General features: G+C 65.8%; 48 protein-coding genes, 4 tRNA genes and 1 pseudogene. 37 read left to right on the top strand and 16 right to left on the bottom strand.

Features of this window, described 5'->3' with window-relative positions:
• Positions 1–113 precede the first annotated feature (113 nt).
• Positions 114–1532 carry a tRNA (N6-isopentenyl adenosine(37)-C2)-methylthiotransferase MiaB gene (gene miaB / locus ACFX4F_RS10510; protein WP_380654913.1) on the bottom strand — a complete coding sequence of 473 codons (1419 nt, stop codon included), beginning with the start codon at positions 1530–1532 and terminating at the stop codon, positions 114–116.
• A 194-nt stretch (positions 1533–1726) separates the two neighbouring features.
• On the bottom strand, positions 1727–2347 hold the full coding sequence (locus ACFX4F_RS10505) for a glutathione S-transferase family protein (RefSeq protein WP_380654910.1): 621 nt from the start codon (positions 2345–2347) through the stop codon (positions 1727–1729).
• A gap of 80 nt (positions 2348–2427) precedes the next feature.
• Here ACFX4F_RS10505 and ACFX4F_RS10500 point away from each other — a divergent pair, with 80 nt between their 5' ends.
• The 7 genes from ACFX4F_RS10500 (at position 2428) to ACFX4F_RS10470 (ending at position 8463) form a co-directional block, all read left to right on the top strand.
• The gene (locus ACFX4F_RS10500; RefSeq protein ID WP_380654907.1) at positions 2428–3396 is read left to right on the top strand and encodes a helix-turn-helix transcriptional regulator; all 969 of its coding nucleotides are present in this window, start codon (positions 2428–2430) and stop codon (positions 3394–3396) included.
• A 46-nt stretch (positions 3397–3442) separates the two neighbouring features.
• Entirely contained in the window at positions 3443–4372 is a 930-nt protein-coding gene (locus tag ACFX4F_RS10495; RefSeq protein WP_380654904.1) for a lytic transglycosylase domain-containing protein, read from the top strand.
• 159 nt (positions 4373–4531) lie between these two features.
• Complete coding sequence (gene petA / locus ACFX4F_RS10490) at positions 4532–5152, top strand: ubiquinol-cytochrome c reductase iron-sulfur subunit (protein ID WP_025875286.1); 621 nt, start codon at positions 4532–4534, stop codon at positions 5150–5152.
• The gene (locus ACFX4F_RS10485; RefSeq protein ID WP_025875284.1) at positions 5152–6411 is read left to right on the top strand and encodes a cytochrome bc complex cytochrome b subunit; all 1260 of its coding nucleotides are present in this window, start codon (positions 5152–5154) and stop codon (positions 6409–6411) included. Before petA ends, ACFX4F_RS10485 begins: the two co-directional genes overlap by 1 nt.
• Positions 6404–7153, top strand: a complete 750-nt coding sequence (locus ACFX4F_RS10480) for a cytochrome c1 (RefSeq protein WP_099820023.1) — start codon at positions 6404–6406, stop codon at positions 7151–7153. The genes ACFX4F_RS10485 and ACFX4F_RS10480 overlap by 8 nt, the downstream gene beginning before the upstream one ends.
• A gap of 134 nt (positions 7154–7287) precedes the next feature.
• Entirely contained in the window at positions 7288–7923 is a 636-nt protein-coding gene (locus ACFX4F_RS10475) for a glutathione S-transferase N-terminal domain-containing protein (protein WP_089240017.1), read from the top strand.
• 84 nt (positions 7924–8007) lie between these two features.
• A complete protein-coding gene (locus tag ACFX4F_RS10470) occupies positions 8008–8463 on the top strand; it encodes a ClpXP protease specificity-enhancing factor (protein WP_099820024.1) in 456 nt (151 codons plus the stop codon).
• Between the two features lie 38 nt (positions 8464–8501).
• Here the strand turns inward: ACFX4F_RS10470 and ACFX4F_RS10465 are convergent.
• From ACFX4F_RS10465 to ACFX4F_RS10445, 5 genes and pseudogenes are all read right to left on the bottom strand, one after another.
• Positions 8502–8618: pseudogene (locus ACFX4F_RS10465) on the bottom strand (DUF3301 domain-containing protein); the annotation flags it as partial.
• Positions 8619–8683: 65 nt separating this feature from the next.
• Entirely contained in the window at positions 8684–9034 is a 351-nt protein-coding gene (locus ACFX4F_RS10460; RefSeq protein WP_099820025.1) for a DUF3301 domain-containing protein, read from the bottom strand.
• Between the two features lie 69 nt (positions 9035–9103).
• Positions 9104–10072 carry a DUF2272 domain-containing protein gene (locus tag ACFX4F_RS10455; protein WP_380654896.1) on the bottom strand — a complete coding sequence of 323 codons (969 nt, stop codon included), beginning with the start codon at positions 10070–10072 and terminating at the stop codon, positions 9104–9106.
• Between the two features lie 123 nt (positions 10073–10195).
• Positions 10196–11047: a carboxylating nicotinate-nucleotide diphosphorylase gene (gene nadC / locus ACFX4F_RS10450; RefSeq protein WP_099820027.1), complete on the bottom strand. Its 852-nt coding sequence runs from the start codon at positions 11045–11047 to the stop codon at positions 10196–10198.
• Entirely contained in the window at positions 11044–11313 is a 270-nt protein-coding gene (locus ACFX4F_RS10445; protein WP_099820028.1) for a Trm112 family protein, read from the bottom strand. Before ACFX4F_RS10445 ends, nadC begins: the two co-directional genes overlap by 4 nt.
• 58 nt (positions 11314–11371) lie before the next feature.
• Here ACFX4F_RS10445 and purE point away from each other — a divergent pair, with 58 nt between their 5' ends.
• Both purE and ACFX4F_RS10435 read left to right on the top strand, forming a co-directional pair.
• Positions 11372–11875 (top strand): 5-(carboxyamino)imidazole ribonucleotide mutase, encoded by a 504-nt coding sequence (gene purE, locus ACFX4F_RS10440; RefSeq protein ID WP_099820029.1) that lies wholly within the window; start codon positions 11372–11374, stop codon positions 11873–11875.
• Positions 11872–13020 carry a 5-(carboxyamino)imidazole ribonucleotide synthase gene (locus ACFX4F_RS10435; protein WP_380654891.1) on the top strand — a complete coding sequence of 383 codons (1149 nt, stop codon included), beginning with the start codon at positions 11872–11874 and terminating at the stop codon, positions 13018–13020. Before purE ends, ACFX4F_RS10435 begins: the two co-directional genes overlap by 4 nt.
• A 140-nt stretch (positions 13021–13160) precedes the next feature.
• On the opposite strand, the gene ACFX4F_RS10430 is transcribed toward ACFX4F_RS10435, so the two are convergent.
• Positions 13161–13739: a superoxide dismutase gene (locus tag ACFX4F_RS10430; RefSeq protein WP_380654888.1), complete on the bottom strand. Its 579-nt coding sequence runs from the start codon at positions 13737–13739 to the stop codon at positions 13161–13163.
• A 119-nt stretch (positions 13740–13858) separates the two neighbouring features.
• Between ACFX4F_RS10430 and grxD the strand changes: the two genes are divergently transcribed.
• The 11 genes from grxD (at position 13859) to ACFX4F_RS10375 (ending at position 27266) form a co-directional block, all read left to right on the top strand.
• Positions 13859–14179 carry a Grx4 family monothiol glutaredoxin gene (grxD, locus tag ACFX4F_RS10425; protein WP_025875264.1) on the top strand — a complete coding sequence of 107 codons (321 nt, stop codon included), beginning with the start codon at positions 13859–13861 and terminating at the stop codon, positions 14177–14179.
• The gene (locus tag ACFX4F_RS10420) at positions 14176–14973 is read left to right on the top strand and encodes an SDR family NAD(P)-dependent oxidoreductase (RefSeq protein ID WP_108264767.1); all 798 of its coding nucleotides are present in this window, start codon (positions 14176–14178) and stop codon (positions 14971–14973) included. Before grxD ends, ACFX4F_RS10420 begins: the two co-directional genes overlap by 4 nt.
• A gap of 208 nt (positions 14974–15181) precedes the next feature.
• Positions 15182–18421, top strand: a complete 3240-nt coding sequence (locus ACFX4F_RS10415) for a carboxypeptidase regulatory-like domain-containing protein (RefSeq protein WP_380654885.1) — start codon at positions 15182–15184, stop codon at positions 18419–18421.
• A gap of 253 nt (positions 18422–18674) precedes the next feature.
• A complete protein-coding gene (gene ppnN / locus ACFX4F_RS10410) occupies positions 18675–20063 on the top strand; it encodes a nucleotide 5'-monophosphate nucleosidase PpnN (RefSeq protein ID WP_099820034.1) in 1389 nt (462 codons plus the stop codon).
• A gap of 173 nt (positions 20064–20236) precedes the next feature.
• On the top strand, positions 20237–20752 hold the full coding sequence (locus ACFX4F_RS10405; protein ID WP_380654880.1) for a GspH/FimT family pseudopilin: 516 nt from the start codon (positions 20237–20239) through the stop codon (positions 20750–20752).
• Positions 20749–21246: a type IV pilus modification protein PilV gene (pilV, locus tag ACFX4F_RS10400; protein ID WP_313444948.1), complete on the top strand. Its 498-nt coding sequence runs from the start codon at positions 20749–20751 to the stop codon at positions 21244–21246. Before ACFX4F_RS10405 ends, pilV begins: the two co-directional genes overlap by 4 nt.
• A gap of 8 nt (positions 21247–21254) precedes the next feature.
• Positions 21255–22412, top strand: coding sequence for a PilW family protein (locus ACFX4F_RS10395; protein ID WP_380654876.1), 1158 nt, complete (start codon positions 21255–21257; stop codon positions 22410–22412).
• Between the two features lie 5 nt (positions 22413–22417).
• Positions 22418–22939: a PilX N-terminal domain-containing pilus assembly protein gene (locus ACFX4F_RS10390; protein ID WP_099820037.1), complete on the top strand. Its 522-nt coding sequence runs from the start codon at positions 22418–22420 to the stop codon at positions 22937–22939.
• A gap of 13 nt (positions 22940–22952) precedes the next feature.
• Positions 22953–26714, top strand: a complete 3762-nt coding sequence (locus ACFX4F_RS10385) for a pilus assembly protein (RefSeq protein WP_380654873.1) — start codon at positions 22953–22955, stop codon at positions 26712–26714.
• A 23-nt stretch (positions 26715–26737) separates the two neighbouring features.
• Positions 26738–27145: a type IV pilin protein gene (locus tag ACFX4F_RS10380; RefSeq protein ID WP_380654870.1), complete on the top strand. Its 408-nt coding sequence runs from the start codon at positions 26738–26740 to the stop codon at positions 27143–27145.
• 44 nt (positions 27146–27189) lie between these two features.
• Positions 27190–27266, top strand: a tRNA-Asn gene (locus ACFX4F_RS10375).
• A 52-nt stretch (positions 27267–27318) separates the two neighbouring features.
• Here the strand turns inward: ACFX4F_RS10375 and ACFX4F_RS10370 are convergent.
• Positions 27319–27864: a GspH/FimT family pseudopilin gene (locus ACFX4F_RS10370; protein WP_380654867.1), complete on the bottom strand. Its 546-nt coding sequence runs from the start codon at positions 27862–27864 to the stop codon at positions 27319–27321.
• A 128-nt stretch (positions 27865–27992) separates the two neighbouring features.
• On the opposite strand from ACFX4F_RS10370, the gene uvrB reads away from it, so the two are divergent.
• The 3 genes from uvrB (at position 27993) to ACFX4F_RS10355 (ending at position 30371) form a co-directional block, all read left to right on the top strand.
• Positions 27993–30017, top strand: a complete 2025-nt coding sequence (gene uvrB / locus ACFX4F_RS10365) for an excinuclease ABC subunit UvrB (RefSeq protein WP_099820041.1) — start codon at positions 27993–27995, stop codon at positions 30015–30017.
• 107 nt (positions 30018–30124) lie between these two features.
• A tRNA-Val gene (locus tag ACFX4F_RS10360) sits at positions 30125–30199 on the top strand.
• Between the two features lie 97 nt (positions 30200–30296).
• A tRNA-Val gene (locus ACFX4F_RS10355) sits at positions 30297–30371 on the top strand.
• A 111-nt stretch (positions 30372–30482) separates the two neighbouring features.
• On the opposite strand, the gene ACFX4F_RS10350 is transcribed toward ACFX4F_RS10355, so the two are convergent.
• The 5 genes from ACFX4F_RS10350 to ACFX4F_RS10330 form a co-directional block, all read right to left on the bottom strand.
• A complete protein-coding gene (locus tag ACFX4F_RS10350) occupies positions 30483–30815 on the bottom strand; it encodes a hypothetical protein (RefSeq protein WP_380654864.1) in 333 nt (110 codons plus the stop codon).
• A gap of 261 nt (positions 30816–31076) precedes the next feature.
• Positions 31077–31271, bottom strand: coding sequence for a hypothetical protein (locus ACFX4F_RS10345; protein WP_380654861.1), 195 nt, complete (start codon positions 31269–31271; stop codon positions 31077–31079).
• A 31-nt stretch (positions 31272–31302) separates the two neighbouring features.
• On the bottom strand, positions 31303–31494 hold the full coding sequence (locus tag ACFX4F_RS10340; RefSeq protein WP_032975717.1) for a hypothetical protein: 192 nt from the start codon (positions 31492–31494) through the stop codon (positions 31303–31305).
• Positions 31495–31559: 65 nt separating this feature from the next.
• The gene (locus ACFX4F_RS10335; protein ID WP_025875233.1) at positions 31560–31754 is read right to left on the bottom strand and encodes a hypothetical protein; all 195 of its coding nucleotides are present in this window, start codon (positions 31752–31754) and stop codon (positions 31560–31562) included.
• An 11-nt stretch (positions 31755–31765) separates the two neighbouring features.
• Positions 31766–32335, bottom strand: a complete 570-nt coding sequence (locus ACFX4F_RS10330) for a TlpA family protein disulfide reductase (protein WP_380654856.1) — start codon at positions 32333–32335, stop codon at positions 31766–31768.
• A 107-nt stretch (positions 32336–32442) separates the two neighbouring features.
• Here ACFX4F_RS10330 and ACFX4F_RS10325 point away from each other — a divergent pair, with 107 nt between their 5' ends.
• On the top strand, positions 32443–32583 hold the full coding sequence (locus ACFX4F_RS10325) for a hypothetical protein (protein WP_165787265.1): 141 nt from the start codon (positions 32443–32445) through the stop codon (positions 32581–32583).
• Between the two features lie 8 nt (positions 32584–32591).
• On the opposite strand, the gene ACFX4F_RS10320 is transcribed toward ACFX4F_RS10325, so the two are convergent.
• Positions 32592–32879, bottom strand: a complete 288-nt coding sequence (locus tag ACFX4F_RS10320; RefSeq protein WP_089240061.1) for a hypothetical protein — start codon at positions 32877–32879, stop codon at positions 32592–32594.
• 40 nt (positions 32880–32919) lie between these two features.
• The gene (locus tag ACFX4F_RS10315; RefSeq protein ID WP_089240063.1) at positions 32920–33687 is read right to left on the bottom strand and encodes a MipA/OmpV family protein; all 768 of its coding nucleotides are present in this window, start codon (positions 33685–33687) and stop codon (positions 32920–32922) included.
• Between the two features lie 143 nt (positions 33688–33830).
• Here ACFX4F_RS10315 and ACFX4F_RS10310 point away from each other — a divergent pair, with 143 nt between their 5' ends.
• The 13 genes from ACFX4F_RS10310 to ACFX4F_RS10250 all read left to right on the top strand — a co-directional run bounded on the left by ACFX4F_RS10310 (position 33831) and on the right by ACFX4F_RS10250 (position 47718).
• Positions 33831–34502 (top strand): response regulator transcription factor, encoded by a 672-nt coding sequence (locus ACFX4F_RS10310; RefSeq protein ID WP_025875225.1) that lies wholly within the window; start codon positions 33831–33833, stop codon positions 34500–34502.
• A gap of 1 nt (position 34503) precedes the next feature.
• On the top strand, positions 34504–35847 hold the full coding sequence (locus ACFX4F_RS10305) for a sensor histidine kinase (RefSeq protein WP_380654850.1): 1344 nt from the start codon (positions 34504–34506) through the stop codon (positions 35845–35847).
• A gap of 70 nt (positions 35848–35917) precedes the next feature.
• Positions 35918–38329 carry a DNA internalization-related competence protein ComEC/Rec2 gene (locus tag ACFX4F_RS10300; protein WP_380654847.1) on the top strand — a complete coding sequence of 804 codons (2412 nt, stop codon included), beginning with the start codon at positions 35918–35920 and terminating at the stop codon, positions 38327–38329.
• A gap of 3 nt (positions 38330–38332) precedes the next feature.
• Complete coding sequence (locus tag ACFX4F_RS10295; RefSeq protein WP_380654844.1) at positions 38333–38995, top strand: MotA/TolQ/ExbB proton channel family protein; 663 nt, start codon at positions 38333–38335, stop codon at positions 38993–38995.
• 3 nt (positions 38996–38998) lie between these two features.
• Entirely contained in the window at positions 38999–39421 is a 423-nt protein-coding gene (locus ACFX4F_RS10290) for a biopolymer transporter ExbD (RefSeq protein WP_025875217.1), read from the top strand.
• Positions 39418–41166, top strand: a complete 1749-nt coding sequence (msbA, locus tag ACFX4F_RS10285; RefSeq protein ID WP_099820048.1) for a lipid A export permease/ATP-binding protein MsbA — start codon at positions 39418–39420, stop codon at positions 41164–41166. The genes ACFX4F_RS10290 and msbA overlap by 4 nt, the downstream gene beginning before the upstream one ends.
• Positions 41166–42185 carry a tetraacyldisaccharide 4'-kinase gene (gene lpxK / locus ACFX4F_RS10280; RefSeq protein WP_380654839.1) on the top strand — a complete coding sequence of 340 codons (1020 nt, stop codon included), beginning with the start codon at positions 41166–41168 and terminating at the stop codon, positions 42183–42185. The genes msbA and lpxK overlap by 1 nt, the downstream gene beginning before the upstream one ends.
• 75 nt (positions 42186–42260) lie before the next feature.
• Positions 42261–43034: a 3-deoxy-manno-octulosonate cytidylyltransferase gene (gene kdsB / locus ACFX4F_RS10275; RefSeq protein ID WP_380654836.1), complete on the top strand. Its 774-nt coding sequence runs from the start codon at positions 42261–42263 to the stop codon at positions 43032–43034.
• The gene (locus tag ACFX4F_RS10270; protein ID WP_099820050.1) at positions 43031–43519 is read left to right on the top strand and encodes a low molecular weight protein-tyrosine-phosphatase; all 489 of its coding nucleotides are present in this window, start codon (positions 43031–43033) and stop codon (positions 43517–43519) included. The genes kdsB and ACFX4F_RS10270 overlap by 4 nt, the downstream gene beginning before the upstream one ends.
• A complete protein-coding gene (locus ACFX4F_RS10265; protein ID WP_380654833.1) occupies positions 43516–44928 on the top strand; it encodes a hypothetical protein in 1413 nt (470 codons plus the stop codon). The genes ACFX4F_RS10270 and ACFX4F_RS10265 overlap by 4 nt, the downstream gene beginning before the upstream one ends.
• Positions 44925–46769, top strand: coding sequence for an excinuclease ABC subunit UvrC (gene uvrC, locus ACFX4F_RS10260; protein WP_367785452.1), 1845 nt, complete (start codon positions 44925–44927; stop codon positions 46767–46769). The genes ACFX4F_RS10265 and uvrC overlap by 4 nt, the downstream gene beginning before the upstream one ends.
• Positions 46770–46786: 17 nt before the next feature.
• Positions 46787–47413 carry a CDP-diacylglycerol--glycerol-3-phosphate 3-phosphatidyltransferase gene (gene pgsA, locus ACFX4F_RS10255; protein ID WP_099820053.1) on the top strand — a complete coding sequence of 209 codons (627 nt, stop codon included), beginning with the start codon at positions 46787–46789 and terminating at the stop codon, positions 47411–47413.
• Positions 47414–47642: 229 nt separating this feature from the next.
• Positions 47643–47718: transfer RNA gene (locus ACFX4F_RS10250), tRNA-Gly, on the top strand.
• Positions 47719–47756 lie beyond the last annotated feature (38 nt).

Genomic DNA, 47756 nt, shown 5'->3' with positions numbered 1-47756 from the left:
AAGCGACTGGACTGAGGCATGCCGACCAACGGTCGGCATCCACACGGTAGGTGCCGACCGTTGGTCGGCACACCTCAATACCTCGGTGGGTGCCGACCGTTGGTCGGCACACCTTATTCCGCCACCACGCGGCCACGCAGCGAATTGGTCAACGCTTCAGTGATCACCACGTCTACGAACTGGCCGATCAGGCGCGGATGCGCCGGGAAGTTCACCGAACGCATGTTTTCGGTCTTGCCGGTCAGTTCGTTCGGGTTCTTGCGTGAGGGACCTTCAACCAGCACGGTCTGCACGCTGCCAACCATCCTTTCGGAGATGCTCGCAGCGTGTGCATTGATGCGTTCCTGCAGGCGCGACAGGCGTGCATGCTTCTCCGCATCGCTGATCGTGTCTTCCAGGTCCGCTGCCGGCGTGCCCGGGCGACGCGAATAGATGAAGGAGAAGCTGTGGTCGAAGCCGATGTCCTCGATCAGTTTCATGGTCTTCTCGAAATCCGCATCGGTCTCGCCGGGGAAACCGACGATGAAGTCCGAGCTGATCGAGATGTCCGGACGTACCGCACGCAGCTTGCGGATCTTCGACTTGAATTCCAGTGCGGTGTAACCGCGCTTCATCGCCGACAGCACGCGGTCGCTGCCCGCCTGTACCGGCAGGTGCAGGAAGTTGGCCAGCTGCGGCACGTCGCGGAACGCATCGATCAGCGAATCGCTGAACTCCAGCGGGTGCGAGGTGGTGAAGCGGATGCGGCCAACGCCATCGATCTCGGCGATGGTGCGGATCAGCAGGCCGAGATCGGCGAATTCGCCGTCGCCATACGGCCCGCGGTAGGCGTTGACGTTCTGGCCGAGCAGGTTGATCTCGCGCACGCCCTGCGCGGCGAGCTGCGCCACTTCCACCACCACGTCCTCGAACGGGCGGCTGACTTCGGTGCCGCGCGTGTAGGGCACTACGCAGAACGAGCAGTACTTGGAGCAGCCTTCCATGATCGACACGAACGCCGACGCGCCATCGGCACGTGGTTCGGGCATGCGATCGAACTTCTCGATTTCCGGGAAGCTGATGTCCACCTGCGGGCGCTGCTGTTCGCGGCGGGCGCGGATCAGTTCTGGCAGGCGATGCAGCGTCTGCGGGCCGAACACCAGGTCGACGAACGGCGCACGCTTGATGATCGCCTCGCCTTCCTGCGACGCCACGCAACCGCCGACGCCGATGATGACCTCACGGCCCTGGTTCTTCAGGCTCTTCCAGATGCCCAGCTGGCTGAACACCTTCTCCTGCGCTTTTTCGCGGATCGAGCAGGTGTTGACCAGGATGACGTCGGCGTCTTCCGGGCGATCGGTCAGTTCCAGGCCATCACTGGCGGCGAGCACGTCGGCCATCTTGGCCGAGTCGTACTCGTTCATCTGGCAACCGTGGGTCTTGATGTACAGCTTGCCTTTCACCTGGTCGGGCTTGCGCGGACCGGCGGGCAGGGCAACGAGCGGAGTACCACCCGGCGTGGCGGGCGGAAAGACGTCTGGCGTCCCGGTCATGGCGCTTAATCCATTCGGGTGGCGGGAAAGGGGGCGATTCTACCCGCATCCTGCGCCATCCGCCGCGCCCTTGTAGAGCCGAGCCCACGCTCGGCTGCTCTTCCCGCTTGCCATGGGGCAGCCAGGCACGGCCTGGCTCTACTGAAACCAGCCGAGCGTGGGCTCGGCTCTACAAAGGAAACCCGGCGAATGCCTTACGCCGCCACCAGCTCCGCATCGATCTGCCGCGAACGATCAAACGCGGTCAGCGCACTCATCCGTGCGATGTAGGCGGCGGTCGCCGATGCTGGCTGCACCAGGCCGAACGCACTGGTCCATGCCAGCGCATTGCCCCACAGCACGTCGGCCGCACTCATCACCTCGCCCAGCAGATACGGCCCCTGCGCCAGCTGTGCTTCGATCACCTGCAGCACCGTATCGGCGTCGTTGTAGGGCGACATCGCATGCGGCGGCGGCTCGCGACGCATTGCCCGGTCGATCATCGCCGGCTCGAAGCAGGCGCCATAGAAGGCCATCCAGCGCAGATAGGGGCCGCGCAGGGCGTCGCCGATCGGCGGTGCCAGCCGAGCTTCCGGGTACAGGTCGGCCAGGTACAGGTAGATCGCCACCTGTTCGGTCACCAGGGCGCCGTTGTGGACGATGGCCGGCACCTTGCCCATCGGATTGATCGCCAGATAGGCCGGGGCCAGGTTGGCGCCAGCCTTCAGGTCCAGCACCTGCATGCGGTAGTCGGCGCCCAGTGCTTCAAGCAGGGCCACCGCGCCGCTCGAGCGTGAACGGGCGGCGTGGTAGAGGGTGATCTGGCGTGACGTCATGGCATTGCTCCTTGCAGGTGGTGGTGAAGTGGGGCCCATGCTGGGGCACAATTGCGGACGACTTCTGTCCGCGATCCGTCATGCGCCATACCGCCCATCGCCTGCTTCGCCTGATCTCGCTGCTGCAGGCCCGCCGCCACTGGTCCGGTGCCGAGCTCGCCGAGCGTATGGGGGTGGATCGGCGCAGCATCCGCCGCGATGTCGAACGCCTGCGCGAGCTGGGATATCCGGTGCAGGCGTCGGCCGGCGTAGGCGGGGGCTACCGGCTGGCCGCGGGGGCACCGGTGCTGCCGATGCTGCTGGACGAGGAAGAGGCCACCACGCTGGCGATTGCCCTGCGTGCGGCCTCGGCCACGGTCTCCGGCATCGACGACACCGCACGCGGCCTGCTGTCCAAGCTCGACCCGCTGGTGCCGGCGCGTCGCCGCCAGCAGGCCGGCGAAGTGCATGCGGCCACTGCGACCCTGTCCGATCTGCCATCCACCGATGCGCGCCTGCTCGGGCGGCTGGCCCAGCACTGCCGGCAGGCCGCGCGGCTGGCCTTCGAATACCGCAGCGCGCAGGACGCGGTGACGCAACGGCAAGTCGAGGCCCAGCACCTGGTCAACTACGGGCGGCGCTGGTATCTGCTGGCCTGGGACCTGGGCCGGCAGGACTGGCGCACGCTGCGCGTGGACCGGATGGGCGCTGTGCGGCCTCTGCCCGAGCCTGGCCTGCACCGGCGAACCCCGGCGCCGCCCGATGTGATGGTGCGGCAGGCGGTCAGCCAGGCGCCGTTCGCGCTGCAGGCCATCCTGCGTCTGGCCGGCAGTGAAGCGGAGCTGGCCGGCCGCATTCCGCCCTGGTGTGGCGTGCTGGAGGCCGATGGGCCAGACCATTGCCTGTTGCGGATGGGCGCGGAAAGCCGCGGCATGATGCTGGCGCAGATCCTCAGCCTGGATCGCCTGCCGGTGGCACTGTGGACCACGCCGGCCGAGCTGCGCGAGGAGCTGGCCCAGCGTCTGACCGGGCTCAGCCAGGTCCTGGCCGTGCCCGCGGTCACGGTCTGAGCCGTCGCGCTTGGCAAGCCGCAGCGAAGCTGGGACACTCGCGGCCATGAAGGGGAGACTGGGGATAACGGCGATCATCATCGCTGCGCTGACCGCTGCGCCGGCCAGCGCCGGCACCCTGTACAAGTGCCTTGGCGCCGATGGGGTCACCAGCTATGTCAGCAAGCGGGTGGCCGGTGCCCAATGCAGCACCATCAGCTACACCCGCAGCGCGGGCAGGGCGGTGCGCGCCCCGATCGTCAGCTCGGCGCCGACGCCAGTGCCCGTGCCTGCTGCAGTGGTGGCCAGCGCCGAGCGCAACCCGGTTGCCGTGGCCGCCAGCGCTGCCAGTCCCGCTGTCGCGCCGGCTCCTGCGCCCGCGGCAGCGTCCACGCCGGCCAGCCCACGCGGCGGCAAGATGGTCAGCGGACAGGTCTATTCGTACATGCAGGACGGGGTGCGCCACTACACCAGCGCACGCCCGACCCAGGTCGCCAATCTCGGCCCGGTGCGGACCATCCGCTACAGCTTCATGGAGCGCTGCTACGCCTGCGGGGTCAATCCGCGCGTTGATTTCGGCAGCGTGCGCCTGAACACCACGGCCTTCCAGAGCGAGATCACCTCGGCCGCACGCGAGTTCGGGGTGGAAGAGGCGGTGGTGCGCGCGATCATCCATGCCGAGTCGGCCTACAACCCGACCGCGCTCAGCCGTGCCGGTGCGCAGGGCCTGATGCAGTTGATGCCGCCCACCGCCGCACGTTTCGGTGTCAGTGATTCCTACGACGCCGGGCAGAACATCCGTGGCGGTGTGCAGTATCTGGCGTGGTTGTTGAAGCGGTTCAACGGTGATCTGACCCTGGCCGCTGCCGGCTACAACGCGGGCGAGGGGGCGGTGGATCGCCATCGCGGCGTGCCTCCCTACAGCGAGACACAGTATTACGTGCGCCGGGTCGGCCAGCTGGCCGAGCGTTATCGTACGGTGCTGAGCAAACAGTAGTGCCGGGCCATGCCCGGCAACCCCCCAAAGCAATGTTGTTGCAATGCGTTGTGTGGCGCGCGACGGTTCCGCTACACTCGACCGAGATTCAATGCGGCTCTGGCCCCCACCGGAACCGCTGGCAGCCTTAAAGCTACCTAATCAATATCGGAGTGCCGGATGGCCAACGATGGGGTACACGATCCAGTCAACACCGGACGTCGGCGTTTTCTTACTGCCACCACAGCCGTGGTGGGCGCCGTCGGCGTCGGATTCACCGCAGTTCCTTTCATCAAATCCTGGAACCCCAGTGCCCGCGCCAAGCTTGCCGGCGCACCGGTGGTGGCCGACATCAGCGCCCTGCAGGAAGGCCAACGCCTGATCGTGGAATGGCGTGGCCAGCCGATCTGGATCGTCAAACGGTCCAAGGCGATCCTTGATGCGCTGCATGGGCTGGATGGCCGTCTGAAGGACCCCGAGTCCGGCGAGAAGGACCAGCAGCCGGAGTACGTGCTCAAGCAGAACCCCGAGCTGCGCTCGATCAAACCCGAGATCTCGGTGCTGGTCGGTCTCTGCACGCACCTGGGCTGCTCGCCGGAAATGGTGGGTGAAATACGCCCCGAGCCCTACGACCCACAATGGAAGGGCGGCTATTTCTGCCCCTGCCACAAGTCGCGCTTCGACATGTCCGGCCGCGTCTTCAAGGACGTGCCCGCACCCATCAACCTGAAGGTGCCCGCGCACCATTACCAGGACGACAACACCATCATCATCGGTGTCGATCCGCAGGGGGCTGCCTGATGTCCAACATCCTCAGCCGTACCGCCACCGGCGTGGCCGACTGGGTCAATGCCCGTGCGCCGGGGTTGATGCCGATCTACCGCAAGCATGTCAGCGAGTACTACGCGCCGAAGAACTTCAACATCTGGTACTACTTCGGCTCGCTGGCGCTGCTGGTGCTGGTCAACCAGATCGTCACCGGCATCTTCCTGACCATGCACTACAAGACGAATGCCGCCGAAGCATTCGCCTCCATCGAATACATCATGCGTGACGTGGAGTGGGGCTGGCTGATCCGCTACATGCACTCCACCGGTGCCTCGCTGTTCTTCATCGTGGTCTACCTGCACATGTTCCGCGGGCTGCTGTATGGCAGCTACCAGAAGCCGCGCGAACTGGTGTGGATCCTGGGCATGCTGATCTACCTGGTGTTGATGGCCGAGGCCTTCATGGGCTACGTGCTGCCGTGGGGCCAGATGTCGTTCTGGGGCGCCAAGGTGATCATCTCGCTGTTCGGCGCCATTCCGGTCATTGGTAACGGCCTCACCGAATGGATCATGGGCGATTACCTGCCCAGCGACGCCACGCTCAACCGGTTCTTCGCACTGCACGTGATCGCGCTGCCGCTGGTACTGCTGCTGCTGGTGGTGCTGCACCTGGGGGCGCTGCATGAAGTGGGATCGAACAACCCCGATGGCGTGGAGATCAAGAAGGGGCCGAAGGGCAACCGCTGGTCACCGAACGCGCCGACCGACGGCATTCCGTTCCATCCGTACTACACGCTGAAAGATGGCGTCGGCGCGGGCTTCCTGCTGATCATCGCGGCCTTCATCATCTTCTTCGCACCGGCCTTCGGTGGCCTGTTCCTGGAACACGACAACTTCACCGAAGCCAATCGCCTGGTCACCCCCGAACACATCAAACCGGTCTGGTACTACACGCCGTACTACGCGATGTTGCGGGTGGTGCCGAACAAGCTGGGTGGCGTGATCGTGATGTTCTCGGCCATCGCCATCCTGTTCCTGGTGCCCTGGCTCGACCGCGCCAAGGTCAAGTCCTACCGTTACCGCGGCTGGCTGTCGCGCGGCCTGCTGGGCATGTTCGTGGTGTGCTTCGCGTGGCTGATGGTGATCGGTTCCGGTCCTGGTACCGATGCACACGAGACCTATGTCGGGCGGGTGCTGACCTTCCTGTACTTCGCCTTCTTCATCACCATGCCGATATGGACAAGGCTGGACAAGACCAAGCCGGTACCGGAAAGGGTGACCACGCATGACTGAGCGCTGGATGGTCCGGCTGGCCCTGGCGGCCGCCCTGATGCTGGGCAGTACCCTGGCCATGGCCGCCGAGGGCGGCACCAAACTGCTGCAGGCCGGCAACGACCTGGGTGACCGGGCGTCGCTGCAGCGCGGCGCCCAGCTGTACATGAACTACTGCAGCGGCTGCCACGCATTGAAGTACCTGCGCTATTCGCGGATGGGCGAGGACCTGGGGCTGAGCGAGGAAGAGGTGATGAACAACCTCAACTTCACCGGCTCGGCGATCGGCGATCCGGTGCCGGTGGCAATGCCCAAGGAGCAGGCCGAGAAGTGGTTCGGCAAGATGCCGCCGGACCTGAGCCTGATCTCCCGGGTGCGTGGCAGCGACTGGATCTACACCTACCTGAAGTCGTTCTACCTGGACAGCAGCCGCCCGCTGGGCTGGAACAACGCGCTGTTCGCCAACGCCTCCATGCCCAATCCGTTGTGGGAGATGCAGGGCCTGCAGCACGCGGTGCATGGCAAGGCCGAAGCGCCGGGTATGGACCCGCCGGTAACGGGCCTGCGCATCGAAAGCCCGGGCTCGGTCGATGCGGGCCAGTACGACCAGGCCGTGCGCGACATCACCAACTTCCTCGAATACGCCGGCGAACCGGCCGCGCTGAAGCGGCAGCAGCTCGGTGTCTGGGTGATCCTGTTCCTGGCCCTGCTGACCTTCCTGGTGTACCTGTTGAAGAAGGAATACTGGAAGGACGTGCACTGATCCAGAGCCGGCCATTGCATCGGGCCTATTGGCTTTTGTGATGGTCGGTTGCACACTCGGGGAGGAGTCGACCGCCAGCACGGTGCTGGCGGCGCCGATGCGGCAGGCGGTCTCCTGTCGTAGGAGAGCCTTTGATGGCGGCGAGCGTACGCATGCGCAATACACTGACGCTGTTTTCCTCGAACGACGATGTACTGTGCCACCGTGTGCGCCTGGTGCTGGCGGCCAAGGGCGTGAGTTTCGACTTCGTTCCGGTCGATCCACAGAATCCGCCGGAAGATCTGATCGATCTCAATCCGTACCACTCGGTGCCGACCCTGGTCGAGCGCGAGCTGGTGCTGTATGCCGCCTCGGTGGTCAGCGAGTATCTGGACGAGCGCTATCCGCACCCGCCGCTGATGCCGGTCGACCCGCTGTCGCGCGCGCGCATCCGCCTGGCCATGCTGCGTATCGAGCACGACTGGGTGCCGCAGGTGCAGGCGATCCAGCTGGGCAACAAGACCCAGGCCGAGGCGGGGCGCAAGCGACTGAAGGAGCTGCTGACGGCCTCGCTGCCGTTGTTCAAGGCCAGCAAGTTCTTCCTCAACCCGGAAATGAGCCTGGCCGACTGCGCGATGGCGCCGATCATCTGGCGCCTGCAATCGCTGGATGTGCCGTTGCCGAAGGACAGCAAGGCCATCGAGGACTACGGCAACCGGATTTTCCGCCACCCCGGTTTCGTCCGCAGCCTGACCGATCAGGAAAAGAAACTGCGCGATCTGCCGGGCTGATCCGGCATCCGCTTTCCCGTCTGCACGCCGACCGGCGTGCAGGCGATCCGCCCCGGCAGGGGCGTCGGGCGCTACACTTCACGCATGACCGAAGACTTCTTCCACATGACCAGCCACCGCCCGTACCTGTTGCGGGCACTGGTGGAATGGATCAATGACAACCAGCTGACTCCGCACATCCTGGTCGACGCCGGCGTTCCCGGCGTGCAGGTTCCGCCTTCGGCCGTCAAGGACGGCAGGGTGGTGCTCAACATCGCCGAGCGCGCCGTCGTACGGCTGGTGATCGACAACGAGTCGGTGAGCTTCTCGGCGCGCTTCTCCGGCACCAGCTATCCGGTGCAGGTGCCGATCAGCGCGGTGCTGGCCGTGTATGCCCGTGAGACCGGGCAGGGCATGGCGCTGCCGGACGACATCCCGGGTGGCGAACCGGCGCAGGCCAGCGACGAGCTGCTGCACGACGATGCGCAGACGCCGCCGGACGACACGCCGCCCGCCGGTCCGCCGCCCAAGGGCCGCCCGACCCTGCGCGTGGTCAAGTAACGGTGGGTGCCGACCGTTGGTCGGCACACCTTCAGCGGTTACACATCCTCGGCATCTTCGTTGTCCGCACGGATCTGGCTGATCCGCGCCGCGCCCGGGCCGGTGAAGGACACCAGCTGGTCGCCGCGCAGCACCATGCGGCCGACATGGCGATCCACGCATGGCGTGGCTCTACCGGCGCGCTGTCCAGTAGATCCACGCCATGCGTGGATGCCCTTGCTCACACATCCTCGGCATCTTCGTTGTCCGCACGAATCTGGCTGATCCGCGCCGCGCCCGGGCCAGTGAAGGACACCAGCTGGTCGCCGCGCAGCACCATGCGGCCGACATGGCGATCGATGCCGTCGTAGGAATACTCGAACTTGAAGGTGCGCTCGAAACCGAGCCGGCCATCTTCCCCACGCGACAGGCGCAGACCCGTGGCGTGCACCGCCTGGTCCAGCCACTGCACATCGGCGGCGCGGCAGGCATTGCGGCCCAGTTCGATCGCACGTTCGGCGGCCGAACGCGCTGCGTTCCAGAAGAAGTAGACGATACCGCCGGCAATCAGCAGGAACAGCAGGGTGGGCATGGCTTCAGCCGTCAGGTGTCGATCCGCCAAAGATGGCGACGAATGGCGAGCGGATCAAGCGGCATCTGCTCAGCGATCGCTGCCAGGCTCCGTTGCCGGCTGCAGCGGTACCGGTGTCGGTGCCGCGGGTACCGCCGGCGGACGCGGCGCAGTGGCATTCAACTGCAGCAGTGCGGCCCAGTCCTGCCGGTTGAAGCTGCACTCGTCCTCGCGCCCCGGTGTGCAGGTCGGGTCGATGCCGGTGGTGTCGCGCTCGCGCGGTGGCGGCAGCTTGATCGTGCCGGTGCGATCCAGTTGCAGCAGGCGCATCGCCACGGTGTTCATGACATTGCCGCCCACCAGGTAAAGCGTCTGGTCACCACCGAGATTGGCCGCCACCACTACTTCGCAATGCGACTTCCAATGGCCGACCGAGCCGTTGCCCAAGGCCTGCACCAATCCGCTGTAGCTGAGTGTGCTGCTGCGGTCGCGCAGGAAGCACAACAGGTCGCCCGGTGCTGGCTTGGCGGTGGCCGGGTCCACCAGGCGGTAGGGCACCCCGGAAGGGCCTGCCTGGTAGGCGGCGCGGATGTAGTCGATATGGCGTGGGGACGTGTTGAAGCCGGGTACCCCGGCACGCACCATCACCCAGGAAATGAAGGCCGCCGACCACGGATTGTCGATCAGGAAGGCGCGGCAATCGCTGTCGGTGTAGCGGGTTCCCAGCGGGGCCAGGCAGCTGCTGGCGCCCGGTTGGCTGCCCAGTGCATTGAGCGTGCCGCTTTCGCGCCAGTAGCTGGTGACCCGTTGCCAGGCGATCAGGCCGTTGTCGGCCAGATGATCGCCTTCGGCCTCGGTGACACTGAGGCTGGCAGCGCGGCCGTCACGGTCGATGAAGGGGCGGAACCAGAGGCGATGCTCGTTGCAGGCCGTGTTGCGGATGGCGATGGCCAAAGGGCTCAGGCCGAAACGCGGGGGGACATCGCAGGCTTCGACGGCGGCGGCCGAGAAGGGCGTCGCGGCCAGCAGCAGGCAGGCGGGCAAGAGCATCCGGCGCATGCGCGGCTCCTGTGGGGGATGGTCGCAGCGTCGCAGCGCCGTTGTGAACGCCGGGTGTGAGAACGGGGTCAGATCCCTTTCCTTTGGAAAAGGGATCTGACCCCGAGGCCCGCGTCCCCGGCATCAACCCGGTGGCGGACCCAGTTTCAGTGAGAGATCGATGGCCTGCACGTGCTTGGTCAGGCCGCCGATGGAAATGCAGTCCACGCCATCTTCGGCGATCGAGCGCAGGCCACCGAGGCCGACGCTGCCGGACACTTCCAGTGGAATGCGGCCTTCGGTGATGCGCACCGCTTCGCGCCGCAGTTCTGGGCTGAAGTCGTCCAGCAGGATGCGTTCACAGCCGGCCTGCAGCGCCTGCCGCAACTGTTCGAGGTCCTCGACCTCGACCACCAGCGGCAGCTGTGGCCATTGCTGGCGGGCCGCCGACACCGCGGCAGCCAGGGAGCCGGCGGCACGGATGTGGTTCTCTTTCAGCATCACCGTGTCGTACAGGCCGAAGCGGTGGTTGTCGCCGCCGCCGCAACGCACCGCGTACTTCTGCGCCAGGCGCAGGCCGGGCAGGGTCTTGCGGGTATCGAGGATGCGCGTGCCTGTCCCTTCCACCGCAGCCACATAGCGGGCTGTGGTGGTGGCGGTGCCGGACAGGGTCTGCAGGAAATTCAGCGAGGTGCGTTCGGCGCTGACCAGACTGCGGCTGCGCCCATGCAGCAGCGCCAGCACGGTACCGGCGCTGACATTGTCGCCTTCGGCTACCCGCCACTCGATCTGCACGTCGGCATCGAGCGCGCGATGGGTGGCATCGAACCACGGGCGGCCCGCGATCACCGCATCCTGCTTGCACAGCAGGTAGGCGCTGTCGGGCTGGTCGGGCAGCAGGGCGGCGGTAACGTCACCGCTGCCCAGGTCCTCGGCCAACGCGCGGGCGACATCGGCCGCGACGACGGCTGGATCCGGCGTCGGCAGCGCGTTCATGCGGTCGGGAAGTCGGCGATCTGTGCGGTCGGGATGGCCTCTTCGGCCAGAAGCACCGGAATACCGTCGTCGACGCGGAACACCTGCTTGCGGTCGCGGGTGACCAGGGCTTCGCGCAGCGGCTGCGCCAGCGGGTTGCCATCGGCGCGGTTGACGGAACCGGCGGCGATCGCCCGGTTGAGGGCTTCCAGGCCCTTGCCATCCAGCAGGGACAGGGGCTGGCGGGTGTCGGGCGATACCAGCAGGTCGAGCAGCTTGCGATCCATGGTTCTTCGTCTTGCGTGGAAGATGGCTAGAATACGTCTTTAAGGCAGGTGACGGCCAATGACCCCCAACCCGATCGCGCCGCTTGTCGGCATCGTCATGGGTTCCCGCTCCGACTGGGAAACCATGCAGCACGCCGCCCAGAAGCTTGAAGCCCTGGGTGTTCCGTTCGAAGTGAAGGTGGTGTCCGCGCATCGGACGCCGGATGTGTTGTTCAGTTATGCCGAGCAGGCCGGTTCGCGCGGGCTGCGCGCGATCATTGCCGGCGCCGGCGGTGCCGCGCATCTGCCGGGCATGATCGCGGCCAAGACCGCGGTGCCGGTGCTGGGCGTGCCGGTGCAGTCCAAGGCGCTCAACGGCATGGATTCGCTGCTGTCGATCGTGCAGATGCCGGCTGGTATCCCGGTCGCCACCTTCGCCATCGGCAATGCCGGCGCGTCCAATGCCGCGCTGTTCGCCGCTGCGATGCTGGCCAGTGACCAGCCGGCGATCGGCCAGGCGCTCGATGCTTTCCGCGCGCGCCAGACCGAAGACGTGATGGCCCACGACGATCCGCGCCAATGAGCCTGACCGTCGGCATCCTCGGCGGCGGTCAGCTCGCCCGCATGATGGTCCTGGCCGGTGCGCCGCTGGGACTGCGCTTCGAACTGTATGATCCGGCGGCTGACGCCTGCAGTGGCCCACTGGCGCCGCTCACCGTCGGCGCCTTCGACGATCGCCAGGCACTGGCGGACTTCGCTGCCAAAGTCGACGTGATCACCTTTGATTTCGAGAACGTGCCGGCCGACAGCGCGCAATGGCTGGCCGATCGCGTGCCGGTCTATCCGCCGCCGTCCGCGCTGGCGGTGGCCCAGGACCGGTTGAGCGAGAAGACCCTGTTCCAGCAGTTGGGTATTCCGCTGCCGGCGTTCGCCGATATCCGCAGCCGTGACGAACTGGCGGCCAAGGCGGCCGAATTCGGCCTGCCGTGCATCCTGAAGACCCGCCGCCTGGGCTACGACGGCAAGGGCCAGTTCCGCCTGCGCAGCGAAGCGGACATCGATGCCGCATGGCAGGCGCTGGGTGCGCAGGTTGAGCGGACCGGCCTGATCCTCGAGGGTTTCGTCGCCTTCCAGCGCGAAGTCAGCGTGGTGGCCGTGCGCGGCCGCGATGGCAGCTTCCAGGCCTGGCCGGTCACCGGCAACTGGCATGTCGACGGCGTGCTGTCGGCCAGCGTGGCCCCGGCGGTACTGTCCGCTGCTGAGCACGACGCGGCGATCGGCTATGCCCGCCGCGTGGCCGAACACCTGCAGTACGTGGGTGTGTTCGCGCTGGAGCTGTTCTGCCGCGACGGTGAACTGCTGGCCAATGAAATGGCACCGCGCGTGCACAACTCCGGTCACTGGACCATCGAAGGCAGCGAAACTTCGCAGTTCGAGAACCACCTGCGCGCGGTGCTCGGCCTGCCGCTGGGCAGTACCCGCATGCTTGGCCATGCCTGCATGCTGAACTGGCTGGGGGCGATGCCTGACCCGACGCCGGTGCTGCAGCAGGCCAGCGGCCATTGGCACGACTACGGCAAGGAATCGCGTGACGGCCGCAAGGTTGGTCACGCAACGCTGCGTGACGATGATGCCGGCGCACTGGCTGATGCGCTGGTGCAGGTCGGCCTGGAACTGGACCGCCAGGCCCAGGTGGCCCCGGCCGTGCACGCGCTGCGCAACGCCTGATCAAACGGGTGCCGGCCACTGGCCGGCAATGCCCACCAAGGTGGGCAGCTACCAGGGCGGTGCCCACAAATGTGGGCCGCCGCCATGGCGCGGCGCGATGCCGGTAGCGCCGGGCCATGCCCGGCGGATGCCCGTCCGTATCAGCGCAGCTGGCTCTCGGCGAACTCCCAGTTCACCAGTTGCCAGAATGCTTCCAGATAACGCGCGCGATCATTCTGGTAATCGGTGTAGTACGCGTGTTCCCAGACATCGCAGCACAGCAGCGGGGTGCTGTCGCCGGTCAGCGGCGTGCCTGCATTGCGCGTGGCCTGCAGGCCGAGTTGACCACCCGGGTGCTGTACCAGCCACACCCAGCCGGAGCCGAACAGGCCCAGCGCGGTGCGGTTGAACTCCTCGCGCAGGCGCTGCACGTCGCCGAACTGGCGCTTGACCAGCTCGCCCAGGCGGCCCTGCGGCTCGCCACCGCCACGCGGGCGCAGGCATTGCCAGTAGAAGCCGTGGTTCCACGCCTGGGCGGCGGCATCGAACAGCGCGCCCTGGGCATGGCGGACGATGTCCTCCAGGGTGGCTTCTTCCCATTCGGTGCCGACAGTGGCGGCATTGACCGCGTCGACATAGGTGCGATGGTGGCGGCCATGATGCAGTTCCACGGTCTGTGCCGACAGGTGCGGCTGCAGGGACGAGGGCAGGTAGGGCAGGGCGGGCAATTCGACGGGCATGGACAGGTTCGTGGCCAGGGGGCGGCGGCAGCCGGTACCATCGGCATACAATGGGGGCTACCGTGGGCAGTCTAGCCGACCATCGCGGTTGGTTCGTCCGGCGAAGCAAGGAGTGAGGTGTGGCGGTAATGCAGCAAATCCAGGCCGAGGTGGATCGTTACCCGCTCGTGCTGTTCATGAAGGGCACCCCGCAGTACCCCATGTGCGGCTATTCCAGCCGCGCCGTGCAGGCCTTGATGGCCGCAGGCGCCGTCGCGCTGCGCACGGTCAATGTGCTGGAAGAGCCGGAGATCCGCGCCAACCTGCCGCGTTTCTCCAATCTGCCCACCTTCCCGCAGCTGTTCATCAACGGTGAGTTGATCGGTGGCTGTGACATCGTCATGGAACTGTTCGAAGCCGGCGAGCTCAAGCGCATCGTCGAAGAGGCCGCGCAGGGATGAGCGCCTGGCCATCGACGTCACCGGCAGACGGGGCGCTCGATGGCCGCCCGTTGCAGGATCGCGTGGTGCTCGTTGCCGGCGCCGGCGGCGGGCTGGGGAGTGCCGCCGCTGTGGCAGCCGCCGAGGCGGGAGCGACCGTGGTCCTGCTGGGGCGCAAGCCACGCCGGCTGGACCGGGTCTACGCCCAAGTGCAGGCGGTCGGGCCGGAACCCTTGTTGTACCCCTTGGACCTGGAAGGTGCAGGTCCCGACGACTATGCCGAACTGGCCCAGGCCGTGGCGCAGGAGTTGGGACGTCTAGATGGCCTGCTGGTCTGTGCAGCGCACTTTCCCGGCCTGACCCCGTTCGAGCTGGCTGACCCGGCCAGTTTCGCCCGTGCCGTGCACGTCACCCTGACCGCACCGGCCTGGCTGGCCCAGGCCTGCCTGCCGTTGCTGCGCCAGCGTGAAGATGCGGCGCTTGTGTTCACCGTCGATGCCCCCGAACGGGTGGGGCAGGCGTATTGGGGCGGCTATGGTGCCGCCCAGCATGGCCTGCGCGGGCTGATCGGCAGCCTGCATGACGAGCTGGCCCGCAGCCCGGTGCGGGTAAGTGGTCTTTACCCCGGCCCCTTGCGTACCGCCCTGCGGGCGCGGGCCTATTCGATCGACCAGGATCCGGCCGCGCGTGGCCCGGAGGCCGCCGCTGCGGCGGCCGTGACCCTGTTGTCCGCCGCTGGACAGGCGTGGCGGGGGCAGGTACTCGATGCGGGCAATCCGCCATCGACGAGTGAAGACGTTCGTAAGGCGGAATGAAGATCCCGTCACGATAGCGTTGCGATCTGGTGCCGTTTGTCGCACAACCGTCACATTGAAAGCGTAGCGTGTTAATCTAGTGTTAACCGTTGCGGCAGCTGCCGTTCACGGTAGGGAACCCCAGATAAATGTCCGAACAGCCGCCCGCAAGGCTGCTTGGATGCGCTTTTTTTCCGCCATCGCCAACTCGCATCGAGGCTACCGAACAATGACTCACCCATTCCGGATGTCCAAGCTCACCCTTGGTCTCGTGGCTGCGCTCGCCGCCGCTCCCGCCTTCGCCCAGAGCACCTCTGCCGGTGTCGGCGGCCAGGTCGTGTCCAATGCGGGCGCGCCTGTTGCTGGTGCTGAAGTCACCATCACCCACACCGAATCGGGCACCGTTTCGCGTGCGACCACCGATGCGTCGGGTCGTTACAACGCGCGCGGCCTGCGCGTGGGTGGTCCGTACACCATCACCATCACCAAGCCGGGTGAGGGCACCAAGACCGAAGAGGGCGTGTACCTCAACCTGAACCAGGTCAACACGGTCAACGCCAACCTGGCCGGCGATGTCGCCGCCACCAATCTGGATGCCGTCCAGGTCGTGGCTGCCGCAGTGGGTAGCGACCTGTTCAGCGCCTACAAGATGGGCACCGGCACCAACGTCAACCGCGAAACCCTGGATTCGCTGCCGTCGGTGAACCGCAACATCCAGGATTACATCCGCCTTGATCCGCGCATCTCGCAGGTCAGCAAGGCCGACGGTGCGATCTCGGTTGGTGGTCAGAACACCCGTTACAACGCGATCCGCATCGATGGTATCGGTGCCGGCGATCCGTTCGGCCTGGAATCCAACAACCTGCCGACCGAGCGTCAGCCGGTGTCGATGGATGCGATCCAGGAAATCAACATCGACATCGCCAACTACGACACCACCATTGCCGGTGGTACGGGCGCGGTGATCAATGCGGTGACCAAGTCGGGTACCAACAACTTCGGCGGTACCGTGTATTACGCGTACCGCGACAAGGACATGGTTCGCAAGGACCTGGAAGGCGTCCGCTTCAACGGCTTCGATGACGAAAAGACCTACGGCATGACCTTCGGCGGCCCGATCGTCAAGGACAAGCTGTTCTTCTTCGCCAACTACGAAAAGATGGAGCGTTCGGCTCCGGGCGTCAGCCTGACCGATTCGCCGTACGGCAAGGGCACCATCACCGATGCCGACATCGCCCGTGCGCAGCAGATCGCCACCGGTTACGGCTTCGACGCAGGTTCGCTCAATGCGCCGGCCAACAAGACCGAAGTCGAAGAGTACGCGCTGAAGATCGACTGGAACATCAACGAGAACCACCGTGCTGCGGTGCGTTACAACAAGCTCGAGCAGAATGTTGTCCGCTTCCCGCAGATCAGCAACAGCGCGGTTTCGCTGAGCAGCTTCTGGTACCAGCAGCCGAAGACCTATGAATCCTGGATGGGCGAACTGTTCAGCGACTGGTCCGAGAACTTCTCGACCGAGTTCAAGATCTCGCACAAGGAATACACCTCGATCCGCACCACGCCGTCGAGCCTGCCGCAGATCCAGATCCGTGGTTTTGGCGCCAGCGGCAATGACTCGCTGTACTTCGGTACCGAGCAGAATTCGCACGTGAACGCCGTCGAGAGCAAGGAACTGAGCGCGTTCGGTGCCGCCACCTGGTACGTCGGCGACCACACCGTCAAGTTCGGTTTCGACTACTCCGACAACGACCTGATGAACTACTACGGCCGCAACGTCAACGGCGCGTATGTGTTCAACAACCTCAGCGATTTCGCTGCAGGTCGCGTTAACCAGTACGTCGTCCGTGCGCCGCGCGCCGGTGGCAGCTACGACGACATCCCGGCCAAGTACACGCTGAAGAACACCGGTCTGTTCATCCAGGACAGCTGGGCGGTCAACAGCAACTTGACCCTGCAGGCCGGCGTCCGCGTCGACATGCCGGACTTCGGCACGCAGAAGCTGTACAACCCGCGCATCATGGAGCTGTACGGCTACGACAACACCCAGCTGCCTGACAGCAAGCTGGTGCAGCCGCGCTTCGGCTTCAACTACACCTTCGACAGCGATCGCCCGACCCAGCTGCGCGGCGGCGTGGGCCTGTTCGGTGGCGCGGCCCCGAACGTGTGGCTGGCAGGTGCCTACCAGAACACCGGCCTGAACTACACCGAGTACACCGTCCGCAACCAGACCGGTATCTTCACCCCGAACACCAATCCGCCTTACATTCCGGCAGCAGGTGCGGGTGCTCGTCAGAACGTGGACATCGCCGCGCCCGACCTGAAACTGCCGTCGGTGTGGAAGTCCAACATCGCCTTCGATCACGAACTGCCGTGGTATGGCATCGTTGCGTCGGCTGAGTTCCTGTACACCAAGGTCAAGAGCGCGATCTACTTCGAGCGTCTGGACCTGTACAAGAACGCTGGTGGCCCGTCGTACACCCGTATTGGCCAGGACGGTCGCGAGCTGTACTGGAATCCGGCGGGCTACACACCCTGTGCCGGCGCCAACTGCTCCATTCGTGAAGGCAGCAACGGTGCGGGCGGCAAGTTCAATCGTCCGACCGACATGGGCGACGTGCTGCTCATGAAGAACACCGACAAGGGCAGCAGCCGCCAGTTCACCGCTGGCCTGAACAAGCCGCTGACCGAGAACTGGGGCTGGTCGCTGGCCTACACCTACACCGCGGCGAAGGAAGTCAGCCCGCTGACCAGTTCGCAGAACACCTCCAACTGGGGCAGCACCCTGATCGGTACCGCCAACGAGAACGTGGCCTATGATTCGCGCTACGCGATCAAGGACCGCGTGACCGGTTCGATCAACTGGAAGAAGGCGTTCTTCGGCAATTACAACACCACCGTGGGCCTGTTCTACGAAGGCCGTTCGGGTCGTCCGTTCAGCTACATCTACTACAACGACATGAACGGCGATGCCGCCGCCACCACTGGCGCCGGTTACTTCAACGACCTGTTCTACGTGCCGAATGGCCCGGGCGACGTCAAGTTCACCGGCGGTGCGGCGATGGAGAAGGCGTTCTTCGACTGGCTTGCCGCCAACCCGCAGCTGGAGAAGTACCGCGGCGAGATTGCTCCGGCAAACGCCTTCCGTACCAAGTGGGTGAACAGCTTCGACCTGCACATTGCCCAGGAATTCCCGGGCTTCGTGAAGGAGCACAAGGGTGAGCTGGCGCTGGACATCATGAATGTCGGCAACCTGCTCAACAAGAAGTGGGGCCGTATTGAAGATTACGGTTTCAACTCCACCTCCCGCGTGGCCAGCTACGCTGGTATCGATCCGGCAACCGGCAAGTACATCTACAACTTCACCGGCGCCACCGATACTCCGACCATCCAGGAAAACAACAACGACAAGGGCAACACCGGTGTGTCGCGCTGGTCGATGCAGCTGACCCTGAAGTACAAGTTCTGATCCTTCAGAACCTGAAGATGTAAAGGGAAACGGCCGGGGAAACCCGGCCGTTTTCCGTTCAGGCGAAAGTCCTTGCGGGGGGCGGGGCATCGGCGTAGCATCCAGACACGTGCGCGGCGCAGATGCCGCCGAAGCGGTCCCGAAGCGGCGAACGTGGGACGCACCTATCCAACGGTCGGGCTTCCCGGCCGTTTTGCTTTTTAAGGGGGCGGCAGTACAGTCGGACACCTTAAAGGAAGCAGAAAAAGTGGATATGACAACGAATGAAAAGGCAGCGCGGACGCTGCCGGTGCAGGACGCGCGGATCTACCCGCGTGGCGGCCTGGATGTGCTGTCCCGGGCAGAGGTTGCGCGCCTGCGCGATGCCTCCAGTGGTGGCATGCACGAGCTGCTGCGCCGCTGCGCGCTGGCCGTGCTGACCAGTGGCAGTGCCTCCGATGATCCGCGCGCCGCGCGCGATCTTTATCCCGACTTCGACATCCAGGTGGCGCAGCAGGATCGCGGCGTACGTATCGACCTGGCCAATGCGCCGGCGATGGCGTTCGTCGACGGCGAAATCATCCGTGGCGTGGCCGAGCTGCTGTTCGCCGTGGTCCGCGACCTGGCCTACATGGCCATCGAGATGGGCCCGGCCTACGCGGCCGAACTCGAATCGTCCGAGGGCATCACCAACGCGGTGTTCGGGCTGCTGCGCAACGCGCGCATCCTCAACCCGGGTGACCCGAACCTGGTGGTCTGCTGGGGCGGCCACTCGATCTCGCGCGACGAGTACCTGTACACCAAGCAGGTCGGTTACGAGCTGGGCCTGCGCGGCCTGGACATCTGCACCGGCTGCGGCCCGGGCGCGATGAAGGGCCCGATGAAGGGCGCCACCATCGCCCATGCCAAGCAGCGGCGGACGGTGACGCGCTACATCGGCCTGACCGAGCCGGGCATCATCGCCGCCGAGTCGCCGAACCCGATCGTCAACCACCTGGTGATCATGCCGGACATCGAGAAGCGCCTTGAGGCCTTCGTCCGCATCGGCCACGGCATCATCGTGTTCGCCGGTGGCGTCGGTACCGCCGAAGAGATCCTGTACCTGCTGGGCATCCTGCTGCGCGAAGAAAACAAGGACCTGCCGTTCCCGCTGATCCTGACCGGCCCGACCGTGGCCGCGCCGTACTTCGAGCAGATCGACCGTTTCATCCGCCTGACCCTGGGCGACGCTGCGGCCGAGCGCTACGAAATCGTCATCGGCGACCCGGTGGCGGTGGCCAAGAAGATGTCCTCCGGCATCAAGCGCGTGCGCGAGCACCGCCTGGCGCAGAAGGACTCGTTCTTCTTCAACTGGTCCATCGAGATTCCGTGGGAGTACCAGCAGCCGTTCGTGCCGACCCACGAAGCGATGGCGGCGCTGGACCTGCATCACGGGCGTGCACCGCACGCGCTGGCAGCCGACCTGCGCCGGGCGTTCTCGGGCATCGTCGCCGGCAACGTGAAGGAAGACGGCATGCGCCGCATCGAGGAGTTCGGGCCGTTCCAGATCCATGGCGACCCCGACATGATGCAGGCCCTGGACGCGTTGCTGCGTGCCTTCGTCGAGCAGCGCCGGATGAAGATCTCCGGCGAGTACCAGCCCTGCTACCAGGTGCTGGCGTAAGCCCGGCGAGGGTGGCTGGGCGGCGCGGCGGGGGCCGTGCCGGACCGGCCGGGGGAGGGCGGGACGTCAAGGCTTTGACGCCCGTCGCCCGGATCTGACCGTTCATCCTGCCGCCGCTTGCCGGCGGCAGGCCGGTGCGCCATCGTGGCCACCAACACGCTGGGGAGCGTCCAATGTCTTTGCGCCGCCAAAACGGCTTCACGCTGATTGAGTTGATGGTCACCCTGACCGTCTTCGTGATCCTGGCGTCGATCGCCTATCCGAGCTTCCGCAGCATGATGCGTTCGAACCGGATGGCGACGGCGAACAACGAAGTGATCGCGTTGGCCAACCTGGCGCGCAGTGAGAGCATCCGCAACAACCGGGGTGGTGGCATCTGTGGCAGCACCGACGGCCAGGCCTGTGATGGTGAATGGTCGAAAGGGTTGCTGGCCTGGTCCGATCTTGATGGTGATGGCGTGCTGGGCAGCAATGACAGCGTGCTGCGCTTCTCGCTGGGCAACCCACAGTTGAGCGTGGTCGGCCCCTCGGGTGCAACCATTGCCTTTGATGGTCGCGGTCGCCGCAAGGCCGTGGAAGATCAGACGCTCGTGCTGTCGCCGGCGTCCTGCAAGGCCGGTGAGCAGCGCAGCACGTTGACGTTCAACAAGTCCGGCCAGGTCCGGGTGACCAAGGGAACCTGCTCATGAATCGCCGCAACCTTGCCTCTCCACGTTCGTCCCAGGGCGGCTTCAGCCTGATCGAAGTAATGGTGGCCTTGTTGATCCTGGCGTTTGGGTTGCTCGGCTTTGCCTTGCTGCAGACGACGAGCGTGCGCTTCGTGCAGAGTGCCAATTACCGGACCCAGGCTACCAATCTGGCAAACGACCTGATCGAACTGATGCGCGCCCAGCGCACCGATACGCTTGCCGGTGGGGCTTACTCGTCGGCCTCGTTCGCTGCCGGTGCGGTGACGGCGAATGGCGCATGCGCCTGGCCGACCGGTGCGGCGGTGACGCCGAAGACCAACGTGGCACGCTGGCAATGTGAGGTCGTGAAGACGCTCGGTGAAAAGGCCAGCGCAGAAGTCCAGTTCACCCAAAGCACCGGCCAGGTCAGTGTGGCCATCACCTGGGGTGACCAACGTTGGGATCCAAAGGAGCCTGACAGCCTTACCACCTTCGGCCTGACCACTTTCCTGTGAGCGCGTCCATGAGTCCGTTTTCACGAGCCCGCGGTCTGTCGCTGATCGAACTGATGATCGCCATGGTCATCGGTCTGGTGCTTCTGCTGGGCATCACGCAGATCTTCATCGCGTCCCGTGCGGCTTCACGACTGTCCGAGGGTGCTGCCCGAACCCAGGAGAACGCGCGCTTTGCATTGGACTTCCTGCAGCGCGACCTGCGCATGGCAGGTCACTTTGGCTGCGTGAACGATCAGGCGCACGTGATCAAGAACACCGGCGATGTCCGCTACAACCTCGGTATCGCTGCTGGCAGCGGAGATCCGCTGGATTTCTCGGTACCGGTGCAGGGGTATGAGGCCGCAGGCACTGCCCCGACCAATACACTCACCCTGGGGCGCACGTGGAGCGCGGCGATATCCATGCCCAAGAGCATCAGCAACCTGAAGCCGGCGCCACTGCCGGGCAGTGATGTGCTTGTGCTTCGCCTGTTGAGTCCGGAAGGAGCGGTTGTGACAGGTGTCGGTGTCAGTGGAACCACAACCACGGTGACGGTGTCCGCTGACGGCATGGCGCGCCTGAAGGCGGGCGCTGCCGGCACCCCGACGGTGTTCGCTCTGGCCGATTGCACCCGCGCCGATGTGTTCCCGGCCAGCATCAGTGGATCCACGGTCAAGATCGAGAAGCTGGATCTGACCGGCTACTCGGTCAACAACGCGATGACGATGCTGTATCGCGCCGACGGCCTGGTGTACTACATCGCGAGCAATGGCAACAATGAGCCGGCCCTGTACCGCGCCCGCGCCAACGGAGCCGGTGGCTACGGTGACGGTGAGGAGCTGGTGGAGGGCATCGAGAGCATGCAGCTCCTGTACGGCCTTGATGCAACACCGGACATTTCTCTCTCTACTCCGCCCAGCGGCCGCATCGTCGACCAGCGCGTGGCCAGTGACATCAGTACTGCAGTGGATGCGACCGCCGTTGGCGCGTGGCGTCGCGTCGGCATGGTGCAGGTGGGGTTGCTTGCACGCAGCCCGCAGCGAGCGTCGGCACAGGCGCCAGGCTCGGCAGCCACGTATCTGGGCGTGCTCGGCGTGACCATCGCACCGGGCGATCCCTATGACCAGCGCCACCGTGGCGCCTATGAAGTTTCCGTTGCGTTGCGCAACCGCCTGTTCGGGAATTGACGACCATGCGCTCCATCAAGCTGTCTTCGCGCCGCACTTTCTCTGCCCCCGCCCGGCAGCGAGGTGCCGTGCTCTACGTTGCGCTGATCCTGTTGATTCTGTTGGCGCTGCTGGGCGTGATAGGCATGCAGGTCGCCGGCATGCAGGAGCGTATGGCATCCGGTTACCGTGCCGGCAACGTGGCCTTCCAGAATGCCGAGGGTGCTGCCCGCAGTGCCGAGAACGCGGTAGAGAAGATTGCCAACCGGCAGTCGCCGGGTGACAGCCCGGCGGTCACCTCGGCCGATATCGATCAACGCTGCGACGATGGCTTCGATCCTTCGGACTGGGTCGCCAAGACCAAGCTGGGCAGCAAGCCGGCTGTGAAGGTCCGGCAGATCCAGGGCTGCATCCAGGGGGAGGGGGCGTTGGACATGGGCAAGCCGCTGGAGGCTGCAACACCGGTCTACCAGATCACGACGTACGCCGGCGACACGGCCACCGACGCGACATCGCGCTCGGCGGTCGACACCGTATTCAAGCTGTGAGGGTGGGGAACCCATGAACACGCGAAATCGCAGGATCCTGGCGGGCGTAGGCCTTGCCGTTGTCGCCGCTGGCGGCTATCTGGTGCATACCCTGATGGCTGCGCAGGCGCAGGGTGTGTTGGCGCAGGAGCCGATGAACGTGCAGGTGCAGGCGCCTCCCGCGTTCATCATGGCCGTGGATGACTCGAATTCGATGACGTTCGAGCGCATGTTCCCGGGTGGTGACGGGCGGTTGATCCTCAACACGTCGACGGGCAGCTTCTTCAACAACAACGGCAGCTTCTACAGCGTCGGCCAGGACTGCAACTCCGGTTCAGTCGATTGCTACCTCTATCTCTACGCGCACAGCAACTACAACGAACGCTACTCGTATGGGCGCGCGATTCCGCCGCTGGATATGTTCGGCTTTGCCCGCTCACACGTCTACAACGCCAGCTATTACAACCCGGCAGTCAGCTACAAGCCGTGGATGAGGGCCGATGGAAGCCGTTGGGATGCTGCCAGTACCACGGCGGCGCGTGTCGACCCGCGCTCCGGATTTGCGGGATACGACATCACGTACGACATGACCAGTGTCCGTTCGAGGAACAATGAAGGGTTCCAGTTCGTCGATGGCATGCGCATTCCCGACCTGACGGGAACCGACAATGCGTATTACCGCAGCAACGGCTGGCGCACCACAGCGCGCGACATCAACTCTGCGGTGCAGTATGGCGTGCAGTACTTCCCGGCGACCTTCTATCTGCCGGAGAATTCACCTGCGCCCTACGGATACAAACTGGACGACGCGAATCGACCGGTTATCAAGGATGCCTGCGGGTCCAAGTGCAATCTGCGCCGGTATCAGATCAAGAAGGACAACTACAGCATCGATGGTACCTACGAGACTGCGGTGCAGAACTTCGCGAACTGGTTCCAGTATCACCGCAGTCGCACGCTGGCCATTGTCGGTGCGTCTACCGAGGCGTTGTATGGCATCGACAACATGCGTGTGGGCTATTTCACGATCAATGACCTGAAGAACGTGAAGATGCATGATCTGGTAACCAACCGCGCCGATCTCTATCAGCAGATCTATGGGTTGAAGCCGATCAGTGGCACACCCAACCGGCGTGCCGTGGAATATCTGGCCGAACAGTTCCGCCGCACCGATGACGGCGCGCCCGTCATCCGCGCCTGCCAGCGCAATGGCGGCATGTTGTTCACGGACGGATATACGAACTCCAAGAACTATCCGAATGGCTCGTTCGGCAACGCGGACGCGGTCAATACCGTGAACCTGCCGACACTGCCCTTCGCTGACAACTACAGCAACACGATGGCTGACGTCACTGCGGCCTATTACTCGGGCACCAAGACGCCGTTGCGCTCCGATACCGGCTTCCCCAGGGGGCAGGTGCCGGTCGATGAGCGCTGCGGGACGCTGTCCCAGGGCAGTGCGGAGTGGAAGCGGCTGGACTGCCAGGCCGATCTGCATATGAACTTCTACGGCGTCACACTTGGCGCACAGGGGCGAATCTACGGCGTGAATGCTGCCGCCACAGCTGACCCGTACAAGAACCCGCCGAACTGGAACGGAAACCCCGATCCATCGACGGTCGATGATGGAACGGTCGTCGACGAGATCTGGCACGCTGCACTGAACAGTCGTGGTGAGTTCATCAATGCTCAGACGCCTGCCGACGTGACCGAGGCGATGCGCCGGGTACTGGCCTCGATTTCCGGCGGGAAGTCGCCGTCGGGCACCATCGGCATGACCGGTGCCCGCATTGGCGCAGGGTCGCTGTCGGTGACGCCAAGCTACGACATCCGCAATGGTGCGACCGATTGGTCGAGCAAGCTCAAGGCCTCGACCGTGAAGATCAACAGTGATCAGGTCGCTGTGTTCAGCGAAGCCTGGGAGGCATCGGCGAAGCTGTCTTCGACGGGGCGCCGCATCGTCGCAAACAAGGCGGGTACGCTCGTTGACTTCGGTTCGGCTGATATCAGCCTGGCCGACCTGTGCAGCAAGCCGGATGGAAAGTACGCAGCGATGCTGGTGTGCTCGACTGACAAGCTGAAGAGCATTGACGCCGACATCAGCACCGCCATCCGTTATCTGAAAGCGGATGCGACGATGGAGAAGCGCAACGGCGGCAAGTACCGTGATCGCACCACGCCGCTGGGCGATATCGTCAATTCGGCCCCGGTGGTGAGTTCGCCCGTCGATGACTATGGCTATCGTCAGCTCGGCACCGATTATGCCGTCAGCTATGCCAAATACCTGGACACCAAGGCAAAGAACGGCCGCTATACGGTCTATGTCGGCGCCAATGACGGCATGCTGCATGCCTTCGACGGTGGCATGGGGGCGTCGGGTGAGATGGACAGCACGGGCGGGACCGAGCGCTTTGCGTATATTCCGGCAACCTCGCTGGGCCACATGGCCAACCTGCTGTTCCCGTACAAGCCTGATACCGCTGATCAGACCTTCCGGCATCGCTATTTCGTCGACGGTCCAATCACCATCTCGGACATGCTCATCGGCAGTACCTGGCAGACGGGGCTGGTCGGTACGGCCGGTGCTGGTGGCCGCTCGGTGTTCGCGTTGAACGTCAGTGACCCGGCAACCTTTGGCACTAACCAGGCACTCTGGGAGATCAGCGACCTCAACATGTCGTTGGACGAGGGCGTACGCAACAACATCGGCTTCGTGCTGGGCAAGCCGGTGATCGTGCCGGTGAAGGAAGGAAAGACGGTTGCATGGAAGGCGATCTTCGGTAACGGCTACAACAGTGCCAACCGCAAGGCTGTTCTGTTCGTCGTGGATATGGCGTCCGGCTCCACGCGGATGATCGAGGCGGTGGAAAGCAATGCCTCGGGAGCCAACATCTCCGGAGACAATGGGCTGGGTAACGTGGTGGTAGTGGATCGCTGGCGTGGCGACAGCCAGGACCTGCGCGGACGCGATGGTCTTGCCGATACCGTCTACGCTGCCGATCAGCGCGGTGCCATCTGGAAGTTCGATCTCACCAGCAGCGCCGACGCTGGGCTCACCGTTCCCGTGTTCACCACCCAGGTGAGCCAGGACACCAGCGCGCGGAACTTCCGCCAGCCGATCACGGGCGGCATGACTGCTGCGACGGGTCCGTCGGGCGGTGTGATGCTGTACTTCGGTACGGGTAGTTTCTCGTTCTACACTGACAAGGACGACACCTCGCGACAGGCGTTGTATGCGGTCAATGACCTTGGCGGAAAAAGGGTCACATCGACACTGACGTCCGCCAATCTGGCGCCCTATACGGCGGATGTTCCGGCGACTGGCGCCGAGGCACGCAGGATCGTCGCAGGAACTGCACCGGCCAGTGCGCAGGGATGGATGATCAATCTTCCCGCCGCCAACGGCGAGCGGTTTGTTGGTAATCCACTGCTTGTCAGCGGCATCATGTTCATGCCGACCTATGTCCCCAATCTGGAAACGGCGGGTTGCTCGACGAGTGGCTCGAACTGGCTGTTCGGTCTTTCTTCATTGACCGGTGCGCCCGCCCTGGAGAACGTCCGGAGCGGCTCACCCACGGGCGTCAAGCCGGCAGCCGGTACGGCGGGCCTGTCGCTGAAGACCGAGGGTACCGCCCCGATCAAGGATGTGTCCCTGTCGGTCATACCGCGACTCGGTAGTGGCAAGGAAGGTCCGCCTGGGGGCAGCTCGTGCTGGATGGTAGTGGGTGCTGCCGGCAGCCAGTCGCTGTACCTGCCTTATCCCTGCGGTCGCCAATCCTGGCGGCAGCTCCAGTGACTCCGGTGCGAGGAACCACGTCCATGCAGCATTTTCATACGCCTCATCGCACAGCGGGCTTCACCTTGATCGAATTGATGATCGTAGTGATCGTCATCGGCATCCTGGCGGCCATCGCCATTCCTTCGTACCAGCAGTACGTACTTCGATCACACCGTGCAGTAGCCAAAGCGGACCTGGCCGAGTACGCGCAACGTGCGGAGCGCTATCACTCCAGCAACAATTCCTACTCGGGCTACACCCTGCCCAGCAAGGTCTCGCCGCGCGAAGGCGGAGCGACGCGATACAACCTGAGCTATAAGGGAGATGGTTCCACGTTCACGATCACGGCATCTCCCGCGGGTACGCAGGTCAAGGACAGCTGCGGCAAGATGACCCTCGACCAGGCCAACCGGAAAACGTCGGAAGGAGCGGTTTCCGATTGTTGGTAGGGGTGTTGATCTTCCAGGATTCGACCAGTACAATGCGCCTCCCCGCCCGAATAGCTCAGCCGGTTAGAGCACTTGACTGTTAATCAGGGGGTCGTTGGTTCGAGTCCAACTTCGGGCGCCAGATACTGCAGAAGCCGCGAGAAATCGCGGCTTTTTGCTTTTCTTGACCCTGTTCAGCACGGCAGATTGCGGTTGCTGCGTTCGCTGCGGGTGCGGCCGCCATTGTTGACCACCAGCTTGCCGTGCAGTTGTCTGCCTGCGCAGATGCGCAGGGTCAGGTTGGCCCCTGGACTGCGTCCATCTGCCTGGAAGAACAGCCGTGGGCGCCCGCTGCTGGCCCGGGCCAGGATTGATATGTCCGAACGCCCGGTGTGGTTGCTCAGGATCGCCTCCGGCGACTCCGGCTCCCGGCGCTGATCGCCACTGCGGTAGATGATCCAGCCAGCGCTCCAGTCGTCGCTGCAGCGCAGGCCGTCGACACTGGCGCAGAGACCGATCAGCTCCCGTCTGCGCAGTGCCTCACTGCGCGCGCCGGACAGGCTGGCGTGCAGGGTCAGTTGCAGTGCATCGGCGCGTTGCCGTAGCAGCAGGGGCTGCAGCGCAGGCCATGATGCGGCCAGCAGCACCGCCAGCACGGCGATGACCACCAGCAGTTCGGTCAGGTGCACGCCCCGCGCAGAGCGAGGGCCGAGGGGGCAGGGGGTAGGGGTCGGGTGCATGCATCCAGCCTCCGCGCCCGACTGCGCGGCCGCCATCAGGCATCCCCCTGCCGGTCTCCCCGGCTTCCCCTCAGCCGACCGTCACCGGACGCCCTCTATACTTACCTTCCCCGGGACCTGGCAACACCATGAGCGACAGTTTTCAGCTTGTCTCGCCGTATTCGCCGGCGGGCGACCAACCCGATGCCATCGCCAAGCTGACCAGCAATTTCGAGGCAGGCGTGGCAAAGCAGACCCTGCTGGGCGTGACCGGCTCGGGCAAGACCTACACCATCGCCAACGTCATCCAGCAGATCCAGAAACCGACGCTGATCATGGCGCCGAACAAGACCCTGGCCGCGCAGCTGTACGGTGAGTTCAAGGCTTTCTTCCCGCACAACGCGGTGGAGTACTTCGTCAGCTATTACGACTACTACCAGCCGGAAGCCTACGTGCCGTCGTCGGACACCTTCATCGAGAAGGACAGTTCGATCAACGAGCACATCGAGCAGATGCGGCTGGCGGCGACCAAGACCCTGCTGTCGCGGCCGGATGCGATCGTGGTGGCGACCGTGTCGGCCATCTACGGGCTGGGTGCGCCGGAAGACTATCTGTCGCTGCGCCTGATCCTGTCCAAGGGCGAGCGCATCGACCAGCGTGACCTGATCAATCACCTGACCCAGCTGCAGTACACCCGCAATGAGTACGAGCTGCAGCGCGGTACTTTCCGCGTGCGGGGTGAAGTGATCGATGTATTCCCGGCAGAATCGGACAGTGAGGCCCTGCGCATCGAACTGTTCGATGGCGAGGTGGAAAAGATCACGATGTTCGATCCGCTCACCGGCGAGACCATGCGCAACCTGATGCGCTTCACGGTCTACCCGAAGACCCACTATGCGACCACGCGCGAACGGGTGCTGGCGGCGGTGGAAACCATCAAGGTCGAGCTGAAGGAACGGTTGGAGCAGCTGTATGCGCAGAACAAGCTGGTCGAGGCGCAGCGCCTGGCCCAGCGCACCCAGTTCGACCTCGAGATGATGGCCGAGGTGGGCTTCTGCAATGGCATCGAGAACTACTCGCGGCACTTGACCGGCAAGAACGCGGGCGAGCCGCCGCCGACCCTGTTCGATTACCTGCCAGCCGATGCGTTGCTGGTGATCGACGAATCGCACGTGACCATTCCGCAGATCGGCGCCATGTTCAAGGGCGACCGTTCGCGCAAGGAAACCCTGGTCGAGTTCGGCTTCCGGTTGCCGTCGGCGCTGGACAACCGTCCGCTGCGTTTCGAGGAATGGGAGGCGCGCTGCCCGCGCAGCATCTACGTGTCGGCGACGCCGGGCCCTTACGAATTCCGTGAGGCCGGTGAGGACATGGCCGAGCTGGTGGTGCGCCCGACCGGCCTGATCGATCCGGTGGTGGAGATCCGTCCGGTCGGCACCCAGGTCGATGACCTGATGAGCGAGGCCAACGAGCGCATCAAGGCCGGTGACCGCGTGCTGGTCACCACCCTGACCAAGCGCATGGCCGAGAACCTCACCGAGTATCTGACCGAGCACGGCATCCGCGTGCGCTACCTGCACTCGGACATCGATACCGTCGAGCGCGTGGAGATCATCCGCGACCTGCGCCTGGGCAAGTTCGATGTGCTGGTCGGCATCAACCTGCTGCGCGAGGGGTTGGACATGCCCGAGGTCTCGCTGGTGGCGATCCTGGATGCGGACAAGGAGGGTTTCCTGCGCTCGACCGGTTCGTTGATCCAGACCATCGGCCGTGCAGCCCGCAACGTGCGCGGCAAGGCGATCCTGTATGCGGACAGGATCACCCGTTCGATGCAGGCAGCGATTGACGAGACCGACCGTCGTCGTAGCAAGCAGGTCGAGTACAACCAGGAGCACGGCATCATTCCGCGCTCGGTCCTGCGGCCGATCGTCGACGTGCTGGAGGGCGCTCGCTCGGATGCCGCCGAGAAGGAGTCCCGCAAGGGCAAGGGCAAAGGCCGTTCCGGGGTGGCAGAGGAGGCGGCCGACTACCGTTCGCTCAGTCCGGCGCAGTTGGCCGCCCGTCTCAAGGCCCTGGAGCAGCGGATGTACCAGCATGCCAAGGACCTGGAATTCGAGGATGCCGCCCGGGTACGCGACCAGATCCGGCAGCTGAAGGAAGCCAGCCTGGGCTGAACGCGATAACGCGGCTTTTCTTCACAAAAGTATTGCGCTTGCCGGCCGTCGTCCGTAATATACGCGGCCTGCACCGACGCAATCGCGGCGCTGCAGAAGCAACAAACGGGCGGTTAGCTCAGCGGTAGAGCACTACCTTGACATGGTAGGGGTCACAGGTTCGAACCCTGTACCGCCCACCACGAAGTCCCCCAGGGGGCTGTCGTGAGGATGAAAAGCCCGGCCCTGGCGCCGGGTTTTTACGTAGAAGCACCAGCCTGCGGGCTGTACGGAATTTTTGGGCGGTTAGCTCAGCGGTAGAGCACTACCTTGACATGGTAGGGGTCACAGGTTCGAACCCTGTACCGCCCACCACCGGTTCCCGGCATCGCCGGGGCAGCGGTGGACACGATGAAGCCGGCCCAGAGCCGGTTTTTTTGTGCCTGCGATTCGCGCTTGTCTGCGCCTGGCCGGTTGCTGTCATCGTCAACCGCGTTGCTCGACACTGGCGCTGCGCTGCAGCTGCCAATGACCATCCACACGCTGCCACAGCTGCATGAGGCCCCGGGAGTGCGCTTGCCCGCGCTGTCCCGCAGGCGCTTCAGCGTGCACGCGACCATGAGCCACCTGCAGTACGCGGTCTGCACTCAAGCGCAGGATCTGCACGCTCTGGCTGTCCGTCTGGCGATGCGTGGCCGGCTCGCTGGCGGCACGCTGGGCATCGGCCTGCAGGATCTGCATTTGCAGCGAATCGCTTCCGGTGCCGGCGTCGCGGTTGCATAGACCGGCCATCAACAGCAGCAAGGCAAGCATCGGCATGGCACGGTGCTCCGGAGAAGGGAGTCCAGCGTTGCACTGTGGCCTGCGGTGTGAAACCGGTATCCGACGAAGGCGGGAAAAGTGCGTGCCAACGAGAGCCAGCAAGGATGAATCCGGGCTGGGTCGGGGCAGCTGCAGGTCATTGCCATGAAAAAGGCCGGGCCACCTGTGAAGGCAGTCCGGCCTGTGTGCCCGGAAGTGACCCCGTTGGCCGGGAAGCCTGGGCTCAGGTCACGACATGGCTGGAACCTTCAAGCAGGCTCAGAGCGGATCGCAGCACAGGCGAGGGCCGGACCAATGGCCTGAACCGCCATACGGGCAACCCGGGGTGAACTCGCAACCCGGGGCGAATCCGGCCTTGGCCGGCGTGGCGAACGCCTGCGCGGCGCCGAACGACATGGCGGCAACCACGACGATGCCGGCAATGGACGAGAACAGCTTGTTCTTTCCGATCATCTGTATCTCCTTTGCAGAGCGTCGAGGTGGATCACATGGGATCGCAGCAGACCAGCAGGCCGTGGGAGCCGGCGTTGCCGTATGGGCAGCTGGGATGTTCCTTGCAGCCCGGTGCGAAGCCGGTCTTGACCGGCGTGGCGAAGGCCTGCGCAGCACCGAACGACATCGCGGCAACCACGACGATGCCGGCAATGGACGAAAACAGCTTCTTCTTTCCGATCATGTGTATCTCCTTGCAGTGGCGATGGAACATGAGGTCACCGCTTGCGGGGCGGTGTCGAAGCGGAATCAGTTGGCGACGCAGCAGATGCGTGTGCCGCCGGCGCGGCCATTGCCGCCGAACATGCACCCGGGGGTATCCACGCAACCCGGTGCAAAGCCGGTCTTCACCGGTGTGGCGAAGGCCTGTGCGGCCCCGAATGACATTGCAGCAACGATGACGATACCGGCGACGGACGAGAACAGCGTTTTCTTCCCGATCATGTGTATCTCCTTCAGTTGGTGTGGCTTCCCGGATTCATTGCGTTGGCGACGGCCTGTACCGTCTCTGTGTCGAGCTGGCCGACATGCTTGTAGGCGACGCTGCCATCTGCGGCGAGCACCATCAGCATCGGTGTCAGCGTGGCGCGGTAGCGCTTGGAGACCTCGCCCTGATCGTCGACGGCGATCGGAAACGCCAGCGCGTGTTTGCCGGCGTACGCGGCAAGCTGATCGTAGGGTGGTAAGCCGACACCGATCAGTTCGGCGCTGCCACGCGCCGCCGCGATCTGCTGCAGTTGCGGCACCGAGGCCAGGCAGTAGCGGCAGGCGGTAGAGAAGAAGTAGAGGATCTGCGGAACGGCGCGGGCGCCACCGATATCGACATGGGCCTGCTGCGTCGTCCGCAGCGTCAACAGTTCAGGCCGGGTGCCGATTGCCAGACCATGTGCATCCAGCTGGGTCTGCTGCAGCTGCGCCGCCATCTGTTCGTTGACCTGCCGCAACTGGCGGTTCTGCCAGGAGAGCATGATGACCAGTGCGGCCAGCAGCAGGGCGACTACGGGAAACAGTGCACGCTTGAGCATCGATCATCCTTGAACGCCGCGTTGCATCGACCATACCGGAAACAGCAACAGGATTGTCAAGCTTTTGTATCATCGGTGACGCAGTTCCCAAACCACAGGACGCCACCATGAGTGACCATGCTCCCGTTTCCCGGCCGAACCCGATCGTCGAGCTGCTGTTCGGCGGCAACATGCTGGAAGGCACCTTCAAGGCCGTGATCTGGGTCGCACTGCTGTCTGCAGTCCTGGCCTGGACAACCTTCCGCTGACGGAATGCTCAGGCAGCAGTGAAGGCCTGCCGCAGGCTGCGCAGCGTTGCCTGCCGATACTGGGCCGCACACGGCTCGCCCATCTCCAGTTCCTGCAGTCGCAGGCCGACCAGTGTCATCGACAGCGCATAGCCGCGCGCCGCATCTGCAGCGCGCGACAGGCCAAGTGCACGTCGGGTCAGTGCGTCCACATGATCCATGTCCGGCAGCAGGCCCAGGTAGGCACGCTCGGCGCTGTCCAGATCCGGCGCGCGCAGGATCGCGTTGGCATCGGCGGTGGGGGTGACGGCGGCCATGCTGGATCCTTGCTTGTTGGTGGATTGGAAGCGGGTTCGGTCAGAACGCGCGCATCAGCGAGATGAAAGCGGATGTCTGGCTGCTGCGTCGTGCCATCGGGCTGTCCTCGACGGCATCACCGAACCACTGGTTGGCGACCACGCCGGTCGCGCGCCATTTCGTACCCAGTGGTGTGCTGACCGCGATCTGCAGGCTCGGCGAGGTGGCACTGCCGGGTTTGTAGGCTGCCAGCCCGGAGCGCAGGGCTTCCTCGTCGCTGATGCCGTAGTAGTAGTCGAGCAGGCGGGCGCTGGAATGCACCACGCCCACGCGCGGCACCCAAGTGAAGCGACCGGCCTGGATCGGATAGCTGTAGTGCAGGCTTGATTCAACACCGCCGCCATGCCCGCTCACTTCGCGCTTCACGCTGGCCGCTACCGCGCCCCAGTCCGCACTGTAGTCGGCGTTGATGCCGACCATTGCCGACATCTGCCGGCTGTGCAGGCGGCGCAGCTGCGGATCGTTCACGTCGTCGGTCTTGAAGCGCAACGTGTAGGGCGTAGCCACGGCCGACACGCGCAGGCCATCGGCCTTGTAGAGGTTCATGCCGAGCGAGCCAGGGCTGGCGAAGAAGCGCTTGCCCTGCCAGGACAGCGCCGGCAGCACCAGCGGCTTGTCGTCATAGTGCGCATAGGCGCCGGTGGTCGCGCCGAAGGTGATGCCGGCCTGTACGCCCGGGGCCTGTTCCTGCGCGTTTGCCAGCAGCGGCGTGGAGAGAGCGACGGTGCACAGCAGGGGGCGCAGCAGGGCGGGGGGCAGCGAGGTCATCAACGTACTACTTTGCGGGGATGGCGGTGCATGCTGCGCGCACAACATTGTCGGAACATTGCGCAGGCGCAATCTGCTGCATCGGCGCCACTTGCACGCCGAAGGCACTATGATCGGCACCGTTTCCGGTTGCCGAGCCCCCGATGCGCATTCTCCTGGTCGAAGATGATCCCGATCTCTCGCGAGCCCTGCAGTCCGGGCTTGAGCGCCAGGGGGTGGTCGCCGACGTGGTTGGCAGCCTGGCCGAGGCGGCGCTCGCCCTGCGTGAGCCGGTGCACCAGCTGATGCTGCTTGATCGGCAGCTGCCGGACGGTGATGGCGTGGGTTTCGTGGCGACCGCCCGTGCCCTGCGACCGAACCTGGCGGTGATCATGCTCACCGCCAAGGGTGGGCTGTCAGACAAGGTGGAGGGGCTGGATGTCGGCGCCGATGACTACCTGGTCAAGCCGGTAGCGATCGAAGAGCTGATGGCGCGGATCCGCGCCGTATCGCGTCGACCGTCGGCCATGGTGACCCCCCGGTTGCGGCTGGGCCGGCTGGAGTTTGATTTCGAATCGCTGCAGGCGCAGGTGGATGGACAGCCGGTCGCATTGCCGCGGCGGCAGGTGCTGGTGCTGCAGGCGCTGGCGATGCGGCAGGGTCGTACGGTCACCCGCAGTGCGCTGGAAGCGGCGGTGTACGGGTTTGATGATGAGATCCAGTCCAATGCGCTCGACGCGCATATCTCCAAGCTGCGCAAGGCGCTGCAGCAGGCCGGCGCAGGCGTGGAGATCCACGTGATCCGTGGCGTCGGCTACCTGCTGGCGGAGGCCTGAGATGGCACGACCGATCCGTTCGATCACGCTGGGTCTGGCATGGCGGTTGTTCCTGGCGCAGGCCTTCACGGTGTTGTTCGCCGTGGTTGCGTTGATCCTGACCTGGGGCGACAAGGACACCTGGGGCATGGACATGTTCATGGCCGAGAGCGCGGCCAACGCCGTGCACAGCGAAGGCGGCCGGCTGGTGCTGGATGAAGCACGCTGGCAGAAGCTCGATGCGCGTGCCGGTGGCAACCTGTGGTTCGCGGCGGTCGACGATCGCGGCGCATGGCTGCAGCGCGGCACGCTGCCTGCCATCCACGCGCCGCTGCTGGCCCGCCTGCCGACACTGGGTGCCACCGAGCTGGGGTCGCTGGTACCGCCGTACCTGGACGTGGCCCGGGTGATGATCCGCAACGAGGACGGCCGCCGCATCACGGTGATGGTGGGCGGGGCGCCGAAGGGCGGCCTGCTGGATGGCGCGTTGATGGTGCTGCGGTTGATCGGCCTGTGGTTCTTCCTGCCGTTGATCGTGGTCACGCTGCTGGTGATGCCGACGGTGATCCATCGCGCCATGCGTGGCGTGCGCCGGTCGGCGCAGCAGGCCAAGGAGCTGGATATCGGCCAGCCCGGTGCGCGCCTGGACGCGCAGCTGGTGTCGACCGAGGTGGCGCCTCTGGTCGAAGCGTTCAACGATGCGATCGACAAGGTGCAGCAGGGCTACGCAGCACGCGACAAGTTCCTGGCCGATGCCGCGCATGAACTGCGGGTGCCGATTGCGGTGGTGCAGGCGCGCTTGTCGCAGTTGCCGCAGGGGGAGTTGAAATCGCAGTTGCTGACCGATGTCGCCCGCCTCGGCAACGTCGCCGAGCACCTGCTCGACCTGCAGCGCCTGGACCGCAACATCGCCGCGTTGCAGCGGCTGGACCTGGCGCATGTCGTGCGCGAAGCGGCCGCCGACCTCGCGCCGCTGGTCGTTGGCGCCGGCTATGGCTTCGAAGTGGATGCGCCGGAGACGCCGGTCTGGATCCATGGTGATGGCCTGGCCTTGGGCCGGGTGATCGCCAACCTGGTACACAACGCCATTGTCCACGGCGGCGGGCGCGGCACCATCTGCGTGCGTCTGGACCGGCAGGGCCTGCTGGAAGTCAGCGACCAGGGCGCCGGTGTGCCGGTCGGTGACCGCGAGGCGATCTTCGAGCCGTTCCACCGCCTGCGTGCCGCTGGCAGCGGCAGCGGTCTCGGCCTGCATCTGGTCAAGGAGATCGTGCAGCACCACGGTGGCACGGTCAGCGTGGGCGAGGCGGTCGGCGGCGGCGCCAGTTTCCGGGTCAACTTCCACCGCGGCAACGTGCGTCGTTAGTGGGGCGCTGACAGCACCGCACGGCGTTGCCTGATGGTTGCGTGAGGCCGTACCACGGCACGCTGTGTCGATGGCTGCCGATCGGACCGTGTCGCCGTTGCTGGGCCCCGCGTGCGCAGCCGGCGTGGTCACCGGCGCGTTGGCCTGCGTGCTGTTGCCTGTGTTGCCACCGCTATGGGCGTCTGTTCCGGCAGCCGCCGTCGCGGCGTTGGGCTGGGTATTGCGCTGGCGCGGGCGCGCGGCGGCTGCGTTGCTGTTCGGCCTGGCCTGGACGTCCTGCCATGGATACTGGGCACTGCAGGCGCAGCTGCCGGCCGGTGCTGCCGCGCAGGATGTGATCGTCCGGGGTCAGGTCGTCGATCTGCCAAAGCAAGCGCCTGGATACACCCGGTTCGAGTTCCGGGTCGATGCGTCCGATGCGACGCCGATGCTGCGCGGAAAGCGGCTGCAGGTGTTCTGGCACGCGCCCCGGCGCGGGCCGGTCGACGCCGGGACAGACCAGAGACATCGCCTGCACGCTGGCGCGGACTGGCAGTTGTCGCTGCGCGTGCGGCCGCCACGCTCGCGCATCAACCCGGGTGGCTTCGATGGCGAGCGGCACGCGCTGCTGCACGGATTGGCAGCGAGTGGCAACGTGCGTGACGCCGGCACTACGCGGCAGCTGCGCCCCGCGCATGGCCTGCCCGCCTGGCGCGAGCGCACCAGTGCGGCCATCGCCACGCAGATCGCACACCCCTCGGCGCGGTTCATCCAGGCCCTGGCGCTGGGCGATACGCGTGGCCTGTCCGATATCGACTGGGCGCAGCTGCGCGCGCTGGGCCTGACCCACCTGATCGCCATCTCCGGCTTCCATGTCGGTCTGGTGGCGGGCTTCGCCGCCTTGTTGTGTTCTGTTCTCTGGCGGTCCTGGCCAGGACTTGCCGGGTTCTGGCCACGACCGCAGGCGGCGGCCTGTGCCGCTGCGGTGGCGGCGGCCGGCTATGCCGTTGTTGCAGGCAGCGAGCTGCCGACCGTGCGCACCGCGTTGATGATCGCGGTGGTGGCGTTGGCGCGCGTCGTCCGCCGTCCGGTGACGGTGGCACAGGGCCTGGCGCTGGCCGCGCTGGCGATGCTGCTGCCGGCCCCGCTGTCGGTGCTGTCTGCGGGCTTCTGGCTCAGTTTCGGCGGCGTCCTGTGGTTGTTGTGGTGCCTGCCGCAGGGGCGGCCGAAGGGGTTCTCCGCGATGCTGCGCGGCGCTGTCGCAGGACAGGGGGTGGCCAGCGTCGCTCTGCTGCCGCTGGCAGTGGCGCTGTTTGGTGGAACCGCGCGGCTGGGGCCGCTGGTGAATCTGCCGGTCATTCCGCTGTGGAGCCTGCTGGTAGTGCCTTTGGCCCTGCTGGGAACCGCTCTGGAGGCCCTGCATAGCGGGGCAGGGCAGTGGCCCTGGCGCGCGGCAGCCTGGGTGTTCGATGCCAGTTGGCAGCTGATGCGGCCGTTGGCCGAGCACCCGCAGGCAATGTGGTGGCTGGCGCAGGGGCCTGCCTGGGCGTTGCCGGCGGCCTTGCTGGGGGTGTTCTGGTGGCTGTTGCCACGCGGTGCGGGTGCGGTGCTTGCCGGGTCATTGCTGTGCCTGCCCCTGCTGTGGCCGGCACGGTCGGCGCCACAGCGGGGAGAGCTGGAACTGGTGGTGCACGATGTCGGCCAGGGCACGGCGGTGCTGTTGCGGACCGCCCACCACGCACTCTGGTACGACGTCGGTCCGCCCGCAGGCAGCGAGGGAGAGGAGCGGATGCTGCTGCCGACGTTGCGCGCGTTGGGGCAGGCGCCTCCGGCGCGGGTGATGATCAGTCACGACCACCTTGACCACAGCGGCAACCTTGCTGCGCTGCGCCGGCAACTGCCGGGGTTGGAGATACTGGCGCCACGGGGCAGTGCGATTGCCACTGCCGGCCCCTGCCAACAGGGACTGCGCTGGCAATGGGACGGGGTCGATTTCCAGGTGCTGCACCCGCCTGACGCTGTCCCGGCCGCTGGCATGAAGGGCGCCGACAACGAGGCCAGTTGCGTGCTGCGGGTTGCCGGCGCCCATGGGGTGGTGCTGCTGCCCGGCGACATCGGCCGGCCAGGCGAGCAGGCGCTGCTGGCGGGCGCTGCCGGCGCGCTGCGTGCGGATGTGGTGCTGGTGCCCCATCACGGCAGCGGAGGCAGCTCCACTGCGGGCTGGGTGAAGGCGGTGGCGCCGCAGCTGGCGCTGGTCTCGGCCGGGCACCAGAACCGCTTTGGCCACCCGAAGCGTGACGTGGTGCAGCGCTGGCAGGCGGCCGGCGCCGAAGTGCTGTCCACCGCCGAGTCCGGCGCGATCCGCGTATGGCTTGGCGCACAAGGCCTGCAGCTGCGTGAACAGCGTATCCACGCAGCCCGGTGGTGGGATGCCGCTGGGCGGGCACGGTCGGCTGCTATCCTATCGCCGATCGAACAAGCGGCCGTTGGGCCGGAGGGTTGAAACGTGTGGGAACTGGTCAAGGCCGGTGGCTGGCCGATGGTGCCGCTGCTGCTGTTGGGCGTACTGGCTTTGGCGATCGTCCTGGAGCGTTTCTGGTCCCTGCGGCGTAACGAGGTGCTGCCACCTGGCCTGGGCCAGGAAGTGCGCAACTGGGCCGCGCGCGGCAAGCTCGACCCGGCGCACCTGCAGACCCTGCGTGCCAACTCACCGCTGGGCGCCCTGCTGGCCGCCGCACTGGAAGCGCGCAACCGCCCGCGCGACCAGATCCGCGAGCGCATCGAAGACACCGGTCGCCACCTGGTGCACCGCATGGAGCGTTTCCTCAACGCGCTGGGCACCATCGCCTCGGCCGGCCCGCTGCTGGGCCTGCTCGGCACCGTGGTCGGCATGATCCAGATGTTCCTGGGCATCCTCGACCACGGCGTGGGGGATGTGAACCAGCTTGCCGGCGGTATCGGCAAGGCGCTGGTGTGCACCGCCACCGGCATGATCGTGGCGATCCCGGCGCTGATGTTCCACCGCTTCTTCAAGGGCCGCATCCACGGCTACGTGGTGGAGATGGAGCAGGAAGCCAGCGCATTGCTGGATACGCTGGATGGTCGCCCCGGGGTGATGAGCCCGCCGCCCGCCGCGCGCGCGTCCTCCGCCGCCACGGCAAAGGCCTGATCGATGCGTATCGGCAACGACCGGTCCCAGGATGAACCGCATATCGACCTGGTGCCGCTGATCGACGTCATCCTGGTGCTGATCATCTTCTTCGTGGTCACCACCACCTTCGATGCGCGTTCGACCCTGCAGGTGCAGCTGCCGACCGCCAGCCAGCAGCAGACCAACGAGCCGCCGCGCTCGCTCAGCGTGTTGATCAACGCGGACGGCCGCTACTTCGTCAACGATCAGGAAGTGCTGCGCAGCGACGTCGAATCGGTCAAGCAGACGATCGCCGCCGTCGCCGGCAGCGACCGTGAACAGACCGTGCTGCTGCGTGCCGACGCACGCACTCCCTACCAGGCCGTGGTCACCGCGCAGGATGCGCTGGGCCAGCTCGGCTTCCGTCGTATCGCCATTGCAACAGCGCCAGAGGTGCGTCCATGAGTTCCCATCACGCGCCAGTGTGGCCGATCTACAAACGTCTGCTGGGCTATACCCGCACCTACTGGGTGTTCATGATCGGCGCGGTCATCGCGATGGTGGTCGAAGCCCTGGCCGGCTATCACTTCACCAAGCTGATGGAGCCGCTGGTCAACCGCGGCTTCGTCAACCCTGAGCCGCGCATGGCGGTGATCCTGCCGCTGACCATCCTCGGCCTGTTCCTGATGCGCAGCGTGGCCACCTGGGTCAGCGACTACACGCTGGCCAAGACCGGCCGCAGCGTGGTCCGCGACCTGCGCGAACAGGTGCTGCAGAAGTACCTGCACCTGCCGTCCTCGCACTTCGACGCCGAAGCGACGCCGGTGATGGTCAGCCGCCTGAACTTCGATACCGAACAGGTCACCCAGGCCAGCGCCGATGCGCTCAAGACCGTGGTGGCCGACACCCTGACCATCATCGCCATGCTGGCGGTGATGCTGCAGATGAGCGTCAAAGTGACCCTGGCGATGCTGGTGGTGGTGCCGCTGATCGGCGTGATCGTCTCCTACGTGGGCAAGCGCTACCGGCGCATCAGCCGCGGCATCCAGGACGGCATGGGCACCATGGCGCAGACCGCCGAGCAGTCGCTGGCCGCGCAGCAGGAAGTGAAGGTGCACGGCACCCAGCAGCACGAGATCTCGCGCTACTCGCGCCTGGCCAACCGCATGCTGGCGCTGAACATGAAGGTGGAAGTGACCCGTGCGGCTGCCTCCAGCGTGGTCCAGTTCCTGGCGGCGCTGGCGCTGGCGGTGATCGTGTGGGTGTCCACCCGCGAAGCGCTGGCCGGCAAGCTCAATGCGGGCCAGTTCATGGGCCTGATGACCTCGATGATGGCCATCATTCCGTCGCTGCGCCGGCTGACCAGCGTGCAGACCTCGATCTCGCGCGGCGTGGCCGCTGCCGAGCGCCTGTTCGGCATCATCGACATGCCGGTCGAGCGCGACGAGGGCAAGCACACGGTGCAGCGCGTTCGCGGCGAACTGGCCTTCGAACACGTCATGCTGCGTTACCGCGAAGACAGTGGCATCGCCCTGGACGACATCAGCTTCGTTGCCAGGCCGGGTACGGTCACCGCCATCGTCGGTCGTTCCGGCAGCGGCAAGACCAGCCTGATCCGGCTGGTGCCACGCTTCTACGAACCCAACGGCGGCCGCATCCTGCTCGATGGCGTTGCCCTGGATGACTACCCGTTGGCCGATCTGCGCAGGCAGGTGGCCATCGTCGGCCAGAAGGTCATGCTGTTCGACGACACCATCGCGGCCAACATCGCCTACGGCATGGATGCAACCGACGAGCAGATCCGCGCGGCGGCCGAAGCGGCCAATGCCTGGGAGTTCATCGCACGCATGCCGCAGCAGCTGCAGACGCCGGTGGGGGAGAATGGCGCGCTGCTGTCCGGCGGCCAGCGCCAGCGCCTGGCGATCGCCCGCGCGATCCTGCGCGATGCGCCGATCCTGATCCTGGACGAGGCCACCGCGGCGCTGGACAACGAATCCGAGCGCCTGGTGCAGGACGCGCTGCAGCGCCTGATGCCCGAGCGCACCACGCTGGTGATCGCGCACCGCCTGTCGACCATCGAGCATGCCGACCAGGTGCTGGTGATGGACCATGGCCGCATCGTTGAGCGCGGCACCCACCAGGAACTGCTGTCGATGGGTGGCCTGTACCAGCACCTGCACAACATGCAGTTCCGCGAAAGGCAGGACTGATGGCGGGCAAAGGTACCCAGACCCCGCCGTACTGGTATGACGGCAGCCCGGTGCCGTGGCCGATGCGATTGCTGGCACCGCTGTACGCGGGCGTCACCGCGCTGCGCCGGCGCCTGTACCGCCGTGGCTGGCGCAAGCGCCATGCGCTGGCGGTGCCGGTCATCGTGGTCGGCAACATCACCGCTGGCGGCACCGGCAAGACGCCGCTGACCATCGCCCTGGTCGAGCGCCTGCGCGCAGCGGGCTGGAAGCCCGGCGTCGCCAGCCGCGGCTACGGCCGGGAGCAAGCGGACAAGGCACGTTGGGTGGAAGCCGATACACCGACCGCCCTCGGTGGCGACGAGCCGGTGCTGATCGCCTGGAAAGCCGGCGTGCCGGTACGCGTGGACAGTGATCGCGTGGCAGCGGGCAAGGCGTTGATCGCTGCCGGCTGCGACGTGATCGTCTGCGATGACGGCCTGCAGCACTACCGGCTGGCGCGCGACATCGAGATCGAGGTGGTCGATGCCCAGCGTCGCTATGGCAATGGCCTGATGATCCCCGCCGGCCCGCTGCGCGAGCCGGTCAGCCGCGCCGCCGAATGCGATTTCCGTGTGGTCAACCTGGGCCAGGCGGATGCAGCGACGGCTGCCCAGGCCTGCGGCTTCGGCCAATGGCCGATGGCCCTGCACATCGACAGTGCACAACCACTGGCCGGTGGACGGGCGCGTCCGCTCTCGTACTTCGCGGGCCAACGCGTGCATGCCGTGGCCGGCATCGCCCATCCGCAACGCTTCTTCGACATGCTGCGCGCGCGTGCGATCGGCGTGGTGCCGCACGCCTTCGCCGACCATCACGCCTACCAGCCGCAGGATCTGTCCTTTGGCAGCCAGTTGCCGGTGCTGATGACCGAAAAGGATGCCGTGAAGTGCCGTGCGTTCGCCAACGACTGGCAGTACGCCGTGCCGCTGCGTGCCGAGTTGCCCGCTGCTTTCTGGATCGCGCTGACCGATCGCCTGGACAAGCTGCGACCGAACTGAGGGGCCGTGCGGCGCTTGCAAATGCACGCCGCCGGCCGCATTCCTGCTGTATCGCGCCTGCCGAGTACCGCCCGCATGACCGACTTCGTTGTTGCCATCCCGGCCCGCTATGCCGCTTCGCGGCTGCCGGGCAAGCCGCTGCGCCTGCTGGGCGGAGAGCCCATGGTGCTGCATGTGGCCCGCCGCGCGCTGCAGGCCGGTGCGGGTGAGGTCTGGGTCGCCACTGACGACCAGCGCATTGCCGACGCCTTGTCCGGCCTGGAGGAAGTGAAGGTGGCGATGACCGCGGCGTCGCATGCCTCCGGCACCGATCGCCTGGCCGAATGCGCGCGCATCGCTGGCTGGGCTGAGGACACCGTGGTGGTCAACCTGCAGGGCGATGAACCGTTCGCACCGGCCGCCGGCATCCGCGCCGTCGCCGCCGCACTGGTGGAAGGCAGCGCGCCGATGTCGACCCTGGCCACGCCGGTCGAGGATGCACACACGCTGTTTGACCCCAACGTGGTCAAGCTGGTGCGCAACGTGCGCAACGAGGCCATGTACTTCAGCCGTGCGCCGATCGCCTGGCACCGCGATGGCTTCGCCCGCAGCCGCGAGATCCTGCCCGAGGGCCACCAGTGGCTGCGCCACATCGGCATCTATGGCTACCGTGCCGGCTTCCTGCAGCAGTTCGCCTCGATGCCCCCGGGCACGTTGGAACAGGTGGAATCGCTGGAGCAGCTGCGCGTGCTGGAAGCGGGCTATCCGATCGCCGTGGCGATCTCGCCCGAACCTTTCCCGCCGGGCATCGACACCCCTGAAGACCTGCAGCGCGCCGAAACGCTGCTGCAGGCGATGGCCGCGCGATGAAGCTGCTGGTCGTCTGCCTCGGCAACATCTGCCGCTCGCCGATGGCCGAAGGCGCGCTGCGCGCCCGCCTGGATGCCTCGGCGCTGGCGGGGCGGGTGCAGGTCGACTCGGCCGGTACCGGCGACTGGCATGTGGGCCAGCCACCCGACCGGCGAGCCATCGCGTGCGCGGCCGGGCATGGCGTGGACCTGGGCAGCCTGCGCGCGCGGCAGCTGCGGCCGCAGGACTTCGACACCTTCGACTGGATACTGTGCGCCGACGAGGCCAATCTGCGTGATGCCGCGCGCCTTGCCACCGCCGACCAGCGCGAGCGCCTGGCGCTGTACCTGCCGTGGTCGGGCGGGCAGGGCGAGCGCGCGATTCCCGATCCCTATACCGGTGGCAGCGATCATTTCGAACAGGTCTGGTCGCTGGTCGACGCTGCTGCCGAACGTACCGTGGCACGCCTGTTGCATCACGCCGACTCCGGCATAATCGGGCCATGAACATCCAGCCCGTCCCGGACCTGCCCGAGTTCGCCGCCTGGCTCAACGCCGCGCCCTGCACCCTGACCGAACTGCGTGGCCGGCCGGTCGCGCTGTTGTTCGTCAACGCGGCTTCCGCGTGGAGCGCGCAACGGCTGGCCGAGTTCAGCCAGTGGCTGTCACGCCACCCCGGTAAGCTGCAACCCCTGGTGCTGCAGGTACCGCGTTTCGATTTCGAGCGTGATGCCACGGCTGCATTGAAGCTGCTGCGCCGCCAGGGCCTGACCATGCCGGTGCTGCTCGATGCCGATTGGGATGGCTGGCGCCGCTTCGGCGTCACCGCGTGGCCGACCATGGTGTTGCTGGACGCGCAGGGTCGCGAACAGCAGCGCTTGATCGGCCAGGGCGTGCCCGGCGAGCTGGAGCGGGCCCTGAATGCCCTGTGCGAGGGTGCGCCGTCGGCCCCTTCGCGCGGAGGCAGCGAACTGCACCCCGAGCCGCGCCAGGCGCTGCGATTCCCCATGGGTCTGGCAGTGAACCAGGAACGGCTGTACATCGCCGACAGCGGCCACCACCGCATCCTGGAATGCAGTCACGGCGGCCGCGTGCTGCGCCAGTTCGGCCTGGGCACCGCCGACTTCATGGACGGCAACCTCGCCGAAGCCGCTTTCCACCGGCCGCAGGCGCTGGCGCTGGAGCGCGAGTCGCTGTACGTGGCCGACACCGGCAACCACGCCGTGCGCCGCATCAACCTGCTGACCGGCCTGGTCGACACCCTGTGCGGCAACGGTCGTCCGGGCGCTCCCGAGGAAGGGCCGGTGGCGCAGCCACGGCAGGTGTCGCTGGATCATCCGGTCGGCCTGGCCATCGCCGAAAACCAGCTGCACATCGCCATGGCCGGCGACAACCGCATCTGGAGCTATCACCTCGGCCAGCGCAGCCTGCAGTGGCGTGCCGGCAGTGGCGCCATCGACGAGCGCGACGGCAGTGGCCACCTGGCCGCATTCGCCCAGCCCACCGCCGTGGCCGTGGTCCAGCAGGTGCTGTACGTCGCCGACGCACTGGGTTCATCGATCCGTTCGCTGCAGCTGCGCGGCGATCTGGTGCAGACCCTGGTCGGGCAGGGCACCTGGCGCTTTGGCGAAGACGATGGCCCGCGCGCGCAGGCCAACCTGCAGTTCCCGCAGGCGATCGCGCTGAGCCCGGATGCGCCGTTGCTGTGGATCGCCGATACCGGCAATGGCCGCCTGCGCACGTTGCGCCTGGGCGGCGGCGAACTGACCACCCAGCCCTTGCCGCGGCGCCTGCACGGCCCGGCCGGCCTGGCCGTCGGTGCCGGTGCCGTCTGGATCGCCGAAACAGATTCGCACACCGTACTGCGTCTGGACCCTGACAGCGGCGTGCTCAGCGAAGTGCCGATCAGCGAATGACCGTTGTTCCCGTCCCGTCCTTCGATGGCAAGGCATTCGCGGCCCAGCTGAGTACCGCCCCGGGCGTGTACCGCATGTACGCGGCCGACGACACGCTGTTGTACGTCGGCAAGGCCCGCGCGCTGCGCAACCGCGTGGGCAGTTACTTCAACGGCAGTCCGAAGAACGCGCGCATCATGTCGATGCTTTCGCAGATCGTGCGCATGGACGTGACCGTGACGCGCTCGGAAGCCGAAGCGCTGCTGCTGGAAAACCAGCTGATCAAATCACTGTCGCCGCGCTACAACGTGTCCCTGCGCGACGACAAGACCTATCCGCATGTGCTGCTGACCCGCGAGGACTGGCCGCGCATCGCCCTGCATCGTGGCCCGCGCGCCATTCCCGGACGCTATTTCGGGCCGTATCCCGGCGTCACCGCGGTGCGCGAAACGCTGAACCTGATGCACAAGCTGTTCAAGCTGCGCAGCTGCGAAGACAGCGTGTTCCGCAACCGCTCGCGGCCCTGCCTGCAGTATCAGATCGGGCGCTGCAGCGCGCCCTGCGTGGAGCTGGTGCCGGCCGCGGACTACGCCGAGTCGGTGCGCCGCGCGGCGATGTTCCTGGAGGGCAAGAGCGATGAGCTGACCCGGGAGCTGGGCGAGCAGATGCAGGCCGCCAGCGAGGCGCTGGAATTCGAGCAGGCCGCGCGCCTGCGCGATCTGATCACCTCGTTGCGCAGCATGCAGACCCGTCAGTACGTGGACGGCCGCGCGGCCGATCTGGACGTGCTGGCGGTGGCCATGCAGGGCTCGCAGGCCTGCGTGATGCTGCTGGCCTTCCGTGACGGCCGCAACCTGGGCACCCGACCGTTCTTTCCCCGCACCAACGGCGAGGAAAGCGCGGATGAAGTGCTGGCGGCCTTTGTCTCGCAGTACTACATCGAATTCGAGCCACCGCGCGAGATCCTGCTCGACCGCGAAATTCCCGATGCCGATCTGATCGGTTCGGCGCTGTCGGCCTCGGCCGAGCGCAAGGTGCAGCTGAAGTGGAACGTCCGTGGCGAGCGCGCCGGCTACCTGGAACTGGCCAGCCGCAACGCGCAGTTGACCCTGGCGACCGAGATCAACAGCCGCACCGCGCAGCACGCGCGCAGCGAGGCGCTGCGGGTGATGCTGGGGCTGGCCGAGCCGGTGAAGCGGGTGGAGTGCTTCGACATCAGCCACACCATGGGCGAAGCCACCGTGGCCTCGTGCGTGGTGTTCGATGCTGCCGGCCCGGTGCGCGCGCAGTACCGCCGTTTCAACATCAGTGGCATCGAGCCGGGCGATGATTACGCGGCGATGCGCCAGGCCATCGATCGCCGCTTCCGCCGCGCGGTGGAAGAGCAGGGCGTGCTGCCTGACGTGCTGCTGATCGACGGTGGCGCTGGTCAGCTGGCGCAGGCGCAGGCGGCGTTGGCCGATCTGGGCGTGGAAGGCGTGCTGCTGGTGGGTGTGGCCAAGGGTGTGGAACGCCGTGCCGGCCATGAAGCCTTGGTGATGCCCGATGGCCGCGAACTGCGCCCGGGTGCGGCCGATCCCGCCCTGCAGTTCATCCAGCAGGTGCGCGATGAAGCGCACCGCTTCGCCATCACCGGCCATCGCGGGCGCCGGCAGAAGGCCCGGATGACCAGCAAACTGGAAGATATCCCCGGCATCGGGCCGCGCCGGCGCGCCAGCCTGCTGAAGCATTTCGGCGGTCTGGTTGGCCTGAAAGCGGCCGGAGAAGCGGAAATCGCCAAGGTGGAAGGCATCAATGACGCCCTCGCAGCGCGCATCTACGCTAACCTGCACGGGTTGGCCGCGCCTGATCCGGCCGAGTAGAGAGAGAATAAAGTCGCATGACGTTGACCCTGCCCACCTGGCTGACCCTGTTGCGGATCGTGATGATCCCGGTGCTGGTGCTGGTGTTCTACCTGCCCTACACCTGGACCAACTTCGCATCGGCGGCGATCTTCGGCCTGGCTGCGATCACCGACTGGCTTGATGGCTGGATCGCGCGTCGCTACGGCCTGGAATCGGCGTTCGGCGCCTTCCTCGACCCGGTCGCGGACAAACTGATGGTGGCGGTGGCGCTGTTCCTGATCGTGCAGGGTCATCCGACACCGTGGATGGCGTTCTGGGCTGCGGTGATCGTTGGCCGCGAGATCGCGGTGTCGGCACTGCGCGAGTGGATGGCCGAACTCGGCCAGCGCGCCAAGGTGCGCGTGGCGATGATCGGCAAGGTCAAGACCACCGCGCAGATGGTCGCGCTGCTGTGCCTGTTGTACTCGGTGGCACCCAACGTGCCGGTCAACGACATCTGGATGGGCCCGCCGGTGTTCCATATCGGCGACTGGACCCTGGCCATTGCCGCCGTGCTGACCCTGTGGTCGGGCCTGCAGTACCTGCACGCCGCCTGGCCGAGCCTGCGTGATGATGAGCGCGCTGCGCGCGAGCGTGCGCGGCAGAAGAAGCTGGGTAACTGAGCACCGGGGTCGGATCCCTTTCCGCAGGAAAGGGCTCTGACCCCATAGCCGCCCGCATCCACGCATGGCGTGGATCTACTGAAGCGTCCATCCACGCGCAGATCTACCGTTTTGTGGGGGTGTTGGAGTAGATCCACGCCATGCGTGGATACGCGGTCCAAGGCGCCTCGCTGACCCCGAAAAAAGCGCTTGACGCCATTTCCAGAACAGGTAGAATTTCGCCTCCCAAGCGGGAATAGCTCAGTTGGTAGAGCGCAACCTTGCCAAGGTTGAGGTCGCGAGTTCGAGTCTCGTTTCCCGCTCCAGATTCAAGAAGAACGCTCCCGCAAGGGGGCGTTTTTCG

It is taken from the genome of Stenotrophomonas sp. YIM B13575 (genome assembly GCF_042787595.1).
In the GTDB taxonomy this organism is placed as follows: domain Bacteria; phylum Pseudomonadota; class Gammaproteobacteria; order Xanthomonadales; family Xanthomonadaceae; genus Stenotrophomonas; species Stenotrophomonas lactitubi_B.
The sequence above is the reverse complement of the archived record's forward strand: the minus strand, read 5'-3'. Positions and strand labels throughout refer to the sequence as shown.

Coding starts and splice junctions, on each gene's coding strand:
- petA (WP_025875286.1), top strand. CDS start 4,532: ATGGCCAACGATGGGGTACACGATCCAGTCAACACCGGACGTCGGCGT.
- ACFX4F_RS10460 (WP_099820025.1), bottom strand. CDS start 9,034: ATGCCCACCCTGCTGTTCCTGCTGATTGCCGGCGGTATCGTCTACTTC.
- ACFX4F_RS10475 (WP_089240017.1), top strand. CDS start 7,288: ATGGCGGCGAGCGTACGCATGCGCAATACACTGACGCTGTTTTCCTCG.
- ACFX4F_RS10330 (WP_380654856.1), bottom strand. CDS start 32,335: ATGCTCAAGCGTGCACTGTTTCCCGTAGTCGCCCTGCTGCTGGCCGCA.
- purE (WP_099820029.1), top strand. CDS start 11,372: ATGACCCCCAACCCGATCGCGCCGCTTGTCGGCATCGTCATGGGTTCC.
- ACFX4F_RS10470 (WP_099820024.1), top strand. CDS start 8,008: ATGACCGAAGACTTCTTCCACATGACCAGCCACCGCCCGTACCTGTTG.
- ACFX4F_RS10325 (WP_165787265.1), top strand. CDS start 32,443: ATGAGTGACCATGCTCCCGTTTCCCGGCCGAACCCGATCGTCGAGCTG.
- lpxK (WP_380654839.1), top strand. CDS start 41,166: ATGGCGGGCAAAGGTACCCAGACCCCGCCGTACTGGTATGACGGCAGC.
- ACFX4F_RS10300 (WP_380654847.1), top strand. CDS start 35,918: ATGGCTGCCGATCGGACCGTGTCGCCGTTGCTGGGCCCCGCGTGCGCA.
- ACFX4F_RS10370 (WP_380654867.1), bottom strand. CDS start 27,864: ATGCACCCGACCCCTACCCCCTGCCCCCTCGGCCCTCGCTCTGCGCGG.
- ACFX4F_RS10485 (WP_025875284.1), top strand. CDS start 5,152: ATGTCCAACATCCTCAGCCGTACCGCCACCGGCGTGGCCGACTGGGTC.
- nadC (WP_099820027.1), bottom strand. CDS start 11,047: ATGAACGCGCTGCCGACGCCGGATCCAGCCGTCGTCGCGGCCGATGTC.
- ACFX4F_RS10350 (WP_380654864.1), bottom strand. CDS start 30,815: ATGCCGATGCTTGCCTTGCTGCTGTTGATGGCCGGTCTATGCAACCGC.
- kdsB (WP_380654836.1), top strand. CDS start 42,261: ATGACCGACTTCGTTGTTGCCATCCCGGCCCGCTATGCCGCTTCGCGG.
- ACFX4F_RS10385 (WP_380654873.1), top strand. CDS start 22,953: ATGAACACGCGAAATCGCAGGATCCTGGCGGGCGTAGGCCTTGCCGTT.
- ACFX4F_RS10320 (WP_089240061.1), bottom strand. CDS start 32,879: ATGGCCGCCGTCACCCCCACCGCCGATGCCAACGCGATCCTGCGCGCG.
- ACFX4F_RS10495 (WP_380654904.1), top strand. CDS start 3,443: ATGAAGGGGAGACTGGGGATAACGGCGATCATCATCGCTGCGCTGACC.
- msbA (WP_099820048.1), top strand. CDS start 39,418: ATGAGTTCCCATCACGCGCCAGTGTGGCCGATCTACAAACGTCTGCTG.
- ACFX4F_RS10505 (WP_380654910.1), bottom strand. CDS start 2,347: ATGACGTCACGCCAGATCACCCTCTACCACGCCGCCCGTTCACGCTCG.
- ACFX4F_RS10265 (WP_380654833.1), top strand. CDS start 43,516: ATGAACATCCAGCCCGTCCCGGACCTGCCCGAGTTCGCCGCCTGGCTC.
- ACFX4F_RS10435 (WP_380654891.1), top strand. CDS start 11,872: ATGAGCCTGACCGTCGGCATCCTCGGCGGCGGTCAGCTCGCCCGCATG.
- pgsA (WP_099820053.1), top strand. CDS start 46,787: ATGACGTTGACCCTGCCCACCTGGCTGACCCTGTTGCGGATCGTGATG.
- ACFX4F_RS10500 (WP_380654907.1), top strand. CDS start 2,428: ATGCGCCATACCGCCCATCGCCTGCTTCGCCTGATCTCGCTGCTGCAG.
- ACFX4F_RS10390 (WP_099820037.1), top strand. CDS start 22,418: ATGCGCTCCATCAAGCTGTCTTCGCGCCGCACTTTCTCTGCCCCCGCC.
- ppnN (WP_099820034.1), top strand. CDS start 18,675: ATGACAACGAATGAAAAGGCAGCGCGGACGCTGCCGGTGCAGGACGCG.
- ACFX4F_RS10480 (WP_099820023.1), top strand. CDS start 6,404: ATGACTGAGCGCTGGATGGTCCGGCTGGCCCTGGCGGCCGCCCTGATG.
- ACFX4F_RS10335 (WP_025875233.1), bottom strand. CDS start 31,754: ATGATCGGGAAGAAAACGCTGTTCTCGTCCGTCGCCGGTATCGTCATC.
- ACFX4F_RS10430 (WP_380654888.1), bottom strand. CDS start 13,739: ATGCCCGTCGAATTGCCCGCCCTGCCCTACCTGCCCTCGTCCCTGCAG.
- ACFX4F_RS10315 (WP_089240063.1), bottom strand. CDS start 33,687: ATGACCTCGCTGCCCCCCGCCCTGCTGCGCCCCCTGCTGTGCACCGTC.
- uvrB (WP_099820041.1), top strand. CDS start 27,993: ATGAGCGACAGTTTTCAGCTTGTCTCGCCGTATTCGCCGGCGGGCGAC.
- ACFX4F_RS10270 (WP_099820050.1), top strand. CDS start 43,031: ATGAAGCTGCTGGTCGTCTGCCTCGGCAACATCTGCCGCTCGCCGATG.
- ACFX4F_RS10420 (WP_108264767.1), top strand. CDS start 14,176: ATGAGCGCCTGGCCATCGACGTCACCGGCAGACGGGGCGCTCGATGGC.
- miaB (WP_380654913.1), bottom strand. CDS start 1,532: ATGACCGGGACGCCAGACGTCTTTCCGCCCGCCACGCCGGGTGGTACT.
- ACFX4F_RS10405 (WP_380654880.1), top strand. CDS start 20,237: ATGTCTTTGCGCCGCCAAAACGGCTTCACGCTGATTGAGTTGATGGTC.
- ACFX4F_RS10310 (WP_025875225.1), top strand. CDS start 33,831: ATGCGCATTCTCCTGGTCGAAGATGATCCCGATCTCTCGCGAGCCCTG.
- ACFX4F_RS10345 (WP_380654861.1), bottom strand. CDS start 31,271: ATGATCGGAAAGAACAAGCTGTTCTCGTCCATTGCCGGCATCGTCGTG.
- ACFX4F_RS10445 (WP_099820028.1), bottom strand. CDS start 11,313: ATGGATCGCAAGCTGCTCGACCTGCTGGTATCGCCCGACACCCGCCAG.
- ACFX4F_RS10305 (WP_380654850.1), top strand. CDS start 34,504: ATGGCACGACCGATCCGTTCGATCACGCTGGGTCTGGCATGGCGGTTG.
- ACFX4F_RS10340 (WP_032975717.1), bottom strand. CDS start 31,494: ATGATCGGAAAGAAGAAGCTGTTTTCGTCCATTGCCGGCATCGTCGTG.
- ACFX4F_RS10455 (WP_380654896.1), bottom strand. CDS start 10,072: ATGCGCCGGATGCTCTTGCCCGCCTGCCTGCTGCTGGCCGCGACGCCC.
- uvrC (WP_367785452.1), top strand. CDS start 44,925: ATGACCGTTGTTCCCGTCCCGTCCTTCGATGGCAAGGCATTCGCGGCC.
- ACFX4F_RS10395 (WP_380654876.1), top strand. CDS start 21,255: ATGAGTCCGTTTTCACGAGCCCGCGGTCTGTCGCTGATCGAACTGATG.
- ACFX4F_RS10380 (WP_380654870.1), top strand. CDS start 26,738: ATGCAGCATTTTCATACGCCTCATCGCACAGCGGGCTTCACCTTGATC.
- ACFX4F_RS10415 (WP_380654885.1), top strand. CDS start 15,182: ATGACTCACCCATTCCGGATGTCCAAGCTCACCCTTGGTCTCGTGGCT.
- ACFX4F_RS10290 (WP_025875217.1), top strand. CDS start 38,999: ATGCGTATCGGCAACGACCGGTCCCAGGATGAACCGCATATCGACCTG.
- pilV (WP_313444948.1), top strand. CDS start 20,749: ATGAATCGCCGCAACCTTGCCTCTCCACGTTCGTCCCAGGGCGGCTTC.